The 57,671-nt window shown below is 37.6% G+C and carries 30 protein-coding genes, 2 tRNA genes, 5 pseudogenes and 1 riboswitch (1 of these 38 running past the window's edge); of the genes and pseudogenes, 21 read left to right on the top strand and 16 right to left on the bottom strand.

Annotation, left to right across the window (positions count from 1 at the left end; all coding sequences use genetic code 11):
- Positions 1–625, bottom strand: the 5' portion of a protein-coding gene (locus ACFIME_RS01730) for a ferredoxin--NADP reductase (RefSeq protein WP_375633816.1). 203 nt of this gene lie to the left of the window's left edge; only the first 625 of its 828 coding nucleotides appear in the window; it begins with the start codon at positions 623–625; its stop codon lies off the left edge, out of view.
- An 805-nt stretch (positions 626–1,430) separates the two neighbouring features.
- Here ACFIME_RS01730 and alr point away from each other — a divergent pair.
- On the top strand, positions 1,431–2,546 hold the full coding sequence (gene alr / locus ACFIME_RS01725) for an alanine racemase (protein ID WP_375633817.1): 1,116 nt from the start codon (positions 1,431–1,433) through the stop codon (positions 2,544–2,546).
- Positions 2,547–4,086: 1,540 nt separating this feature from the next.
- On the opposite strand, the gene gcvP is transcribed toward alr, so the two are convergent.
- From gcvP to gcvT, 3 genes are read right to left on the bottom strand one after another with little or no spacing between them, the layout of a single operon-like run.
- A complete protein-coding gene (gene gcvP, locus ACFIME_RS01720) occupies positions 4,087–6,882 on the bottom strand; it encodes an aminomethyl-transferring glycine dehydrogenase (RefSeq protein WP_375684395.1) in 2,796 nt (931 codons plus the stop codon).
- A 5-nt stretch (positions 6,883–6,887) separates the two neighbouring features.
- Positions 6,888–7,256, bottom strand: a complete 369-nt coding sequence (gcvH, locus tag ACFIME_RS01715; RefSeq protein ID WP_375618535.1) for a glycine cleavage system protein GcvH — start codon at positions 7,254–7,256, stop codon at positions 6,888–6,890.
- 6 nt (positions 7,257–7,262) lie between these two features.
- Positions 7,263–8,375, bottom strand: coding sequence for a glycine cleavage system aminomethyltransferase GcvT (gene gcvT / locus ACFIME_RS01710; RefSeq protein WP_375684394.1), 1,113 nt, complete (start codon positions 8,373–8,375; stop codon positions 7,263–7,265).
- Positions 8,376–8,511: 136 nt separating this feature from the next.
- Positions 8,512–8,609: riboswitch (glycine riboswitch) on the bottom strand.
- 446 nt (positions 8,610–9,055) lie between these two features.
- Here gcvT and ACFIME_RS01705 point away from each other — a divergent pair.
- The 4 genes from ACFIME_RS01705 (at position 9,056) to ACFIME_RS01690 (ending at position 13,538) form a co-directional block, all read left to right on the top strand.
- A complete protein-coding gene (locus ACFIME_RS01705) occupies positions 9,056–9,718 on the top strand; it encodes an LON peptidase substrate-binding domain-containing protein (protein WP_375684393.1) in 663 nt (220 codons plus the stop codon).
- A gap of 13 nt (positions 9,719–9,731) precedes the next feature.
- Positions 9,732–9,938, top strand: coding sequence for a Trm112 family protein (locus ACFIME_RS01700; RefSeq protein ID WP_375661866.1), 207 nt, complete (start codon positions 9,732–9,734; stop codon positions 9,936–9,938).
- Between the two features lie 924 nt (positions 9,939–10,862).
- Positions 10,863–11,243: a helix-turn-helix domain-containing protein gene (locus ACFIME_RS01695; RefSeq protein WP_375612292.1), complete on the top strand. Its 381-nt coding sequence runs from the start codon at positions 10,863–10,865 to the stop codon at positions 11,241–11,243.
- Between the two features lie 1,263 nt (positions 11,244–12,506).
- Complete coding sequence (locus ACFIME_RS01690; RefSeq protein WP_375618537.1) at positions 12,507–13,538, top strand: aspartate-semialdehyde dehydrogenase; 1,032 nt, start codon at positions 12,507–12,509, stop codon at positions 13,536–13,538.
- A gap of 284 nt (positions 13,539–13,822) precedes the next feature.
- On the opposite strand, the gene ACFIME_RS01685 is transcribed toward ACFIME_RS01690, so the two are convergent.
- A complete protein-coding gene (locus ACFIME_RS01685) occupies positions 13,823–14,461 on the bottom strand; it encodes an SH3 domain-containing protein (protein ID WP_375636988.1) in 639 nt (212 codons plus the stop codon).
- 38 nt (positions 14,462–14,499) lie between these two features.
- Here ACFIME_RS01685 and ACFIME_RS01680 point away from each other — a divergent pair, with 38 nt between their 5' ends.
- The 5 genes and pseudogenes from ACFIME_RS01680 to ACFIME_RS01660 all read left to right on the top strand — a co-directional run.
- The gene (locus ACFIME_RS01680) at positions 14,500–14,730 is read left to right on the top strand and encodes a hypothetical protein (RefSeq protein WP_375684392.1); all 231 of its coding nucleotides are present in this window, start codon (positions 14,500–14,502) and stop codon (positions 14,728–14,730) included.
- Between the two features lie 249 nt (positions 14,731–14,979).
- Positions 14,980–15,798 (top strand): MetQ/NlpA family ABC transporter substrate-binding protein, encoded by an 819-nt coding sequence (locus ACFIME_RS01675; RefSeq protein WP_375661864.1) that lies wholly within the window; start codon positions 14,980–14,982, stop codon positions 15,796–15,798.
- A 48-nt stretch (positions 15,799–15,846) separates the two neighbouring features.
- Positions 15,847–16,881 carry a methionine ABC transporter ATP-binding protein gene (locus ACFIME_RS01670; protein ID WP_375684391.1) on the top strand — a complete coding sequence of 345 codons (1,035 nt, stop codon included), beginning with the start codon at positions 15,847–15,849 and terminating at the stop codon, positions 16,879–16,881.
- Positions 16,874–17,533: a methionine ABC transporter permease gene (locus tag ACFIME_RS01665; protein WP_375643374.1), complete on the top strand. Its 660-nt coding sequence runs from the start codon at positions 16,874–16,876 to the stop codon at positions 17,531–17,533. Before ACFIME_RS01670 ends, ACFIME_RS01665 begins: the two co-directional genes overlap by 8 nt.
- A gap of 441 nt (positions 17,534–17,974) precedes the next feature.
- Positions 17,975–18,273 (top strand): annotated as a pseudogene (locus ACFIME_RS01660) (integrase); the annotation flags it as partial.
- 171 nt (positions 18,274–18,444) lie between these two features.
- On the opposite strand, the gene ACFIME_RS01655 reads toward ACFIME_RS01660, so the two are convergent.
- A complete protein-coding gene (locus tag ACFIME_RS01655; RefSeq protein ID WP_375640770.1) occupies positions 18,445–18,924 on the bottom strand; it encodes a MaoC family dehydratase in 480 nt (159 codons plus the stop codon).
- Positions 18,925–19,087: 163 nt separating this feature from the next.
- Between ACFIME_RS01655 and ACFIME_RS01650 the strand changes: the two genes are divergently transcribed.
- Complete coding sequence (locus ACFIME_RS01650) at positions 19,088–20,422, top strand: NAD(P)H-dependent oxidoreductase (protein WP_375684390.1); 1,335 nt, start codon at positions 19,088–19,090, stop codon at positions 20,420–20,422.
- Between the two features lie 890 nt (positions 20,423–21,312).
- On the opposite strand, the gene ACFIME_RS01645 is transcribed toward ACFIME_RS01650, so the two are convergent.
- Positions 21,313–21,582, bottom strand: a complete 270-nt coding sequence (locus ACFIME_RS01645; RefSeq protein WP_375684389.1) for a hypothetical protein — start codon at positions 21,580–21,582, stop codon at positions 21,313–21,315.
- A 1,480-nt stretch (positions 21,583–23,062) separates the two neighbouring features.
- Here ACFIME_RS01645 and ACFIME_RS01640 point away from each other — a divergent pair.
- The 4 genes and pseudogenes from ACFIME_RS01640 to ACFIME_RS01625 all read left to right on the top strand — a co-directional run.
- On the top strand, positions 23,063–23,806 hold the full coding sequence (locus ACFIME_RS01640) for a creatininase family protein (RefSeq protein ID WP_375661860.1): 744 nt from the start codon (positions 23,063–23,065) through the stop codon (positions 23,804–23,806).
- Between the two features lie 21 nt (positions 23,807–23,827).
- Positions 23,828–24,856 (top strand): CobW family GTP-binding protein, encoded by a 1,029-nt coding sequence (locus tag ACFIME_RS01635; RefSeq protein WP_375661859.1) that lies wholly within the window; start codon positions 23,828–23,830, stop codon positions 24,854–24,856.
- Between the two features lie 10 nt (positions 24,857–24,866).
- On the top strand, positions 24,867–25,838 hold the full coding sequence (locus tag ACFIME_RS01630) for a WD40 repeat domain-containing protein (RefSeq protein WP_375661858.1): 972 nt from the start codon (positions 24,867–24,869) through the stop codon (positions 25,836–25,838).
- Between the two features lie 533 nt (positions 25,839–26,371).
- A pseudogene (locus tag ACFIME_RS01625) lies at positions 26,372–27,166 on the top strand (autotransporter outer membrane beta-barrel domain-containing protein); the annotation flags it as partial.
- Between the two features lie 813 nt (positions 27,167–27,979).
- Here ACFIME_RS01625 and ACFIME_RS01620 read toward each other — a convergent pair.
- The 6 genes and pseudogenes from ACFIME_RS01620 to ACFIME_RS01595 form a co-directional block, all read right to left on the bottom strand.
- Positions 27,980–31,303: an autotransporter outer membrane beta-barrel domain-containing protein gene (locus ACFIME_RS01620; RefSeq protein WP_375684388.1), complete on the bottom strand. Its 3,324-nt coding sequence runs from the start codon at positions 31,301–31,303 to the stop codon at positions 27,980–27,982.
- A gap of 170 nt (positions 31,304–31,473) precedes the next feature.
- A pseudogene (locus tag ACFIME_RS01615) lies at positions 31,474–32,200 on the bottom strand (autotransporter outer membrane beta-barrel domain-containing protein); the annotation flags it as partial.
- A 686-nt stretch (positions 32,201–32,886) separates the two neighbouring features.
- The gene (locus ACFIME_RS01610) at positions 32,887–36,111 is read right to left on the bottom strand and encodes an autotransporter outer membrane beta-barrel domain-containing protein (RefSeq protein ID WP_375684387.1); all 3,225 of its coding nucleotides are present in this window, start codon (positions 36,109–36,111) and stop codon (positions 32,887–32,889) included.
- Between the two features lie 446 nt (positions 36,112–36,557).
- Positions 36,558–39,383, bottom strand: coding sequence for an autotransporter outer membrane beta-barrel domain-containing protein (locus tag ACFIME_RS01605; RefSeq protein WP_375684386.1), 2,826 nt, complete (start codon positions 39,381–39,383; stop codon positions 36,558–36,560).
- Positions 39,384–40,561: 1,178 nt separating this feature from the next.
- On the bottom strand, positions 40,562–43,681 hold the full coding sequence (locus tag ACFIME_RS01600; protein WP_375684385.1) for an autotransporter outer membrane beta-barrel domain-containing protein: 3,120 nt from the start codon (positions 43,679–43,681) through the stop codon (positions 40,562–40,564).
- Between the two features lie 675 nt (positions 43,682–44,356).
- Positions 44,357–50,905, bottom strand: coding sequence for an autotransporter outer membrane beta-barrel domain-containing protein (locus ACFIME_RS01595; protein ID WP_375684384.1), 6,549 nt, complete (start codon positions 50,903–50,905; stop codon positions 44,357–44,359).
- 197 nt (positions 50,906–51,102) lie between these two features.
- On the opposite strand from ACFIME_RS01595, the gene ACFIME_RS01590 reads away from it, so the two are divergent.
- The 5 genes from ACFIME_RS01590 to ACFIME_RS01570 all read left to right on the top strand — a co-directional run bounded on the left by ACFIME_RS01590 (position 51,103) and on the right by ACFIME_RS01570 (position 54,949).
- Positions 51,103–52,053, top strand: coding sequence for a siderophore ABC transporter substrate-binding protein (locus tag ACFIME_RS01590; RefSeq protein ID WP_375684383.1), 951 nt, complete (start codon positions 51,103–51,105; stop codon positions 52,051–52,053).
- 103 nt (positions 52,054–52,156) lie between these two features.
- Complete coding sequence (locus tag ACFIME_RS01585) at positions 52,157–53,113, top strand: ABC transporter permease (RefSeq protein ID WP_375684382.1); 957 nt, start codon at positions 52,157–52,159, stop codon at positions 53,111–53,113.
- 67 nt (positions 53,114–53,180) lie between these two features.
- Positions 53,181–54,056: an iron chelate uptake ABC transporter family permease subunit gene (locus ACFIME_RS01580; RefSeq protein ID WP_375618486.1), complete on the top strand. Its 876-nt coding sequence runs from the start codon at positions 53,181–53,183 to the stop codon at positions 54,054–54,056.
- Positions 54,053–54,811, top strand: coding sequence for an ABC transporter ATP-binding protein (locus ACFIME_RS01575; RefSeq protein ID WP_375684381.1), 759 nt, complete (start codon positions 54,053–54,055; stop codon positions 54,809–54,811). The genes ACFIME_RS01580 and ACFIME_RS01575 overlap by 4 nt, the downstream gene beginning before the upstream one ends.
- A gap of 64 nt (positions 54,812–54,875) precedes the next feature.
- Positions 54,876–54,949: transfer RNA gene (locus ACFIME_RS01570), tRNA-Gln, on the top strand.
- 139 nt (positions 54,950–55,088) lie between these two features.
- Here ACFIME_RS01570 and ACFIME_RS01565 read toward each other — a convergent pair.
- From ACFIME_RS01565 to ACFIME_RS01555, 3 genes and pseudogenes are all read right to left on the bottom strand, one after another.
- Positions 55,089–55,294: pseudogene (locus tag ACFIME_RS01565) on the bottom strand (DNA adenine methylase); the annotation flags it as partial.
- Between the two features lie 1,236 nt (positions 55,295–56,530).
- Positions 56,531–56,620: pseudogene (locus tag ACFIME_RS01560) on the bottom strand (DNA adenine methylase); the annotation flags it as partial.
- Between the two features lie 217 nt (positions 56,621–56,837).
- On the bottom strand, positions 56,838–57,248 hold the full coding sequence (locus ACFIME_RS01555; protein ID WP_375684380.1) for a VOC family protein: 411 nt from the start codon (positions 57,246–57,248) through the stop codon (positions 56,838–56,840).
- Between the two features lie 261 nt (positions 57,249–57,509).
- Between ACFIME_RS01555 and ACFIME_RS01550 the strand changes: the two genes are divergently transcribed.
- Positions 57,510–57,583: transfer RNA gene (locus ACFIME_RS01550), tRNA-Gln, on the top strand.
- Positions 57,584–57,671: the final 88 nt, after the last annotated feature.

Raw genomic sequence — 57,671 nt, 5'->3', positions numbered from 1 at the left:
GACCCATATGCTCAGAAGCTTCACGAGTAGTCATAGGATAAAATCTCAACTGTTGTGCATACTCTCCAATGAGTGGATCTTGTTGCAAAGAGGAAACAAGATCTTTTGCATAAATTAACTCATTTTTTTCGCGCGTTGTTTGAATAAGGACAACTTCTGCAAATTTTTCATAAGCTTCAGGATCACGAATAAGGCTTGCAAAAGGAGCAATCCCCGTCCCAGTTGAAAGAAGATAAAGACGTTTTCCAGGAATAAGAGCATCAAGCACCAGCGTTCCTGTAGATTTTTTACGCATGAGAACTGTATCACCAATTTTAATTTTTTGGAGATGCTCGGTTAAAGGTCCCCCTGGAACTTTTATCGAAAAAAACTCAAGCTGTTCATCCCAAAAGGGACTTGCAATCGAATAAGCGCGATAAATCGGCTTTTCTGCATTTGGCAAACCGATCATAACAAACTCACCCGAACGAAAACGAAAACTTTCCGGACGATTCAGACGGAATTTAAATAACCGATCTGTATAATGACAAACCTCTTGGACAGTAAGGGCGAACACATTCTCAGGAATCGGAAAATTTGCAACGCTGCTGATGCTTGACGGAACATTGGTAGCAGACGTATTCATACTCTTCCCCATATCTTTATTGAACGTTAAATTTCGAATCTTTGACGTGATATAGTACTTGCACAACCATCTGCCAACAATTTTCTCAACACAAAAGCCTCAAGGTTAACACTTTTATGTCAAAATTAAATAAATGAGTCTAGTCCACTCTATAAGCGATAAAATTGATTTCACTTAAAACCAATCAAAGACTAGAAAGTAAATACTGGATACCCAATCCATCTTGAAAACAAATAATATCCAAATCAACGAGTTTTCTAAATCAACAGTTTTAATGTATCAAAAAGTGTTTACACTGTTTTCTATTCAATAAAAATAATTTTAAGTGCATGAGACAACATCCAAAATTGCACAGATGAGTGATCTTCCCTCTCATGGTAGAAAACTTGTAATGCATTGATTTAACGTGGTTAATTTAATCATTTTACCTTCTCTAAATAAGAAGCCAATGCAATATTTAATCAAAACAATCACACCAGCAATAATAGTCTAACATTGCACTCTTCAAAATGATACAATACAATAAATTATGTTTATTTTTTTATATGCCTAAACGAGGGCAAATAAGTAAAAAAGTCTATGTTTTACAAATCATTAGAAGATACCATGTTGATAACAACACAAATAAAACTAAACTATCTCTTATATCCAGAGTACCATTTTACATAAAAAATGACTTTAATGGCAGCATAGGCTTCTTATGATTTTGACCATAGCAAATAGTGTCTTTCCCCTATATCGTAAAGAACCTCAATGAAACAACCAAAAAAACTCCGTATTTCACGAACACAGATAAGCTTTTAAAATGAACAAATCCGTTAATGATGAAATAAATACATCACTCTATACAGCTGTAGCAACCATCGATGTCAGTGCCATTGTTGCCAATTATATCACTTTAGCCAAACGTGTAGCTCCAACACAATGTTCAGCAGTTGTAAAAGCAAATGCCTATGGATTAGGAGCTCACAAAATTGCTCCTGCCCTTTATCAAGCTGGTTGTCGCACTTTTTTTGTCGCACAAATCAGAGAAGCACTCCAATTAAAAAGCATTTTACCATCAAATGTCACGATTGCCCTTCTGAATGGACTTCCACACTTAGCAGAAGAGTTTGTCGCACAATCTGGTATTGTTCCTGTTCTAAACTCTTGGAATGCCATTGAAAATTGGCAAAAAATTTGTCAAAAAAAAGATAAAAAATTTCCAGCAATTGTTCAAATCGATACCCATATGAACCGATTAGGACTGGATCAAAAAGAGTTACAAAAACTCATCAAACACCCTACAATTTTCGAAAAAGCAGAAATAAAATATATTCTTAGTCATCTTTCTAACGGAGAAGATGATACCCACCCATCAAATTATGCCCAATTGACTTCTTTCAAAACTATCCTTGCGCAATTGCCTGCTTGCAAAGTTTCCTTTGCCAATTCTGGAGGTATCTTTCTAGGATCAGATTTTTATTTTGATCTTGTTCGTCCAGGCATTGCACTTTACGGAGTTGATCCGCGGGGAAAACACCCATCACCTCTGAAACCTGTTTTAAAACTTGAAGCCCAAGTCATTCAAAGCCGCGTTGTTGATATAGGAGCACCTGTTGGTTATGCAGAAAGCTTTATAACCAACAGACCAAGCACTCTTGCAACCATTTCTATAGGCTACGCAGACGGCTGGCTCCGTGCTCTTTCGAATAAAGGAACTGTTTATTTCAACGGGCACAAACTTCCCATGGTTGGGCGGGTTTCTATGGATTCCATTATTGTAGATACGACCGATCTTGAACAAAAACCTCAAACTGGTGACTGGGTAGAGCTCATTGGTCGCCATCAAACACTTGAAAAAGTATCTATAGATGCCGATACCCTCCCCAATGAAATTCTAACATCTCTTGGCTCCCGCTATAAATACATTTACACATAAAAACTCTTTAGCCATAAAGAAATAAATTGATAAAAATCATCATTTTAGAAAATTGAGGGGCTTTTACAAAAGATTTTACAACAATCAACCACACAGAATGGTCATAGACACCGTACATTCACAGAAATCTCAAAACAGACAAGTTAATGGACTGTTTTATGGAAGTAGCTTTCATCTAAAATACAAAAACTTAGCCTTTCCTCATAAATTGACAAAAAAGAATCTACTACAAAGTTTTTAAAATTAATTTCCCAATTAAAATCATTCGCTTGCATACCACAAGCTGGACTATGTGTAGATAAAAATGATTTAAGAAAAGAATAATTCCTCTTATGAACCATAGTGCCAAGAGCTATAACATTAGGCGCTGGCAAAGTGTATAATAGTGCCGGCTTACTCCGTTATGAAGCGTAAAGATTGGGGGATCAATAGATTTACCCTTACACCATTCACAAGCGCCGTCGCGAAATGGGATTAGGAGCGAAATATCTCTTTAAAACAAACATGTGAATTAACAACCCAAGTATATTCTTTTTGGAGCGTTCTGTTTTACATGAGGGTCGTGCCCCCATTAAAAAACACAATAAATAAAAGTGTGGAGCAATGTGCAATCCCCATTATTAAAAAAACATTGCTTTAAATGCTTTTGAAAGCCGCAAAGCTGAATTAAAAGGAGATGACAAACTGAGGATTGAGTTTTACCTTTACGGCTTTACATTTTCCCAAAATGAGATTGTCTTCCAGTTTCAAAGGTTACGTCAACAGAAATACGCAATCCCCTCGCCCTCATCTGACAGACAAAAGCTGGAACTACTCATAAAGCTCTTTTTTTCTCAATCTCTGACTCAAAACATGTGGCTGCGTTAAGTTTGGATGTTGATTTACAGGTAACAGCTAAAGCACACGAGCTCTTAGAAAAACAGCGCTGTAAAGTTACAAACTGACTTGCAATGAAGTGGAAAGATGTGCCGGCTTTTTATAAGACACCTTGTAAAAAACACCCATAATACATTTGGCTTTGCGTTTGCTCATTCTAACAGGTGTTTTTACATATTTTTGCGTCATATTTACAAAAAGCAGATTAAAGAGAAATATTTAGACAATTCTTGACTCGAAAAGATGCAACAACAGAGTTTCGCGTGTCTTTATCATCAAAAACACTAAAATTGATTTTATTCTTTCTACAACCGGTCGTCGTCACCCTAGTGAGAAGGAGTATATCACAACACATGCAACAGACGTGACCCTATCCCCCGTAGGTTTCGCTCTCGTTTACGTGAACTAGCTGGCGAGACCGATGCCGCCTAGTCACTAAAACCATGCCATACGGTAGAAGGCAAAGGAGAGCATGCCTATTGCCGACAAAACACAGCTTTTTGTCGACTTTTTTGATTTTGCTCATGTTATAAAAAAACAATGCAAAATTCTAGAAAATAGACAAATAATTCCATAGTAACATGATCAACAAGCATAAAACCCACACAAAATGTGTGGGCTTTTTTGTTTATGCAAATAAACAAATTAAATACATATTTGTTATTTAATAGGTATTTCCCAATGGCGGGCACGAACAAATGAGCATTCTGTCTCCCGCAACATTATCAATACGCGATACAGGAGGCCAATATTTATTGGCTGGATCAAGAAAACTGTTGGGAAAAGCAGCTTCTTGTCGCGAATAGGGTCGTGCCCAAGCATCATCTAAAGTATCTGCCACTGTATGAGGGGCATTCACCAATGGATTATTGTCTTTTGGCCAAACCCCGCTACCAACTTTCTTAGCTTCTTCAGCAATAGAGAGTAAAGCATCACAAAAACGATCAATCTCTGCTTTTGGTTCCGATTCCGTTGGCTCAATCATCAAAGTTCCCGGAACAGGAAACGACATCGTGGGCGCATGGAATCCATAATCAATGAGACGTTTTGCAATATCATCAACACTCACCCCATACTGCTCTTTCAACACGCGTGTATCCACAATACATTCGTGCGCAACACGTCCATGCTTGCCCCGATAAAGAATGGAATAAGCAGCTGAAAGACGTGCAGCAATATAATTGGCATTTAAAATGGCTATTTGTGTTGCATATTTTAAGCCATCAGCCCCCATCATTCGAATATACATCCATGTAATCGCAAGAATAGACGCACTTCCATAAGGAGCAGCCGAAACCGCATGTGTTGTCCCATCTTGTTCATGACCTGGTAAGAATGGTTTGAGATGCGCTGCAACTCCAATTGGTCCCATACCAGGACCACCACCACCATGAGGAATAGCAAATGTTTTATGAAGATTCATATGACAAACATCAGCGCCAATATCCGCAGGACGAGCAAGACCCACAAGGGCATTGAGATTAGCACCATCAAAATAAACTTGTCCGCCATTTTCATGAATAATAGAACAAATTTCCTTAATACTTTCCTCATAAACACCATGGGTTGAAGGATAAGTAATCATGAGAGCGGCCAATTTATCTTTATGCAATTGCGCTTTCATCTTGAGATCGTCTACATCAACATCACCATCGCTTAAACATTTTACCACAACGACTTCCATCCCTGCCATATGGGCCGAGGCTGGATTGGTACCATGCGCAGATGCAGGAATAAGACAAACTGTACGTTGATGTTCTCTCCGTGATTGGTAATATCGTCGGATAGCCAAAAGCCCAGCATATTCACCTTGAGCACCAGAATTTGGCTGAAAAGAAACTTGCGCAAATCCTGTAATTTCGCACAACCACGCATTTAACTGGTTGATCATCTCCAAATATCCCGCTGCATCCTCTTGTGAAACAAAGGGGTGTATATTGGCCATGCTAGCCCAACTTACAGGCATTAATTCAGCCGCGGCATTAAGCTTCATTGTACAAGAACCAAGAGGGATCATAGCGCGATCCAGCGCCAAATCCTTATCCGCCAAACGACGCAAAAAGCGCATCATATCTGTCTCTGAATGAACCGCATGAAAAAAAGGCTGAGAAAGAAAAGCAGTATCCCGTTTTTTTCCAAAGAGTCGTGGAGAAACCTGATCGCCTAGTTTTGCCCCAAAAAGCTGCGCTAAAGCACCAGCATCTTCTTCTGTCGATAATTCATCAAAATTGATTGCAATAGTGTCATCATCGAGAACACGAATAAGGCGCCCACCTATTTTGGCTTGATGCGCAATCTCTCGCGCTTTTCCCTTAACAGAAATACTCACACAATCAAAAAAGCTTTTCCCTTCAACATGAACTCCTGCTGCTTCTAAACCAGCAACAAAACGACATGTTAAATGATGAATTCGCTGCGCAATTTCTTGTAAGCCTTTTGGCCCATGCCAAACAGCATAAGCGGTTGCCATATTAGCCAACAAAGCCTGCGCTGTACAAATATTTGACGTCGCTTTATCGCGCCGAATATGTTGTTCACGTGTTTGCAAAGCTAAACGAAAACCAACGCGTCCTTTGGTATCCACGGATTGACCAACAATACGCCCTGGAATAAGACGCGTTAACGCATCACTCACGGCAAGGTAACCAGCATGTGGACCACCAAATCCCATCGGAACGCCATAACGCTGCATAGAGCCAACAACGATATCTGCCCCCCATTGAGAAGGTGGCTCCTGAAGGGTAAGCGCTAAAGGATCAGCTACAACGATAACTAAAGCTCCCTTTTCCTTTGCCTCTTTTATGATCTCACTGTAATCATGAAAAGAACCTTTTGTATCTGGCCAAGATAAAACAATTGCCGCTGTATCGGAATCAATTTCGCCATTTTGGCTAATCTGAATCCCTTGTGTTTCAGCACGCGTTTGCGCAACACTCAAAGTCTGAGGGTGTAAAAGACTCTGAAGAGAAATTTTTATTTTTTTCTCACGGAAAAAGCGAAAAGCAAGGGCATTGGCTTCAGCTAAAGCAGTTGCTTCATCAAGAAGGGAAGCAGCAGAAACAGGCAAACCTGTTAGTTCACTAACCAATGTCTGAAAATAAAACAAAAGTTCTAGACGACCCTGGCTAATTTCTGCTTGATAAGGCGTATAAGCAGTATACCAAGCAGGATTTTCAAACAGATTTCGTAAAATAACCGGAGGCACATAAGTTCCATGATATCCTTGCCCAATAAAACTTTTGTGCACACAATTACGCTCCATCATCTTGGAGAGTTCTTCCAAGGCTTGTCCTTCACTAGCAGCCTCTGGAAGATTCAATGAACGTCCCAAGTAGATAGAGTGTGGAACAGCTTGAGAAATGAGTGTCTCAACACAATCAAGCTCTAAAACATCAAGCATTTTTTGTGTTTCATCAGGACGCAGCCCAATATGTCGAGAAGAAAAAGAACGCTCGATCATGCCACTCATCCAATCAAAGCCTTATAAGCATCTTTATCCAACAACCCCTCCAGTTGTGTCTCATCCTGCAATGTCATTTTCCATAACCAGCCTTCTGTTTCGGCTTTCTGATTTACCAATTCAGGATTATCAGCCAATGCTTCATTTATTTCGACCACTTCACCATCAAGAGGAGCATAAACATCTGAAGCCGCCTTCACTGATTCTACAACAGCCGCCGCCTCTCCTTTGGAAAGTTTTGTTCCACTTTGTGGTAAATCAACAAAAACCAAATCCCCTAATTGCTCTTGCGCATAATGCGTAACCCCAACAGTCACCACTTGCCCTTCAACGCTAAGCCATTCATGGTCATGTGTAAAATAAGTTTTAGACATAAAAAATCATCCTTTTAAATAACGTTGTTCAACAAAGGGAAGAGAATGAACTGATAATACAATCTTTTTGCCTCGCAGTTCTGTAAAGACTTGTGTCCCTTCAACTTTAAAATCAACAGGAACGTAACCCATCGCGACAGGACCATCAAAAGAAGGACCAAAACCACCTGATGTTACAACGCCAATCTCATTACCTTGATCATCAAGAAGCACCGCACCGGCACGAATAGGTTGGCGCGTTTGCGGTTTTAATCCAACACGACAACGAGCCGGTCCTTTTTGCAGTGCTTCAAGAAAAGCCTTCGCACCATAAAATTGTGCTTTTTCTCGAACACTTTTAGGAACAGCCCATGTTAGAGCCGCATCAATAGGTGTCGTATCAGGGGTAATATCATTTCCATGCAAACACAGCCCCGCTTCCAACCGCAAGCTATCGCGTGCTGCAAGTCCAATCCACTCAACACGAGAATCACTCAGCAATTTTTCAGCCAACATATGCGCATGCCCTATAGGCAAAGCAATTTCAAAACCATCCTCTCCCGTATAACCAGAACGCGTTATAAACCAATCCTGTTGTGGTTCGAATCCTTGCATAAAGAACAATTCATTCCCTGGTAAATCAGCATCAGCAAGAACAGCTGCCGCTTCAGGACCTTGAAGCGCAAGCAATACCCTTTCAAGGGCAATCACTTGACATTCAAAATCAACCGCACGCTTTTCCAATTCTACAAAATCAGCCTGTGCATTCCCAGCATTGGCGACCAACATAAAACGACCCTCTTCCAAACGGGTAATGATAAGATCATCAAGAATACCAGCCTGCTCATTAAGCAAATAATTATACCGTGAATGCCCAATCTTTAAAGCTGCTGCATCAATGGGAAAAGCATAGGACAAAAATTCCACAGCTTGTGCCCCTTCAACCGCAATCAATTTCATATGAGAAATATCAAAAAGTCCTGCATGTGCACGCGTATGAAGATGCTCTTTTAAAACGCCAAGAGAATAAGTTAAAGGCATGTTCCAGCCCGCAAAAGCACCAAATTTTGCTCCTGCTTTTTCATGCAAATCATATAAAGGAAGTGTTTTTAAAAAAGATGTTTCTTGTGCTGTGCCCATAATAACTCCAAAGCTGCGCTAACGCCCACAGAATATGGTCGTCTCTGCCCCCTCTGTCATCAACCTGAGAGACTCGCGAAAAAATTTTTCGCTTACACCTTCGGCGCGGGTTCTCCCGACTTTCCAGATCTGCCTTCTTCCTTTTACGGTCCTTAAAGCCTGAGAGATTATGGGCTATTTCCCCTTCGGCGGCAATGCGAAAACTCGCAATCTGCACTCTCCCGCAAAAGAATGAAAGAAACAATAACGCTCTTTCCAGCATGTTCTAATCTATAACCCATCTTTATCACACTGTCATTAGTAAAGTGATGAAAATGTTCTCATTTTAAAACTTGCATAAGCTGCTTCAAAAGATTTATAATAGTATCTTTTTGAACCTTACAAAAATTGCAAGGAACACATTTTAGGAAATTTAAGACAAAAATCAAAAGCTATAAACAAAAATACCTCTTGAAAATCATGCAAAACGTCACACACTAACAAGATCGCAAAGCAATATTCTTTCTCGCGCAGTTCAACCTTAAATATAGGGTTTCATATTCTTTTTTTAGAATAAGGACTTCAAGTATTTTATAAGTATGATTTTAATGCACAAGAAGTGGGTTTTCTTCTTTCTCAATAGTGTCATAAATTGCGACTATTTACAGACTAAACTACCGAACAAAGGTGACAAAATACTCATGAAAGCTGGTAATATCTCTTACAATTGCGAAAATGATCTTCCAAAGCAAATTGCCCTTTTTCCTTTAGAAGGTGCACTCTTACTACCCGGCGGTTTTTTATCACTCAACATTTTTGAACCAGAATCACTTGAAATGATTGAAAATGTTATGGTAACTGATCGTCTATTGGGCATTATTCAACCATTTTCATCGGATACAGATCGCTTCTCTACACAACTTTATAAAACAGGCTGTATAGGGCGCATTACAAACTACAGTGAAACAGGAAATGGACAACTGTTCATTATCTTACAAGGTGTTTGCCGCTTCACTTTAGAACAAGAATTGAAAAACACAAAATCCTATCGAACAGCTCTCATCCAATCAAACATAAAAGACTTGCAAGAATTTGATGTTGAAGAAAGCATTAACCGAGAGAGCTTACTTGACGTTGTAGAAAAATATCTAACCATACATGAAATGGAATATAATTGGAGCAGCATCATAGAAGCCCCTACACCTATATTGGTTAATGCTTTTTCAGCCCTTATCCCCTTTACACCAGCAGAAAAACAAGCTCTCCTTGAAGCTCCAGATATCGAAAGCCGTGCCCAAACTCTTCTTGCATTAACAGAACTCTCGCTCATGAAACAAACAGGAACAGATTACCGCTTAAACTAATGAATGTCCAAACATGAAAAAAATGACCACAGATCCCAAAATGCTCGAATTGCTCGTCTGCCCAATGACGAAAGGTATTCTCTCTTTCAACCGAAAAACACAAGAGCTCATTTCTCTCAAAGCCAAACTTGCCTATCCTATTCGTGATGGCGTTCCCATTATGCTTGCCTCAGAAGCGCGCCCTTTGCAAAACAATGAAGAAATAACGCATAAAAAATAAAAAATCCTCATGCAACTTCCCTCTACAAGCCCACTGTTATCAAGTCTCTATCAATATGATATCTCAATATTTACGATTTCTGAAAAAAGAGTTTTACAATAAAGATATTTATATCGCTTTACACCTTGTAACAAAAGCCAAAAATATCATCAGATTCTCTCATTCCAGCCTGTTCATACTGAAGCAATCAAAACCATTCGCTTGCACCACACAAGCATCTGAATAAAAATGGCTCTTATGAACTTCTTAAAAGCAAGAATTATAATAACATTTTGAACCAACTCAGGTAAATGAAATTTATTATATTAAACATAAAGATTGTTATATTTCATGGACTTTAATTTATACTATTTACGAACAACATATTTGAGATATCTCGATTTAAGATGAATAAAAACGACAAGTTATATCATCTTATGTATACCATATCGGGACAAGAATATTTATCTGTTTGCGTAATCTTTGAAACGGAGAAGCAACCTAATTTTTGGGAAAAAACATAAAATCGTAAAGGAGAAAATCACCCCATTACCTTACCATCACCCTTTAATTTCGCTTTACAATTTTTACAAGTATCTAAAGTATCTCAAGCAATATTTTTTATGTATAATATACGCATTAATTACATGAAAACTTGAAAAAACAAACAAGAAACACTGTTGTAATTTCAATTGACGATTGAAAGTAATTGCCTTATGAAGGAGGCTTGTGTTTTTGGTTGTATACGCGACAATCAAATAGGGTCTGGAAGCCCGAAAAACTCAAACTAGAAATAAAACCGCTTTTGCGGATATCCCGGAATTTCCGGGGGCTCTTGTTATGTCCAAGTGCTTTCAGCACTAAAAGCAAGGGGCTGTTTTGAGTCAGCACTTCCAGACCCCGGAATACTAATGCGAGGGCGCTCGCAACCGGTGGGGACATCAAGTGAAAGCCAAAAATCTACATTTTTACGATATTTCTTTAGGCAAAAAAATTCGCTTTAGAAGAAACGTCATGGGGTTTTCTCAAAAACAATTAGGAAGTCATTTAGGCGTAACATTCCAACAAATCCAAAAGTATGAAAAAGGCTTAAATCGCGTAAGTGCAAGACGTTTACAGGAAATTGCTCATATATTAGATGTTCCCGTTTCCTTCTTTTATGCTGATGGCGCAAAAAAAGAAGAGAACCTCTATCATTGTGATGACAGAATAGCAAGCAAAGCAGAATATTTACTTTTAAAAAATTTCAGAATACTGACCCGCAAAAAACAAAGAGCAATTTTGCAGTTGATTTCTGATGAAAAAAATAACCCCTTATTTTCATAAGTTCATTGCAAAGATAATCAAAGTCCTTAATAATATTGACAAGAATTGTGACTGTCTCCCCACACTTCATGAGAATGAAAATGCTTAATCTAATCTGATTTGTAAATAATCCGAATTCTAACGAGTTTAACTTAGAAATAGTGCATTGATTTATAATGATAATCTAACGTTATTGATATTGAATAAGTGTTCCGAATATCGTAAAATTCTTTCATTTCAAACGTGTTCTATATTGAATCAATCAAAATCACTGTTGGCACATTACAAGCAAAGTTGGCGTGTGAGTAAAAACGTACAAAAAGGCATACCTCTTATTGAATCGTCTCACAAACCAAGAGCTGTAACGACATTGTGTGCTGAAAAAATGGATGATGGTGCTAACTTGCTCTTTTATTAAACGTAAATATGGGGGTGTTCAACGACTTTCCACTCATATGAGTTACTTAAAAAAAAGGCTCTTCAAACAAGCCTAAAAATATTCCCACACACTAAAAAAATACTTAAATATATTGAGAAAAATCAAAGATCTTATACCACCATACTCCAAATAATGATATTTTATAGCATAACAGGATTAAAGTAAAAATAAGAAATATAAATTAAAAATAGACACGAAAAACTATATTTATAACTTTCATAAGAATTTATCTATATATGGATACTTAAGTTTATCCTGTTGTGCCATAAATTCTATCATTTAAGGCATGAGGATATGAAGCACGCATACCTCCTTGAAACATTCAAATGTTTTTTAGATGCCCAATATCTTTTTAAATATTTTTAGGCCTGCTTGTTGAGCCTTTAGTTTAAGTGAAAAATGGGAAGCCGCTAGAATCTAGCTGTTTACAGACTGTAATAGGAAGCTTCGCTTTTAAAGGTATAGGGAGAAAATTAAATAATTCAACAATTAACAGATAAAGTATTAAAAGATTCCACCAACGCGATACGTAATACCATCCTTAAAAAATTCAAAAGTGAGAAGGTAAACAATTGACAGAAGATAAGAAATTCACTTAATTAAAGTGTTTTCTAAAGAGATAATAGCTTAGCGTAAAATATTCAATTTTTTCAATTCTGAAAGATTAAAAGAGACGTATTATTTGAAATAAAACAATTTATTGTGCTAACAATGATGATTGGTGTGCACAAAATTGAGTTGTTGAAAATCAAAAATATAATTTAATGATGTTCCTTGACCAACTCACTCTCTCCTGAGTATAGCACGGGGAATAAACGTGGAGAGACATGAGGAGTATATAGAAAATGAGTTATAAAGTTGCAATTGTCGGCGCAACCGGAAATGTTGGTCGTGAAATGCTTACAATTTTAGAAGAACGTGGTTTTCCTGCGCATGAAATTGTCCCTCTAGCATCACGACGCTCATTAGGACAAGAAGTTTCTTATGGAGATAAAACTTTAAAAGTAAAAGCACTGGATACTTACGATTTTTCTGACACAGATTTTTGTCTTATGTCTGCGGGAGGGAGCATTTCCAAAGAATACGCCCCTAAAATTGCTGCTGCCGGCTGTGTCGTCATCGATAATTCCTCCACGTGGCGCTATGATGCCAATGTTCCGTTGATAGTCCCTGAAGTCAATGGCGAAGCTATAAATGCCTTTTCTAAGCGTAATATTATAGCAAATCCTAATTGTTCAACAATTCAACTGGTCTTAGCTTTAAAACCTCTCCATGATGCTGCAATCATTAAACGTGTTGTTGTCTCTACATATCAGTCTGTTTCTGGAGCTGGTAAAGAAGGAATGGACGAACTTTTCGAACAATCACGTGCAGTTTTTGTTGCAGACCCAATTACATCAAAAAAATTCACTAAACGCATTGCCTTTAATGTCATTCCTCATATCGATGTTTTCATGGAAGATGGTTATACAAAAGAAGAATGGAAAATGACGGTTGAGACGAAGAAAATTCTCGATCCGAAAATTAAATTAACAGCCACTGCTGTTCGGGTCCCTGTCTTTATCGGTCATGCCGAAGCCGTCCATGTTGAATTTGAAAAACCACTAAGCGCATCTGAAGCACAAGCGCTCTTCCGCGATGCACCAGGCTGTCAGCTTATCGATAAACACGAAGATGGTGGTTATACCACACCTTATGAAGGTACCGGAGAAGATGATACCTTTATTAGCCGTGTTCGTGAAGATATCACCGTTGAAAATGGTTTAGCTTTCTGGGTTGTCGCCGATAATTTAAGAAAAGGAGCAGCATTGAATGCTGTTCAAATTGCTGAATTGCTCATTTCTCGTAATTTGATAAAGCCTAAGTCCGCAAATTAACGCCCTGTCCGAAGGACAAAGAGCCCCTAGCCGGTCCTGTCAAAAGTCCGGCTTCTCTTCAGTATAACCTTCCCCAGCTGAAGGTTCATATCACCATCCTAAAGAACTGTAATCCAAGGTATTGTCAAATTTGACTCTGAATATCCTTGAATGCCTCGCCACCTTAAGTTAAGCATTGCCGCCTTAATGACATTTTACGGTACAATAGGATCAGCAGCATAAGCATTGTTTGCTTCATGCTGCTGATCCTATTTGTCATTCCGGTTATGAAATTAACTTTACCCTTATCGAGCAGGATAGGTCACGACACGGTAACGCGTTTCATTACGTTCAAAATTTTTGTAATTGACATTATCAGGAAAGGAGGGATTATAAGCACTCACGTGCTTTACAGAAACGCCTTGTGCTTTTTGCGACGGATTTAAAATTGTTCGTTCATCCCTTTTTTTAACACCTGTAGAATCGATAATCATATCTGTTCTGTATAGTTTTTGCATATTTTTCCGTGTTTTTTGAATCGCCGGAAGAGCTTTAAAGTCGGAAACAGCCTGTTTTACTTTTTCTTTTGGCGATTTTACCATGGATTTTGATTTTGCTGGCATCTTTTTAAAAGCAATGGTAGGAACATCGTTAACATTGACGTAACGTGCAGATGCCCAACCAACTTTTCCATGATAACTAAGAGAACACCAAGTTTTATTGGATAGGCAGCCATAAATTTGCACTTTTGCTCCCATTGGAACCATTGCGATAACTTTATAAGCTGTCGCAGGACCTGTGCGTAAAGATACCTGACCTGATGCAACACGAGCAACTGTTCCTGTAATGGTTCCAGCTTCCGCGTGAAAAGCAGTCACAGCCACCCCTGACGCTCCTAAAGCCCATAAAGTCATCATTGTTGATAAAAATTTCTTTCTTAACATTATTTTTCTTCCTCTCTTAAAACATATGAAGGACAAAAATGAAGGACAAAAATTCGCCTTTGCAAAAATTTGCCGCATTTAAATCCAATGATCAGCAACCTTTATTCCCCCCCAAAACCCCACAACATTGCAACAAAATCTCTCTTTATCGCCTACACGAACACGGCCTTTTGATCTTGATTGCGCAGTATGTTCTTCATGAATTTACGGCTAAAGCATCATCTGATTGTCCGGTTCTTCAACCAATTGTCCCTTACAGAAGTTTTTAAAGGGGCATTGGTTCCCTCAACAAATGATTGCAATAAAAGAATTAATTATTTGAATTTCAGAGAATTTCTATGAACAAATGATGATCAGCCCCCAAAACAACTAAAATAGAAGGAAAAATAATACTCTTTAAAAAATAAAAGTGATTGAATATTCTCTAAAGCTTGTATAACTTTAAATCTGCCTAAAAAGATACAGAGTATATTGAAACTTCCCTCAAAAAATTTCTCGAAAAAGAAAGTTAAAAGCATATGACATTAAAAAATTTTTCTCGTAGTCGGATTATAGGATTATTCCTCTCTCTCTTTGCACTTTTTTTGTCTACTGCTTTTTCCATGGCCGCAGACAAATCAAAAATCAAACTTGGTATTATGGAAGGGCGGGATGCGATTATTTGGAAAACTGCTGCTGAACAGGCTAAACAAGCCGGTTTAGATATCGAACTCGTTTATTTTTCTGATTACGCTTTGCCTAATGACGCTGTTAACGCAGGAGAGATCGATGCGAATGCTTTTCAGCACGCCCCTTATCTTAATGAACAAATGAAACAACGTGGCTATAAACTTTCAATTGTCGGCTATACATTTATTGCTCCAATCGGTGTTTATTCGCATAAAGTCAAAGACTTAAAAGATCTTCGTGATGGTGCACATGTTGGTATTCCGAACGACCCATCTAATGGTGGAAGAGCCTTACTTCTTCTCAATTCTTTAGGTCTCATTAAGTTAAAAGATCCTCATAATATTCTTGCATCTCCACTTGATATTATCGAAAATCCTAAAAACCTGCAAATTCGTGAGCTCGATGCTGGTATGTTAGGGCGAGCTATTGACGATTTTGATCTTGCAATTATAAACACAAACTGGGCTATTGTTTCCGGATTAAACTTCGAAAAAGATGTCGTCGCATGGGAAAGTGCAAAAAATAATCCTTATGATAATATCATCGTTGTACGCACGAGCGAAAAAGATGAGCCATGGGTTAAAAAATTAGTTGCCGCTTACAACAACGATCTTATCCGTGCAAAAATCAAAGAGATTTTTGGCAATACCGCCCAAACATCTTGGTAATTGTGCCAAATATCTGAGTAACTGTGCCAAGTATCCGAGTAATTGTGAATGGAAAAACCTACTCTTATCTCCTTAAAAAACATCAGCCGTTGTTTTAACAAAACGGCTGGCGTTCCGGTAATTAATAATCTCTCTTTAAATATCCAAGCTGGTGAAATCCTTGGCATTATTGGGCGCAGTGGAGCAGGAAAATCAACACTTATTCGCTGTTTAAATGGGTTAGAGAAGATTGATGCAGGGTCCATTTTTTTTGAAGGTGTTGATATTTCCAATCTATCAGAGATAGAATGGGCGCCTTACCGTCAACGAATTGGGATGATTTTTCAACATTTCAATCTTCTCTCATCGCAGAATATTCTTGATAACATTGCATTGCCGCTTAAATTAAGTGGTGTAAGTAAAAAACAACGCCACAAACGTGCCCTTGAACTGATTGAATTGGTTGGGTTATCTGGGAAAGAATATTGCTATCCGACACAATTGTCAGGAGGGCAAAAACAACGCGTTGGCATTGCACGCGCTCTTGCTGCTAATCCTAAAATATTGTTATCAGATGAAGCCACCTCTGCTCTTGACCCTGAAACAACACAATCTATTCTAGAGCTCCTTGCTGATATTAATAAACACCTCAATCTCACGATTGTGCTCATCACCCATGAAATGGAAGTTGTACGCACCATAGCGCATCGCGTTGTTGTTCTTAATCAGGGAAACATTGTAGAAGAAGGACGTGTGAAAGACATCTTTACATCACCGCAAGACGATACAACCATAGCTATGCTCAAGCTTGTAACCCCGCAACTTCCTGAAAAATTTGCGAAAAATCTCAAACCAATTGGACGAGAAGCTGTCATTGAAATTAATATTGCCGGTGAAATTGCCCAGCAGCCTTTTCTTCATCTTCTAGAAAATGAGAGTGGTTTAAAAGCACGTATTTTGCATGGTGGCATTGATACAGTTCAAGATGAAACCATCGGGAGACTCTTCTTGGCTCTTCCTGGAGAAGATAAAGAAGCTTTAGAAAAAGCTGTTCAATGGTTAACGAAAAAAGGACGATATTGTGAGGTCTTAGGCTATGTTTAATGTTCTGTCTCATGAACTTCCCCAAGCTGTTATTGATACAATATTGATGACACTTAGTGCTTCTGTTATGGCATTTATTATAGGGCTTCCCCTTGGTCTTCTTCTTCACACAACAGCACGCGGAGGGATTTTTTCCTCATCTCTCATCAATCGCCCTTTAAGCATAATCATTGACAGTATTCGTGCCATTCCCTTTATCATTCTTGCATTTTATCTTCTTCCCGTTACGCGTATCGTTGTAGGAAGAGGGATAGGAATGCCTGCTGTAATTTTTATACTGACCATTTCAGCTATCCCTTTTTATGCACGCATGGCGGAACTCTCTTTTAAAACCGTTGAAAACGGTCTCATTGAAGCGATCCGCTCGATGGGTGCAAGTCGTCTTCAAATTATCAGACATGTTCTTATTCCTGAAGCTCTCCCTAGCCTGATTACAGGTTTTACAGTTATGGTCATTTCTCTTATAGGAGCCACCTCACTTGCTGGATATCTTGGTGGAGGCGGTTTAGGGGATATGGCAATCCGCTATGGCTACCAACGCTACAATACCTTCATCATGACCATCGTCATCATCCTTTTGATCGTGCTCAATATTACAACCCAATGGACTTCTGATAAAATCGTACAAAAACTTGATAAAACAAAACATTAAAAGATTTAGAATTTCACATGCCAATACCATCATCCTCTTTGCCACTTTCCAAGTGCACCAACCCTTGCCTATCGAAAACGCTCATAAGAGATTAGAAACTTTTTTCTTAAACAGTTTTTATCTCTCCCCATCCGTTTGTAACATGAAAGAAAATAGTTTTAATGGCTTTAATATAAAAGGGGATAAAATAAGAGATCTCACAGTATGTGAGACTCTCTTTAAATTAAGACATTGGTCACGACCTTTCCCAACCTTAGATAACACATTGAATTTATAATGATAATATGGCGTTATTCATATTGAATGAGAACTCTGAATACCGTAAGATCCTCTCATTCCCAATTTGTTCCATATAGAATCAACCAAAACCTCTCGCTTGCACGTTAAAAGCGGGAAGAGACGTGTGAGTAAAACTATACAAGAAAGAAAGGCATGCCTCTTATGAATTATCTCAAGCGCCAAGACCTGTCTTAACATTGGCGGCTAGCATATAATATGATGGTGTCGGCTTTCTTCTTCACAAGCATAAAGATAGGGGTGCTCAATGGCTTTATCGTTATACTATTCACAGGCGCCATTGCGAAATGGGTGTGACGAGCGTTGAGAGATGTTGCTTTAAAATAAGCCCGTGAATTGGCAACGCAAGTATATTCCATTTGAAGCGTTCTGTTTTACGTGATGGGTATGATCCCATTAAAGAACGCTATAAACAAAAGCGTGAAGCAATGCACTATCTTCATTAGGAAACTCCTCTTCAAAACGATCTAGGAAAGATAGCAACCTGCTATGGCTATCAACGCTATGATAGCTCCACCATATCTATCATCCTATAGATTATTCTCAATATCATCATTGAAGAAACTTCTAATAGAATTGTATAAAAATTTTATAAAATAAAGCACTCAAATAATCTAGATATTGGAAGGTTTTTCTTCCACAACAGCAACAATAAGCCATTGAGCTGTAAGAGCTGGTTTTTTTAACTTTTCAATTTCCACCGTAACCCCATAATGGAAAACCACTCGACCAGAAGGGCGAATTTCTGCGTCGTCTAACACAAAATGCGCACGTATCCGTACCCCTGTTTTCACAGGACTCATGAAGCGTACTTTATCGAAACCATAATTAATCCCCATTGTGCTCCCTTCCAACTCTGGAAGAGCTTCATAAGCGAGCGTAGACAAAAGCGATAATGTTAAAAAACCATGAGCAATCGTGCCGCCAAAAGGTGTCTTTTTAGCCTTTTCCTCATCAACGTGTATCCATTGATGATCATCTGTAGCACATGCAAACTGATTAATCATATCCTGTGTAACAAGACGCCACTCCGATAATCCCACTTCTTTCCCAATAAAACTGGTGACATCTTGTACTGTTATTTTTTGCTGCATAACGCTATTCCTATTTTATTTGATAAAAGAAACCACCCCTCTTGCTTTTATAAAATCCATTGATTAGAGCATCAAGAATAAAAGATTAATTGTCTTAAAAACAAATGCACCTTATGAATGAGAAAAGTTCTTTAGCAGAATAGTTTTCAAATAGGAAAAAAGAATGGCAAGCAATGTGAACCTAACAGGTTTAGCGCATGATTTGAAACAACGTGCAGAAAACCATCCCCCCATCCGTATTGGACTGATTGGTTGTGGTGAAATGGGCACAGATTTATTATCAAGTATTGCGCATATGGATGGTATAACAGTCGCTGCTGTAGCCACGAGGACACCGTCACGTATTTTTGATGCCGCTACACTAGCCTATGGCGAAGATGGACATGTCTGTGAAGTTGAAAATACTTATGCTCTCACCCAAAGCATTGAAAAGGGTTTGATTGCAGCAACAGATGATATTAACCTTGTTTTGCGCCATGAACAAATTGATATTATCGTTGATGCAACAGGCTATCCCGAAGCAGGAGCAGAGATTGGTATCAAAGCGCTTGAGAATAACAAACATCTTGTCATGATGAATGTTGAAGCAGATGTTACAATTGGCGCTTATCTCAAACATGAAGCAGAAAAACGAGGGCTCATTTATACACTTGGTGCCGGCGATGAACCTACTTCTTGTATGGAACTCATAGAATTTGTTTCAGCCCTTGGACATAAGATTGTTGCAGCGGGTAAAGGAAAAAATAATCCTCTGCGCTTTGATGCTACACCTGATGCTTACGAAGAAGAAGCATTCCGGCGTAATATGAATGTGCGTATGTTGGTTGAATTTATTGATGGTTCCAAAACGATGGTTGAAATGGCAGCCATTGCCAATGCCACCGGACTTCTCCCCGATTGCCCAGGAATGCATGGACCACGAGCAGCGCTACAAGATTTAAACAAAGTGCTTATTCCAAAACAAGATGGGGGCATTTTACAGCAATATGGTGTTGTAGATTATTCAATAGGTCAAGGTGTTTCACCAGGTGTCTTTGTCATTGCCGAAATAGCACACCCACGTTTACGCGAACGTATGGAAGATTTAAAAATTGGCCAGGGACCTTACTTCACCTTTCATCGCCCCTATCATTTAACAGCAATGGAAGTTCCCCTCACCTGCGCACGTATTATGCTTTATGGCAAAAAAGATATGGTCCCTCTTAGCCATCCCGTAGTAGAAGTCTGTGCTGTTGCTAAAAAAGATTTACATCCAGGTGATCCGCTAGACTTTATCGGTCTTTATACTTATCGTGCTTGGATAATGAACATCGCAGAAGCACGCGCTCACCACGCCATTCCTTGTGGTCTTCTAGAAAAAGCAACAGTAACAGCTGCAATTAAAAAAAACGAACTCATTACAATACATAATACTGCTATTCGTGAAGATCAATGGATTGCGCGTCTTCGTGCTAAACAAGACCTTTTACTTCATAGCCCTTCTTCCGCTAAGCTATAAATACTCCTGAATTACCTTACTTAACAGTATCCTTCCCTTAGGCAACAGAATAACCCAGAATACACTTCTATCGCAAATACAGGTTTATGTTTTAATAAAAGCATTTTCCAACGATGCACATTACCACTTCCCTCTCACAATATGTCCCGTAAATGCGACAGTATAAACCACTCCATGAGATGGCATAAGATTCATTGTGTATTACTATCTTTACTCTATAAAGATACAAACCAGCACCATCATTTATTTGCCAATACTACAACAGTCCTTGAACCTTAGAGATAATTCATAAGAAGAATTTTTACTCTTTTTTTTTAATAATTTTGTCCATACACGAACACAACTTGTTATACATAAAAAATACTTTTGATGTATTTAACATAAACAAATTTGAATGATAAATAATAATTTCTCATTTTTCTTATTGCATAAGAGCCATGAATACAGAGATATTTTTATTTTATCCTCTTATAAAAAATAAAAAAATTTAAAAAGGATAAAATATGCCTTTGATGAATAATCTTCATATGAGAGAAGATAGACAATATTAAAAAGCTGATAAAGATAATGAGTATACTAGCCTTATTACTAGGGAATAAACATAAACTGTAAAAAATCAGGTTACATTATTTTGTAAAAAACCATAAATGCAGGACCTTGAACTTTAATAATGTTAATAAAAGCCATATTTAGTATTAAGAATAGTGATTTTTATCCAATACAGTATAAATAAGTCAAAATATTTATTTTTTCAAAATCATGAAGCGAACAAAAAAATCATCGACTTTGTCGATGATCTTTCTGCTAAAGTGTACTGAATATTGCAAAAAGAGATACAACAGTACCTAATACATCCCCAATACTTAAAGAAGCAAGAAGTGATAAAATACCTATTCCCCCCAAAAGGCTGAACCTGAAAAGGCAGCAGCTTTTTCAGCTTTTCCTAAAGCAATAACATCTTGTTTCTCAACGCCTTGAATAACAACTCTATCCACAGCTTTAATAGCTACATTTTTTTCTAGTGTAGGAATAGTAATTGCTATTCTCTCTTGAACTTTATTTTTTACAAAACTTGCATTTCCCTCTATAGTTTGTACAAAAAAAAGAATAAATAGTGTAAAAGTAAATGAACATACACGATTTTTAAATATTTTAAACATAGCTTTCTTTACTCCTCTTTTTCTTCACTGAAAAAAATGAAAGAATATTCACATATATAAAAACCAAAAATTATATTTAATCATTTATATAATTGCACATAATAAAATATTATATGTAATTTTGTTATTATAATATAACACATTATGTATTACATGTAAAGATAAAAAACAATAAATGATAAAAAATAATTTATTACTTTTACACCATAATAAATCAAGATACTAACAGTAATATTATTTTGTCATTTTTATTGCTATAATTAAAAATAATAATAATTTGTTAAATTTCTTATTATAAGAAATATTACGAAACAAATTAATTTAAAAAATTATATAATAGAGCTTTTATAAATAATTTAAAATGTAATTAATTTTAAAGAACTATAAAATTTAAAACTGCCAATATAATGATATATGATTGTCTATCATTTCAATAAAAATAAAAATGAAATAGTACTTAATGGATTTTTATTATATCACTTATCAGTAATATTGAAAAATAAAATTGGTAGCGAATAAAAACTTGATCTAAAACAAATCTATCCTAATAAAACAACCTTAAAATAGTGTACTCATTTTCTATAAAATAGGTATAAAAATGTAAAAAAGCAATTAAGATCTCTATTTTAAAATGGAAAAGACATTAATAAAATGATTCTCAAATTTTACTGATATATAAAGAAAAAAATATCGCATAGCATCTTCAAAGAGGTAATTCAGCCCCCTTTATCTCATACAGCATAAAGAACACAAAATATTGACTTTCAAACCTAACAAAACAAACGCATAAAATAAGTAAATCTATCAGATTTACAAAAACATTATAAGCAATACTAGAGCTCCAACAAACTACCTAAAATTAAATAAAAAGAGAGTCATGAAAAATGAAATGATCCCCAAAATACTGAAAAACAACTTTCTTTCTTAATTTTCATAAAAGTTATTCCATATTTTTCGTCAATATTGTAGAGCGCAGCCTTATTTATATTTTGAGTAATTATATTTACTCTGTATTAGTAAAAAATAATTCTCTTTGAAAAAAAATTTTGGCAATATTCACATAACTGTCTGCAATTTGTGCAAAATAAATAATAATAAATAATTAATCAAATGCTTGAAATAAAAGGAATAGGATAAAATTACTAAAAAATCATATTTTCAATAAATAATAAAAAATATTTTTCATTATTTGATGTATAATAATTTAATATGTATGAATATTTACTTATTAAAAATGAGAATATATATCAGAAATAATTACAAAAGATAACTATCTTGAGAAATATTGCCTCATATTACAGAAAAATTGCGTTGGCTTTGCTCAATAAAAGCTTCTCTATTTTTAACAAAGCTCTCATTTTTATGCATCCATATGTGATGTAAAAAGACGCCTATTTGCGTTTCTCTTATAGATAGATTAAATAGTGACAGCACCTTCGATCACTTTGTCTATGTTAACTTCTCTTTTAGGCAATAATTTATGGTATCTAACAGGCCTTTTCTCGCTCTTTTACCTTTGGGCGCACACGAATATCACGGAGAGCACCTTCCTTTCGAAACCGACTGGATTATAGCTGAAGCTTTTGCAAAAGCTCTCACTTTACAAACAAAAGAGCAGTTTCATATCGCACTTTTACCGGTTGAAAAGATTGGCTATTCTATAGAACATATGGATGTTACAGGTACACAAACCCTTACCTTTTCTGATGCGATTAAGCGATGGATAAAGATTGGTGAAAACTGTTATCACAAAGGGATCAACCGTCTTCTTCTTCTCAATGCTCACGGAGGAAATTCACCTTTAATGAGCATTGTTATCACCGAATTACGAAAGCGCCTTTCCATGCTCGCTGTAGCAACAAGCTGGAGCCGTTTTGGTTTACCACAAGGTCTCATGGAGCCATCTCAACAACATCTTGATATCCATGGAGGCTTTATCGAAACCTCTCTCATGCTCTATTTAGCACCAGAAAAAGTCCATATGGAAAAGGCAGAAAATTTTCATAATAAACAAGCGGATATGATTGCCAATTATCGGTATTTACGTGCTTATGGTCCTCATGCCTTTGGTTGGACAATGAAAGATCTAAATACGCAAGGTGCGGCAGGAAATGCAAGCAAAGCAACACCACAAGCCGGTGAAGCAATCTTTTCTCATGTTCTGTCTCAGCTTCGTGATTTACTTGATGATATCAATCGATTTAACATAAACACATGGCAATAAAGAACAATAAAAGGTCTCTCCATGGAAACGATACACCCCAAAAAACTTCCCGTTACGGTTCTCACAGGCTATCTTGGTGCTGGGAAAACCACCCTTCTCAACCGCATTCTCAATGAAAATCATGGCAAACGTTATGCCGTCATTGTCAATGAATTTGGTGAAATTGGTATTGATAATGACCTGATCATTGAATCAGACGAAGAAATTTATGAAATGAATAATGGCTGTGTTTGCTGCACCGTGCGTGGTGATCTCATTCGCATTCTGGAAAGTCTGATGCAACGTTCTCATCGATTTGATGCGATCATTATAGAAACGACAGGGCTTGCTGATCCCGTTCCCGTAGCACAGACCTTTTTCATGGATGATACTATCCATGAAAAAACAGCTCTCGACAGTGTCATAGCAGTCGTTGATGCAAAGCATTTTCCCTCTCAATTAAAAACAAGTCGTGAAGCTGAAGACCAAATTGCTTTCGCGGATATTATTCTTTTAAATAAGATTGATCTTGTCACCCCACAAGAACGCAGCCATGCTGAATCCCTTATTCTGGCCATTAATCCTCGCGCTATACTCTATACAACACAGCGCACCAATATCCCTCTTGAGACACTCCTTAATCGTGGTTTTTTTGATCTCCAACGGACTCTCGATCATGAACCTCATTTTCTCGATCACGAACATACACACCAACATGCCAACCATGTGTGCGGTCCCGATTGTCATCATGACCATCATCACGCATCCACCATTCATGATATTACCATCACTTCTGTAAGTTTAAAAACAGATGCTCTGCAACCAGAAAAGTTTTTCCCTTGGATCCAGCAGGTTACACAGCAACAAGGGCCTGATATCTTGCGTCTTAAAGGCATTATCGCCTTTCAAGGAGACGATGATCGTTACGTCATTCAAGGGATACATATGCTTCTTGAAGGACAACATCAACGCCCATGGCGTGAAGATGAAAAACGAGAAAGCCGCCTTGTCTTTATAGGACGCTCTCTTGATGCTGAAAAATTAAAAACTGGTTTTGAAAATTGCGCATAAGTGAGTGATAATGCCAAACATTACCCATTATGATCTCAAAAGTTACTGCCTTTCCTGCGGTTTTATAGGCAATAAACCAGCCTTTGTTTCCGTAGAAGGTTTCATTGTTTTTTTTAATCCAACCCCACAAATCGTTGAAGTTCACCAAGGAATAATTTCAAGCCATTTTTCCCATGACAATACCGCGATCATCACCGGTGGAGAAGATGGAAAAGTCTGTCAAACAACCGCAGCAGATCACACGGAATTGTTAAGCCAAAAAGAACGCAAATGGATAAACAACGTTGCTTTTGGTCCACAAAAAGCTTTTGCTTTTTCCTCTTCACGCCTCGCATTTGCGCATATTGGAAAAGAACGACAAGAGCTCACACATGAACGCAGTGTAGAAGGCCTTGCTTTTGCCCCAAAAGGTTTGCGACTTGCCGTTGCCCATTACAATGGAGTCACTCTTCATTGGTTATCAACGCAAATATCTCCCACCACATTGGTATGGAAAGGAGCTCATTGTAGTGTCACCTTTTCACCAGACAACCGCTATGTCATTTCCACCATGCAAGAAAACGCCTTGCATGGCTGGCGTCTCACTGATAATCAGCACCTCCGCATGAGTGGCTATCCAAGCAAAGTCAAAAGCTGGTCTTGGAGCGCAAAAGGAAAATGGCTAGCAACATCAGGTGCCTCTGCCGCAATTGTTTGGCCCTTTCATACAAAAGATGGCCCCATAGGAAAAACACCACTAGAACTAGGCACACGAGCAAATGCACTTGTTAGCACCGTTTCATGCCACCCAAACAAAGAAATTGTAGCAATAGGCTTCAATGATGGAATGATTTTAGCGGCACATTTTCATGATGGAAAAGAAGTCCTTCTAAAAGGTTGTGGGAAAAGCGCTATCTCAGCACTTAACTGGGATCAAGCAGGGCAAAACCTCTCCTTCGGTAGCGAAAATGGTGAATGTGGTATAATCAATATCACTGATTAAATTACACCGACAAGCGCAATTATCGCCTATAAAAAATGCCCACACAATCCTCCAGAAATCTTATCCCCGTGCATCTCCAGAGCTCTCAGAAATCCTATCTCCCTAATCTCCCCCCCAAAATCTCCTAAAATCTTCGTAATCATTAAATCTTCCCTCTTCCTTTCCTCCCCCCCTTTAGACAAGAAAATACCTTAAACATGTTTTTTGACCTTTTAACATTGCTACCCCCATACAAGAATAAAAACATCACCCTCAAGACCGCCCCCCCATCTCCCTATAAACATCTATATAGGCTACATACTTCCACAAAAGCATTTTTCTTAAAAATTTGGCAAAAAATAGCTGATATCATCATTAAAACAACAATTTATTCCTACGATCAGAAGAAGGGAATGCAACACTATTTTCCTAAATAAAAAATTTTTTGATTTCCCCTTCTAAAGGGCAAAGTTTCCTACGAGCAGCCTTCTACACTTCAGTTTCTTGCCTAGAAAATTCCATCTAATAATCATTTCATGGAGCTTCTATTACCGCCCTCTGTTACGGTATCTCCTTCATCTCCGGATTCTGTTCCTTCTCCTTCTGCCCTTGTTAAACCAAAGCCTTCTGGGTCTTTTGCCCCTGTTAATCCTTCGTCTAATCTCTCTATACCGCTTGATGTTCCGCCTGAGCTAGGGATTAGAGCGGTTGTTCCACAGGTTCCAACTTATCTTCTTTTGCCAAATGCCTTATTTCATGCTGGTTTAGTGGATATGACCACGCAAAATAAGACGTTAGAGACAATGCGGAATGCTTTTCATTCCTTTGGGAAAGATGATAAAAAGACAGCCTTTTTTCTGCGTGCTTATGGGGGGAGCCATCACTATGCTTCCAATTTATCTGCTTTTGAATATGGTTATGGTGCTGAGCTCGATTATAATGCATTTCAAGCAGGTGTTTTGTTAAACGAGATTGAGAGTTTATATGGTCGTACATTCTTTGGAGTTTTGGGAAACTATGGAAATCTTTCTCTACACCCTCAGGATGTTGAACAAAGCAAAAAAAGCGCATTTAATAAATGGTCTGTTGCTGCCTATGGAAATTTGCAGCATGATACCGGTTTTTATATGGATGGGGTGGTATCGTATGGTCTTTTTAAGGGAGATGTTTTGACCCTTGCACGGGGCAAGGTTGTGGCGTTAAAGGGTAAACAATTTAGCGGTTCTTTAACGAGTGGTAGAACGTTTGCAACAGGGTATAAAGGTGTTGTTTTTGATCCGCAGATTCAGGTTGTTTATCAGCATCTTCAGTTTAATCAGGCGCGTGATATTGATTTAGGAAAATTTCATGCAATAATTCAGAATGCTCACTCATCATTCTACATATTGAATAAAAACTGAATATTATAAATTTCTTTCATTTCAAACCTGTTTATATTTAATCAATTAACCCCTTGTCCATCACAAACGAAGCTGGCATGCAAAGAAGGACTTTTGAAAAAAGGTGAATTGCTTCTTATGAACATTCTCGAGTGCTAAAATCTGCGCAAATATTGAATGCTGAAAAAAGAATGATGATATCCGCGCATGACCGCAATAAAAATAATATCCTGTATCTTATCGAAATTTCTCTGCCACCTATTCATTTACAAAACAACAACCGTAACAACACGATAAAGCATACTTTACTTTTATTATAATTTGACCTCAAACTCCCTCTGTTTGTTCTAAAAATAAATATTTATCCAAAATTCTTAAGTAAAAATCCTAAAAAAGGAAACAAATAATATGCGTATTAAATGATATAAACGTGAATAAAGTTCTAAAACAAAATTCAAAACAATGCATAAAACTCATAAAGACTAAACTTATGATCTATAAAAATTAATAAAGAAATGGACAAAAACAATCATCAATATCGCATTTTTTGAAAGATTATGCCACAAGCATTCAGCATTTAAACTTCTCATATTCACAATGAAATCTGTCCTCATATCTTGACATCAAAAATTTTAGAAAAATTTCTCATCGCATAAAAGAAAGCATCTATTGTAATCTTTTATATCAAAAAAAATAACCATATTGATGAGGCAAAATAAATTTCAATACATTAAAAGGCAGAAAATCTTCTGCCTTTTAACTAAAAATACATATTGCACCTCTTCAAAAAAGATGGCGCAACCCAGCAGAGAAACTGGCTCCAGAAAAACCAATTTTCTTAAATCTATGCTGATAAGTGACATCTCCATGAAGAGAAAGTTTTGATGAGAGACGGGCATTAAACCCAACCCCTGCTTCCAAAGAAGAACCAAAGGAACCTAACTGAAAATCGTTTTTAAAAGAAACGAATTGCTTATCTTCAAAACTATGCAAATAAGAAAGCTTACTATAAAAAGAAACTTCACGTCCCTCTTCCACAACACCTAACGTCTTGCTTAAACGCCCACCAACACGCCCCACCCATTGATGAAATTTTCCTAAATCAACATCAAGATTATCAATATCACGCGCCTGATTAAACTGAAGATGCTGATAAACAACCTGAATCTGCGGATCAAAAACAACACCTTTATACCCTGTTGCAAACGTTCTACCACTCGTTAAAGAACCGCTAAACTGTCTACCCTTTAATGCCACAACCTTACCCCGTGCAAGGGTCAAAACATCTCCCTTAAAAAGACCATACGATACCACCCCATCCATATAAAAACCGGTATCATGCTGCAAATTTCCATAGGCAGCAACAGACCATTTATTAAATGCGCTTTTTTTGCTTTGTTCAACATCCTGAGGGTGTAGAGAAAGATTTCCATAGTTTCCCAAAACTCCAAAGAATGTACGACCATATAAACTCTCAATCTCGTTTAACAAAACACCTGCTTGAAATGCATTATAATCGAGCTCAGCACCATAACCATATTCAAAAGCAGATAAATTGGAAGCATAGTGATGGCTCCCCCCATAAGCACGCAGAAAAAAGGCTGTCTTTTTATCATCTTTCCCAAAGGAATGAAAAGCATTCCGCATTGTCTCTAACGTCTTATTTTGCGTGGTCATATCCACTAAACCAGCATGAAATAAGGCATTTGGCAAAAGAAGATAAGTTGGAACCTGTGGAACAACCGCTCTAATCCCTAGCTCAGGCGGAACATCAAGCGGTATAGAGAGATTAGACGAAGGATCTAAAGGATCAGAGGACTGAGAAGGCTTTGGTTCAACAGGGGCAGAAGGAGGAGAAACAGTATCCAGAGATGAAGTGTCCTCCGGAGCAGAGGGCTCAGATGGCAGAACATCATTAGTAGAATCTTCAACTGGAACAAACGGTGCAGGCATAGGTTGCACAGCAGAAGGAGCCTCCGGAACTGTTGGTACAGAGGGAGGCTCAGACGGAACTGGTGCAGAAGGGGGCAGCGTCGAATCCGTAGGGATAAATGTTTCAGACGGTTCAGATCCTTCAGGCAAAGAAGGTGTAGATGGTATAAGTGGAGGCTCAACAGAAGGGGGTTGTTCAGGTGAAATAGTCTCTGTTGGTCGTTTAGAAGGAACCGTCTCTTCTTCAGATTGAGGAGGTAAAACTGTAGACGTTGGCTTAGAAGCAGTTTCAGAAGAATCTAATTCAGGACCAATGTAAACACTTTCGAGACGAAAATCCCAAAAATCCCCTTCTCCAACAACCAATCTATTCTTTGGATCTGCATTTCCAGAAGAAGAACTTGGACCATAGACACGAAGTTTATATTGATAAGGAAATCCATTCACCGTAGTATAACTATTGGCTAACTTAAAAGAACTTTCCTCTGCTGTCCCAGCAACTTGAACAAGTGAAATACTTTGACTTCCTTTATTGCCAGCTTCTCCTTCTAAGGTTTTGGAAAATTTCTCCATCATGAGCAGTGTACTTCCCAAAACATTCCCGTAGATCAAAATACGATCAGTTTTTTGAGGATTAAACGAGCCGTCATTATTCACAAACGCACTCATCTTAATCTGCACATTTCCCTTTGCATTATAGGCTTCTTTATCATATTGTATCCCCTCTATTGGATTTATGTCATTTAGATTACTTCCTTTCTCAATATATACTTTTCCAATATATAGCGTTTGATAATCTTGAGATATAAATTTATCAAAAAAAATTGTGCTATCAGAAATGCTTATAGACGAAAGTAATGAATCTACAGGAAGAGATTCCTGTAAATCTGTATGTTTCCTTTTGGTGAGATACCATGCAGAGCCATTTGTTAATTCTAAGTGAACAGTTGATGCATCCTCAACACGAATACCCCCTGTAAGGATAGAATCCTTTGCTTTCACCAATAGAGAAGAATTATTTTGAGCCTTTAACAATAAATCACCAGAGATCTTTGTCCTTTCTGTTAATTCAATGGTAGCTTCAGCTCCATAAATATCATCTCCCGTACTATAAATGGCAATACCATCAGGAACTGAAAAAGTTGTCTGTGACAAATGCAAAGATGCTTCACCCCAAACAATTTTTTCTACTTTTGAAAGTTTTTCACTCCCTACCTTAAACATATCACCCCATACATCTGGATCTAATCCATAAAAATACAGACCGTATACTCCCTCACCCTGAACAGAAATATTGTTTTTTTCTATCTTAATACTTGTCTTTTTAAACGCATTTGATGAAGCGTATTCTTGAATCAATTTACCTTCAGCATCTGCATAACCTGCAAAATTCGTAATCAAGAAGCCATGCATATCAGTCAGCTGAATAGAATCACCACGCAAATGAACATTACCACCCTGTGATATGTCAAAAGCTCTTGGAAATTCATCAATAGTTTCATTATCAACTACAATCGTGTGTTTCTTACCTTTGCCCTGAATATTGGTTGTATCAATAAGATATTTTCCCCCAAATTGTGTTGAAAACGCACCAATCTCATTAAAAGTAATAGTACTGCCTGATATCCTAACGAATGCATCAGAACTACTAACAAATCCAATCCCTTTTGCATTCAAATTATCTGATGCAATATCAATATTTACGCTCACTAAAGCAATATCGGTTTTTTTTCCTTCTGCACATACAGCTTGCAAACTACCTTCAATCTTCCCTCTATTCATCACAACTTGCCCGTTCTGAACACGAAAACCGGACATATCCTTAATATTTGAATTGGTTAGAACAAGCTTGCCATCATCTTTTACAGATGCACTATATAAAAATGACTGCTTTGGCCTATGCGAGATAATATTTGTCTCTAATAAATTTAAAACAGTTCCCTCTTTTTCTATAGAGAAGACAGCAATAAAATCATCTAGAGAAGAGACAGAAGGAGTATAATTTTTATTACTTATCGTATGTTTTTTACTATCGCTATATGTAAAAAAACTCCCTGATACATTACAGGAAGTTCCTAAATTATTAGGATTCGCATTAACACTCACGATTGGCAAAAAAGAAACAATAGCCGTTGTAATAAATAAAAATCTATACCCGCTTAATACATTAACCATAACTTTATTCCCAATTTGCCTTTCTCCCCTGTTAGTTAAAAATAAAAAACATTCCCCATAACATTAAGTTAAACACACTAAAAATAGCAAGTATAAAACTTAAATAATCACTTTATACTTCATAAAACACTCTATAACTTATGTAAAATTACTCTATATTTCATAGGCACCTAAAAACGATAGTATAAACCGCCTGAAAAAATAATCCCTGAAAAACCACCTTTTCTAAGGCAATGCTGATAAGTTACATCTCCATGCAAAGCAAAGTTTGAAGACAACTGAGCCTTCAATCCCATTCCAGTTTCTAGAGAAGAGCCAAAAGCCCTTATTGGAATTCATCTCCAAACCGCACACGTTGTTTTCCTCTAAAACTAATGGCAAGCTGAAGCTTGCAATTGAAAGAAACAACAAGAGCCTCTTCAGAAGCAGCAAGCATCTTTCTTAAAGACCACCAACACGCATCACCCATAAATCAAGTTTTCCCATCTCAATATCAAAACCATCAATATCAGACGCCTTATCAAACCGCACATTTTGATAAATAACCTAAACCTGCGGATCAAAAATAACCCCTTTATGCCCTGTCGTAAATGACTTGCCCGCAATCAATGAAGCACTCAAAGGTGTTTCCTTCAATGTTGCTGTCTTGCCTCTTGCTTGCGTGAGAACATCCCCTTTAAATAAACCATAGGAAAAAAGGACATCTATATAAAAGCCTGTATCATGCTGCATGCTGCCATATACTGTAATAGACCATTTATCAAATGTACTTTTTTGCTTTCTTTAACATCTTGAGGTTGTAGAGAGTTTTTTTCCATTATTCTCCATTATTCCAAAGCTCAAAGTGTGATGTGTATCCTCAATCGCATTGAGCAAGACACTTGCCTCTATACCATGAACATCAGAAACCTGAATCTTACCTTCATCAAAGGAAAGAACCACCCTGCTTCACACCAAACACAGATTGAGATAACGTAGCATTTCTACCACTTTTCTTTTCGCCATTTCCTGTAATAGAACTCTTTTTAAAAGAAGTTTTATTATCTTTTGACACAACCACTGCTGATGTAATCTTCTCAGATCTCTTTAATTCTAAAATTCCATCAGTTCCTGAAAGCCTTTTTCCCCTTTACTTTTTTGCGGCTTAATAACTATATTATGAATTCGTATTGTAAAAATAACACCTGTAGTCCTCCTATCCAATCCACTCATATATAACTTATTACGACTTCCAAAAGTACGAGAAGCATCAACTGTATCACACGAATACGACTTAAAAAGAGAATTACACGAGGGGTTATAATCTTCTGCACTCACATCTATATTGTGCACGAAGAAAGAAATAGAGGTCGTAAGAGAACACACACATAGCGTTTTAGTACTTTAATCATAATTTAGTCTAAACTTCCTTTATTTTATTCATAAAAAACTGAAAAGACACACCTAGTTCATCTACTTATTATGTACCGTTACATATAATTTGTTTTGTATTATATGTAAAGTCAAAAATCAGAAAAACGACACAACAAAACCATGTTTTGTGCTTATGTCTTTCACAAAGGATGTATTAAAGAAAAATACAATTAAAAATGATAACTTAATCCACCAGAAAAATGCGTTCCGGAAAAGCCGTCACTCGTAAATTTATGCTGATAAATCAGATCGCTATGAAAAATAATCTTGGGAGATAATTGCGAAAAAACACCAAATCCAGCTTCTAAAGAAGTCCCAAAGGAACCAAGCTGGAAGGCATCTTTAAAATATACAAATTGTTTATCATCAAAACTACGAATGAAATGAAGCTTACCATAGAATGAGAGAACATGTGCATCTTTATCTTTAGTAAATGTAAGTGTCTTCGTTAAATACCCACCAATACGCATCCCCCAATGATCTGGGCTTCGCATATCAATATTAAAATTATCAATATCACGAGTCTTATGAAACTGGAGATTTTGATAAACAAACTGAACCTGTGGTTCAAAAATAAAATATCGGCTGCCTATCATAAACGTTTTACCAGCAGTTAAGGAAACACTTAGGGGCTTCCCTCTCAATGCAGCCGTTTTACCTCGCTCAAGTGTGAGAACATTTCCATTAAACAAACCATAAGAGAAGAGACCATCCATATAGAGACCCGTATCATGCTGCATGCTTCCATATGCTGTGATTGTCCATTTATCAAATATACTTTCTTGACTTTGTTTAACCTTTCGAGGCTGCAACGAAAGTTTGCCATAATTTCCCATAATCCCAAAAGATGTCGTACTGTATGCACTTTCGATTTTCTTGAGTAAAATACCTGCCTCTAGTGCATTATAATCAAGCTCACCGCCATAATCACCATATTTAAATGCAGACAAATTTGAAGTATAATGATGATGTCCACCGTAACCGCGCAAAAACAAAGCGGGATTTTCATCATTTTTCAACAACCGACCAGAAACAGTTCGCAGCGCTTGCAACTGCTTGCTTTGATTACTGATATCCATCAATCCAGCATAAAATAAGGTATTTGGCACAAGAATATAAGTCAAAACCTGTGGAACAACGACTCTCACATTTGGCTCAAAATGAGAAGAAAGCTCAAAAACAGATGCCGAAACAGAAGAACCAGACGCAGGTGGAGTAACAACAAAAGGAGTGGGTGAAACAGATGACAGAACAGGTGAACCAGATGCAACTGGGGAAACAACAGAAGGAGTGGGTGAAACAGATGCAACTGGGGAAACAACAGAAGGAGTGGGTGAAACAGATGGCGGAACAAGTGAACCAGATTCAGGTGGAGCAACTGGATTAGATTCAGCAATAGCGGGAACAACAGGCGCAAGAGAGGAAAGAGGATTGGGGATCTCAAGCACAAAAACATCAGATACATTAGGTGTGGTCGTAAGATGGGAAACCCTATCAGGAGAATCTACAGGAGAAGAAAGACTTGGCTCCTGAGATTTTTGCTGAGAGTTAGAATCAATAGAACCATCCTCACCTCCAGTAATATTAGGATGAATTTTAGGAAAAGAAGGAATATCATCAGAAGAAGGGGGGACAACCAAATCAAGAACAGGAAAAACTTTAGTGGAATCGAGAGAAGTAGAATCAACAAATTGACTTTCGAGGCGAAAATCCCAAAATGTTTCAGTATTTTTAAGCACTCTTTGATTGGAATCTGCCGCCCCTAAAGCAGAGCTTGGACCATAACTCTTAAGATGATACTGATAGGGAGAGGCTTCAAGTGTGACATACCCCCCATTTAACTGAAAAGAATCTTCAGCGGCTTTTCCATAAACCTGAATAATGGAAATCCCCTGATCATTACCACCATCTCCCGTCAATGCCCCTGAGCTTCCAGGAACACTATACACATGGACTGTCGTTTTTCCTTCAAGATCACCATTAATTAAAAGCCTATCCGTTTTTTGCTCTTGCAGAGCACCTCCTTTATCCAAATATGCATTAAGATAAAGACGCGCATCGCCTTGTGCACGATAGACAGTCCCTGCCCCTTTTCCAATGAGAAGTGTCTGATAACCATCTGTCGTTTTGGATTTTACTTCTTCAAAAATAAGAGAACTATCCGTAAGATTAACCGATGAAATGAAGGAATAGTCCCCTAAATTAGAACCAGAAGCATCAAAATTTTGCAATTTGTCAACTTTTGGTCGCGATAAAATCCACTTTGAACCATTTTTTAACTCTATCTTAGCTGTAGAACTTTCATCAACATGTGCGCCTCCTACAAGGGTAGAAGCATCAGCCTCAATCTTTACATTAGAACGCTCAACAGCTTTCAGGAGTGAATCACCAGAAACTGTTGAATTTTGTAAGAGTTTAACAGAACTTTCAAATTCGCGGCTATAAATAGCCGTACTTTCTGGAGCCATAAAAGTTGTCTTTGTCAAATGGACAGTCCCTTTTCCAGGTATAATTGTTTTTTTATCATTTAAGACAGCTTCCCAAAAAAAGCGCATGCCATTAAATGCATTCCCTCTCACAAAAATATTGGAATATTTGATATGAGCATCATTATTATCATTCCCCCGCAATACAATGCCATGAGCATTGTTAACATTAACATTTCCCTTCTGGAAATTAAGAGAGCCTTTCCCCTGAAGCATACTAAAAGCAGAAGCTTCACGATAATTATCTGTATTTGTCCCCTGTTTCCCCCTCCCAGTAATAGAAACACCCTCTAAATTAATTTCTCCATCTCCTCCTGTTTGAACACCAATACCATCAGCAAAGTTAATTTTTCCTCCTTTCATATAAATTTTTGCACCATTATGACTCAAAAGACCTATCGCATCAGAAGATGTCTTAATCTCTGTCTTGGTCAAAGAAACAAACGATCCTTTACCAGCAACACTGATCCCCATTCTGGTTGCTTTAATCACCCCATCCTGCATCTCAAAAGCTCCCTCATCATTAACATCGGCCCCTATCGATACATCATTTAACATGGAATAAAATAGAGCAACGCCTCCCCCATTTGAGGATTTTACAGCTGTTGTCCAAGCGTTTGTTTCTGAATGTCCATTTGCATTCGAAACACCGTTAATGATTATAGCCTCCCCCTCAATGACTGTATCTTCCCCTGATGCCTCTATGGCAGCATCAGAACTTTCACCCGTAAGTTGATAAGTTTTCTGGGAAATTTCATGCATTTTACCATCATTACAACGATAAAATGAAGCACTTTCGTTACATGAATATGGCTTCTTCTCAGCAGGAACCTCACCTGCATCAGCATTGTATACAAAGAAAAAAATAACCGTTGTAAAATGACATAAAGAGAGATGATTTTTAAGCATAATTTTCTACAAACTTTCTTCCCCTTCTCTAAAAACAAAAAAATACGCGTTCTATTTAATGATTTTGGTTACGCCCGATAAGTTAAAATACGTTTTGTATTTTATATATCCACCATATGTTTTATGTAAAGCCAGAATCCCAAAATATCACAATTTAAAATTGTATTATTTATAAAAACGCGTAAAAATATAGATAGAAATGAAAATTCTCCCCCAAAGCGGTGATTTCAAGAGAATTTAATAAAAATACACTAAAGGAGGAAAAACAGCATAAGAAGCAAAAACTGCAAACCAGAAAGCCTTATCTCGTTTCTAAAAAGAAACAAACTTGATCATGCCAAAAAAACATTTTTCAAAAAAGCTTATTTTAAAAATTGCAAACAAATAATAAAAAACCACAAGCTATGCTTGTGGCTTTTTAAACAACTTACCTCAAGATGATCATCCTAAAAACGATAGCGCAATCCACCAGAAAAACTGATTCCAGAAAAACCACCTTTACTCAACTTATGCTGATAAACCAAATCACCATGAAGCGCAACTTTTTGAGACAAGCGAGCATTAAGACCTAATCCAGCTTCTAGAGAAGAACCAAAAGCCCCTAACTGGAAAGAATCTTTAAAGCGCACAGCTCTTTCTTTGCCAAAATCATGGGCAAAATGAATCTTTCCATAGAAAGAAACATCACGATCTTTTTCAGACGCAGTCAGAGTCTTCATCAAACGCCCCCCCATACGCACCATCAATTGATCCAGTTTACCCATCTCAATATTAAAATTATCAATATCACGAGCCGCATTAAATTGAAGATGTTGATAAACAACCTGAACCTGTGGATCAAAAACAACATCTTCATATCCTGTGGCAATTTTCTGACCACCCATTAAGGAAACACTTAAAGGGTTACCCTTCAATGTTGCAGTCTTACCCCGAGCAGTTGTCAGAACATCTCCCTTAAACAGACCATAGGATAAAAGACCATCAATATAGAATCCTGCATCATGCTGCATACTGCCATATACTGTAGCAGTCCATTTATCAAATGTACTTTTTTGGCTTTGTGCAACATCTTGAGGCTGTAGAGAAAGCTTTCCATAAGACCCCATAACCCCAAAGGATATAGTACTGTCAACATTTTCAACAGTTTGTAGCAAAACACCTGTCTCTAGCGCATAGTACCCTAGATCCCCTCCATAACCATATTCAAGCGCAGATAAATCTGAAACATAACGATAACTCCCACCATAGCCACGCAAAAATGAAGCAGGATTTTCACGAATTTCCAACATTCCACCCAAATTAGTCCGTGCTGTCTCCAGCTGCTTGTTTTGATTGCTAATATCTATCAAACCTACATGGAACAAACTATTTGGCAAAAGGAGATAAGTTGGTACCTGAGGAACAACAGATCTTACAGCTCGTCGAGACGGAGAAACATTTTCAATTTTAGAAAGACTATCCGCAGAAGGCGCTGGAACAACCTCCTCTGAAGATTCTGGAACAATATCCTCAAAAGATTCTGGAACAATATCCTCAGAAGATGCTGGAACAATATCCTCAAAAGAAGCACGTGCAGGAGGTGTACGTTTAGAAACCATAGGAGTACTTTTAGAAACATCAGATGTTTGAACATATTCATTTTCTAAACGAAAATTCCAAAATGCTCCTCCATTCAAAGCAAATCTCTGTTTAACATGCTCCTCCTCTCCAGTAGCTTTTGGTCCATAAGAACGAAGAACATATTTATAAGGCGCGCCATCCAATGCAACATACTGCCCATTCAGTTGAAAAGAGTCATACGATGCATCTCCATAAACTTGAATAATTGAAACACTGTGCGCTTTTTCATTTTTTCCTTTTACCCCCCCCGCAACCCCTTGTATATGGACTATAGTTCTTCCCTTAACATCACCATGAATGAGAAGACGATCCGTTACTTGATGATCACTTGTATCACTAGGATCTAAACGTGCATTCAAATGAATCCAAGCATCACCAAAAGCCTGATAAACAATACCTGTTCCTTTTCCAATATAAAGCGTTTGATATGCATGATCAGTACTAGACTTTGGTTTTTCAAAAGTAATGGAACTATTAGAAAGATGTACCGATGAAATAAATGAAACACCTCTATAATTAGGATCTTGTAATTTTTTCTGTCTTGGTTGCAATAAAGCCCACTGTGAATTATTTCTCAAGATAAGGTCGACTTTAGAACTGTTATCAACCTGAGTTTGACCGACAAGTGCAGAAACATCAGCAACAACCTCTATAGAAGAGTTACGATCAGCCTTCAGCAATAAATCTCCAAAAAGCTTTGTTTCCTTTAAAAATATTTTAGACTTTCCAGATTGACTGCTATAAACAGCTATACTATCTGGAACGACAAAACGCGTCTTTTTCAAATCAACGCGCAATGATTTTCCCTCTGACGAACCTTCTGATGCTGCCTTACCTTCAAAATGCATACCATAAAATGCATTACCTTTCACTGTAATATTGGAATCTCCAATATTAATCTGAGAACCTTTATCTCCCTGCAATAAAAGCCCATGAGCATCAGTAACATCAACAGACCCTTTCATAAACTGAACATAACCATCTTCAGATATATGAAAAGCTGCCTGACGACCTGCATCCAGCCCTTGATCATCCTTGCCGGCACTACCCTTGCCGGTAATAGAAACACCCTCTAAAATAAAATATCCTTTTTCTCCTGCTTTAACCCCAACACTCCCTAGGCTAATTTGCGTATTCGTTAAATCAATTCTACTTCGAGATTTTCCTTCTGCAAAAGCCCCCGTTTTGATTGCATCAATCGATCCACCAGACATTACGATGAATCCACCTTGAGCTTCCACCCCCACTAAAACCCCACTCAACGTGGAATCGCTCAGAACGACGGTCGCCTTTTCTGATACCTTTACTCCATATTTCCAAAAATTGTTTTCCGAGTTATTCTTTTCATCCAAAATACCCTTAACAGTTATATTCTTGCCACGAATAATTGTACCTTCCTTAGACGCCTCTATGGCTCCATGAACACCATTAACATTTTTATCCATTAGCGAATAAACTTTATTATTAATTTCGTGCTCTTCACCATCAGAACACTGATAAAATGCTGCATTCTGATCACATGAAGACTGCTTTTTTCCAGAGATAACCTGAGATTCAGCATTGCGTGCAAAAACACCAACATTGTGTGTCAAAAAAAGAAGTGCCGTTGTAAAAGTACATAAGGAGAAGCGATTTTTAAATAGATTGACCATAATTCCACCATAATCCCCCTCTTCTTACTAAGATCTATACATAACGTATCAAAAAACTTAACCAAAAGAAAAATATTTAATACGTTTAGGTTTTAATATTTTGAGCTTATTACTATTTTTTGTGTTTTATGTAAATATGGAATTAAAAAATTACTCGAAAATACAATCTAAATCTGTCGCTTTTATAAAGAATTTGCAAAAATACAACTGAAGAACGACAGAAAAATCACCTTTAACGTTGTTAGTCAAAAACACCCTTAATCGGTTGACATGCATTAAAAACGCCTATTTTAACTGCCGTCTAATCCCCCCAAAACGGATATAATCAACATCCTTACGATAATATTATATTGAAACAGTGTACACTCACTCTGTAAGCAGACAAAACATATGCCAAAATTGAGAAACAAGAGTTCACATATGCCTTTTAGGCAATCTTCATGGTAAGATAGCCTAATAAAAAGTAGGAACGTGTAAAAATCAGTTCCGATTTTACCTTCTCCTTTTAATTCAACTTTACAATATTCAAAAACATTCAGAGCCATATTTTAAAAAGTGAAGATGACACATGACTTCATCTTTTTATTTATGCATTTAAAGAAAACACACTTTCAAAAAACAATACGTCATTATGTTTCTCATTCACCAATTTTCTCAGATATCTCTCATTTTTTCCATCCCCATTTCACAACGACAGCGGGTATAATATCAAGTTCATCGGATACAGCCCTCATTGTGCCTGAGTAGCATCTTTGTCTTTGCTAATTTCTAATATTGTAAATCCTCTCCTCTTAATATAATTCCCCAAATTATATTGACTCCTTTCTTAAACGATTATCCACCTGCCAATTTTACATATAATATGAACAGGAGTGCTTTTTATGGATTCATCATAAAATCCTTGAAAATATTTCAGCACACTAAATTAAAAATATCTTTATAAATCAAAATATTATAAATATTATAATATTCACTCTGAAATACGCGTTTTGAAACGATAACGTACAAGCCTTCAGACTTTTCAAAAAAACGAAATAAGTCCAACCTAAAAGCATATTAAAGATATGCAAAGTCACACTCTCGTAAAAATGCTATAACACAAAATGAATAGATAATGAGAAAAAGCCACAAGTATAACTTGTAGCTTTTTGAAAGATTAATCAAAAACAGAAATAATACTAGAAATGATAACGCAATCCACCTGAAAAACTCGTTCCAGAAAAACCAGCTTTCGTTAGTTTGTGCTGATAAACCAAATCGCCGTAAAGCGCAAAATTTTGAGATAATTGGGCATTAAAACCTAATCCAGTTTCTAACGAAGAACCAAAAGCACCTAGCTGAAAAGCATCTTTAAAATGCACAAATTGTTTTCCTTCAAAACCATGAGCAAGATGAAGCTTGCCATAGAAAGAAACAACCTGAGCCTCATCAGTAGCAACCAGCCTCTTTGTTAAACGTCCTCCAACACGCCCTACCCACTGATGAAGTTTTCCTAAATCAATATCAAAGCCGTCCACATCACGCACCTTATTAAATTGAAGATATTGATAAACAACCTGAACTTGCGGATCAAAAACAAAACCGTCCTCCCCCACCATAAACGTTTTACCAGCAGTTAATGAAGCACTTAAAGGGAAACCCTTTAATGTTGCCGTCTTGCCCCGTGCAGTTGTTAGAACATCACCTTTAAACAAGCCGTAAGACACAAGACCATCAACGTAAAAACCTGCATCATGCTGCATACCACCATATGCCGTAACTGACCATTTATCAAATGTACTTTTTTGACTCTGCTCAACATTCAAAGGTTGCAAAGAAAATCTCTCGTAAGCCCCGATAATTCCAAAAGAAGTGGAACCATACATATTTTCGATTGCTTTCAGCAAAACGCCTGCCTCTATGGCATTATAATTAAACTCGCCGCCATAACCATATTCAAGCGCGGAAAGATTTGAAGTATAACGATGATTGCCGCCATAACCGCTCACAAAAAAGAGAGGGTTTTCACGACTTTCTAATAAGCCCCCAGAAGTAATTCGCAAAGCTTCTAACCGCTTATTTTGATTGTTAACATTCATCAAACCAATATGACGTAAGGCATTAGGCAAAAGGAGATAAGTCGGAACCTGCGGAACAACAGCCTTAACGCCCGGCTTAGGACGAGGATGAGGCTCCGGAGCTGGTTCTGGAGAAGGTTCTGGTCCCGGAATTGGCTTAGGAGCAGGATCTGGTTTAGGTTGAACATCAGAATCTATAGACCTACTTTCAAGGCGGAAATCCCAAAAATCTCCGCTCCCTTCAACTAATCTCTGATCCATGTTTGCTTTTCCTAAATGAGACCCTGGACCATAACTATAAAGCTTATACTGATAAGGTAATTTATCTAGTGCTACATAACCACCTTCCAACTGAAAAGAATCTTGCTCTGCTTGTCCAGAAACCTGAATGATTGAAATACCTTCATCATTTCCTCCCCTTCCCGTGTATCCTCCTGGACTTCCTGAAACTCCATGCACTTGTAGTTTTGTTTTTCCCGAAACATCACCATGAATTAAAACACGATCAGTCTTTTGATGATCAAGAGCACCACCAGTATTCAGATAGCTATTAAGGGAAATAGAGGCACCGTCCCGTGCTCTATAAACTTCACCCTTTCCCTTTCCAATACGAAGAGTTTGATAATCATCAGCAGAAGAAGATTCATGTCTTTTAAAATTAATAGAGCTCTCACCCATAAGACTAACGAGTGAAATAGAAGAATCATGAGCAGCCCCATGTTGATCTTTTTGCACCTGTTGTGGTAAAATCCATTTAGAACGGCCTCCCAAATAAAGTTCGGCATTAGAATTTTTATCAACGTGTGTGCGTCCTTCAAGAGTAGAACCGTCAGCCAAAACCGTTATAGAAGCCCCTTTCTCAGCTCTTAATAAAAAATTCCCTGAACGAAGAGCGCTTTTCATCAAACTCACCGCACCAGAAATAACGTTTTTACCATAAAGAGCCGTATCGTCTAAAACAGAAAACTCTGTTGTATCCAAATTAACAACTTCCAATCGTGGTGGAGCTTTTTCTTCCTCTAATGAAATCTCTTCTTTTTTACCTCCACCTTCGCTCCATGGCTTCTCTCCCTGAAAATAGATACCATAAGATCCCTCACCCTTTACGGTAACAGAAGAGGATTTCATATTAACTTCAGTCACAGGAATTTTTGAATCAGAGTCCTCATTTGATAAATCTTTAACTTCCTGCAGAGGAATAGAATCAACTGTATTTTCTAATAATATGCCATGGACATCCATAGCACGAATAGTAGTACCTTTTAAATTAACAGTCCCCTCTAAATCCGTACGCAAAACCGCATGATTATCCGAATTTTTTTCTTTACCCTTCCCAGTAATTTTAACATCCTCGAGATTTACTTTTCCACCTAACATCGAAGAAATCCCGTGGCTATTCATAAAATCAACTGATCCACCTGACATCCAAACTTCTGAATGATCATAACTTAAAATGCTTGCGTTCCCATTAGCGGTCTTAATTTCTGTATCCTCTAAAAGAACAAACGAATTCTCTGTTGCATCAACACCCTCATGGCTTTCCTTAATCTTGCCATTTTTTACCTCAATCACGCCATCACTCGCACGAAGGGCTATAACTGTATTTTTGATAATCGGATCTTCCAAAGCAATCTTACCGTTCTCTAATACGTGCACCCCCATTAGAAAAGTTTTATCAGCAACTTGACTACTAACCGTTACATTCTTCCCGCGAACTTCTGTACCTATTCCTTTAACCGTTATAGCAGTAGGATCATCAGGATAGAAGGAAGCGTTTTCATTCGTAATTTTATAAGATTTATTATCAATTTTAGACTCCCCGCAATTATCGCATATATAATACAACCCATTATAGTAATAAAACCCAGGACTCACATCTCTTCCATCAGAGTCTGCATCTTTAACAGAGTTATTTACATTATCCTTATGTCCATTCCATCCCTCCACTCCACTCAGCTGACGATAATCGCTCCCCCCACGAATACCCTCATCGTTATTGCCAACATTAATCATATTAGAAGGGTAATAATTATCCCCACTCTCTCCAGGAAGCTTATGCTTATTACTCCCGCTAAGATGAGGAGAAGAATTAGCAGAGACAACTGGGATAACCTTTATAACATAAGGTTTACTATCCTTCCCCTCTGCAGCCGCATAAACTTCTCTTCCATTTTGAAGCAAAGAGAGGATAGCTGTTGTACAAGCACATAAACATAGATGATTTCTAAAAACTTTAATCATAGTTCCCTCGAAACTTTCCTTCCCCTCTCATTAAAAACAAAAGCACTTACAAAACACCCCATTGCACACCTCAAAAATACGAAAAGTGTAACAAAAAGAACATGCCTCATGCTCATCTGAACTGTGTAATGAATTATCCCAATACATTTGGCAGAAGCTCTACGCCAAAACCACCTATAAGAGAACAATTACAAAACACACTTTATGAGTGTATAATGCATTCTGTATTTCGTGTAAAGAAAAAATAAAACCAGTGCGTGCAATTAATTAAAAACACAATCAAACCTTGTGATCTTTAAAAATTAATCCACAAGGAGATGAATGAAACAATGACTTAAATCAGTAGAAAACAAACTCTCAAAAACGAGCTTTAGAAAACATCAAATATTATATTAGATAATATCAATACAGTACCAAAAAGAATAACGTAACGCATACCGGTCTGCTGAACGCTTAAAAAGCCGATAAAAGCGAGGCACTCTATCGCATCAGTAGCAGCATAAATTTTAAGAAAATTCGCTTTAGCGGAGAAAAGTGCTCTCATGCATAAACAAACTATGTCTTTTTTGCTCAATCAAGAAGACGAGATTTTTTAAGAACAACACAAGTTGTTATAAAGAAAAAAGGCAGCACAATGTGCTGCCTTTTCTAAAAAGGTACATAGTGTACCTTATATTAAAACTGATAACGTACTCCTCCGGAAAAACTTGTTCCCGAAAAACCAGCCTTATTAAGCTTATGTTGATAGAGAATATCAGCATGCAGAGAGAACTGTGGCAACAATTTGGCATTAAAACCTAATCCAGCCTCTAGAGAAGAACCAAAAGCTCCTAACTTGAAAGCATCATTGAAATGCACAGACTGTTTTCCTTCAAAACCATGAGCAAGATAAAGCTTACCATAGAAAGCAACAGCATTCACGCCTTCAGAACCTGTAGGAATCTTGGTTAAACGTCCACCAACACGTGCTACCCACTGATTAAGGTTACCCATTTCAATATTAAAATTGTCGATATCACGGGCCTTATTAAACTGGAGATGTTGATACACAACCTGAACCTGCGGATCAAAGACAAAGCCCTTATATCCTGTCATAATTGTCTGACCACCAGCTAAAGAAACACTCAAAGGATTACCTTTTAATGTTGCTGTTTTACCCCGTGCAAGGGTGAGAACATCACCTTTGAACAGACCATAGGATAAAAGACCGTCGACATAGAAGCCAACATTATGCTGCATGCTACCATATACCGTAGCAGTCCATTTATCAAATGCACTCTTCTGACTGTACTCAACATTCACAGGCTGCAGAGAAAGTTTTCCATAAGTTCCCATAACGCCAAAGGATATAGCACTGTCAGCATTTTCAATAGTTTGCAGCAAAACACCTGCCTCTACACCATTATAACTAAGATCACCTCCGTAACCATATTCAAGTGCGGACAGATCTGAAGCATAATGATAACTTCCACCATAGCCGCGCAAGTATAAAGCGGGATTTTCACGAACCTCTACCATTCCTGTAGAAGTCATCCGTAACGTCTCCAATTGCTTATTTTGATTGCTAATATCCATCAAACCAGCGTGGAATACACTATTAGGCAAGCTGAGATAAGTTGGAACCTGTGGAACAACAGACCTTACAAATTGTTCAGGAAGGGCAGCAGATCCAACAGACTTAACATACTGATTTTCTAAACGGAAATTCCAAAATTCTCCACCATCCTTAACAAATTTCTGCTGAACATGCTCCTGTTTCGAAGTCGCTTCTGGAGCATAAGCACGAAGGGTGTATTTGTAAGGTGAGTTTCTCAGTGCAACATAATTGCCATCGAGTTGGAAAGAGTCTTTCTTCGCTTGACCATAGACCTGAATAATTGAAACAGTATGAGCAATCTTGGCATTCGCTTTACCATCTCCTACATTGCCCGCATCACCTCGTACATGTATTTTTGTTTTTCCAGAAACATCACCATGAATGACAAGCCGATCAGTGACTTGCTGATCACTCGGATCACGAGGATTTAAACGTGCATTGAGATGAATTACAGTATTACCCTGTGCCGCATAAATAGTTCCTTTCCCATTTCCAATATGGAGAGTCTGATATTTTCCTTCAGATTCCGAAGGTGCAAAATCAATAGCACTATTTACAAGACTTACAGAAGAAATGCATGAATCCACACATCCTGAATCTAGAGTCTCCAAATTCCTCTGTGCACTTCTTTTTAGAATCCACTGTGAATTATTAGCCAAGTCTAATTTTGCATAAGAATTTTTACCAACGCGAACACCGCCTGTAACAATAGAATTATCAACTGAAACCAATATGTTCGAATCATTCTCGGCTTTTAATAACAAGTCACCAGCAAGGGTTGTTTTATTTTCTAATGAAACACGACCACCAGAATTATTACCATAGATAGCTATACCATTTGCAACTTCAAAATCAGTTTTTTTCAATGAAATTGCCCCCGTTACGCCTATAGTTGCATTCTCCTGTTTGGATACAGCGCTCCGCTTAACAACACTTGTTTGCTCAGTTGCTAAATCCTTACTTCGATTTTGTTGTCTCGCTTCCTTCTGTGTTCCCCCATCAAAATATATGCCGTAGACTCCGTCACCTTCCACTTTAACAGTAGAAGACTCGATATTTACGTGATTCATAGTAGAACGAACGTCAGAGGATCTCCTTCTCCTAGAAGAACCCGTCTCAACAGCATCCCCACTCTTCATAACCCACACAGCATGGGCATCAGTAACAACATTTCCGTTCTTAAAATCAACAGAAGCATTATCACTCACCAGAAAAGCTGCACGCTCTAAATTCTCTGCTGAATCTAACTTATTCTGCGCTTTTTTCGCAGTAATGCTAACTTTGTCTAACTTAACGCTTCCCCCAGCCTCTGACCTCACAGCCACTCCCTTTGCCAAAGTAATAGCTCCAGTATTCATTGTTATCTCACCAGCCTTACTCGCCAGACCAGCCGCAACCAAATCTCCCGTTACGTTAATTGTTGTATTCTTTAAATTAACAGATGATCCAGAACCCGCCAAAGCGCCCACATAAAGCGCATCGACTGTCCCATCATTCATCATAACCTTTCCGCCATTTTGCGCTTCAAGCCCAATTACAGAAGATTGGATTTTTGATTTCTTATCCAAAACAACTTCTCCATTGTCTTCTGCAAGCACAGCACTCACGCGTTTTGATGTAGCAAAATCAACATTAGTTTCACTGTCAGAAAAATCTGCACCACTAATGATAGCTCCCTCTAACTTAATAACCGTATCCTGATTTTTTACATGCATAGGATGCTGAGTTTTATCACTTGCCTTCAACGTAAAGTTTTTTATTGTCCGCGATTTACCATCACTACACAAATAAGTAGTCCGTGATCTCTCCTCACCATTATTCATATCATCACATGTAGAAGAAATCGCTTCCTTAGAAGGAACATCCCCATTAGCAGAATGGCTAGGCACAAGAATACGCCCAACAGATCCCTCAGAAAGCGCAACAGGTTTTGCGGAAGCCTCAGAAGTAGAAGGCTTCGTGGAAGCTGCTGATTTTATAGGTGTAAGCATATTCGACACAATATGATACCCAGATGTTCCAGAAACCCCATCTGCCGATATCACAGAAATCCCACCTGTATCAGATCTTACAAGATTAGTAGATGTATCCCCCCCAGATACAGTAGAAGTAACAGAAGATGTTGTAGAAGTCCCATTTCCAGCTTCTTCATGACTTACATCACCTATAGATGCGTCCTCCCCAGATCCAGTAGAAATAACAGAAGACGTAGTAGGAGAAGGAAGAGACGTTACAACTTCAGATACTTCACTCACTACACCGTCAGATCCACCATTTGTAAGATCTTCTTGACCGGTATCAGATCTCAAAAGTGAATTAGGTACAGCAGGGTCTACAGATTCAGATCTCTCAGATACACCAAGAGTAACAGAAGGCTCAACAGTCTGAGTAAGTCCACCTTCATCTGTTGTCACCTCTGATCTATTTTCTGCTTCCGGTAATGGAGAAGGTCTATTTGTACCTAGAGAATTCACACCAACTATAGTATAATCACCATAACCTGTATCAGAACCATCGTAACCTGTTATATTATATTCTACTTCCCCTGCATTCTGGCGAGAATATCCACCACCAGAAAAAAGATGAATACCCGTATCCTCATCCCTTGTTACCAATTCTTCACCATAACTGAAAGTTCCCTCCGGCATATAAGGATTCGGGTTCCTTCTACTTTCATTTCCATCAACAGTCTCCCCAGTTGTCAAAACTCTTAGTGAAGCAGATGGAGTATGTCCTTCTGTTTCAGAAGTTGTAACAGGATTTCCAACAGATACATCAGCCTCTTCTACATCAGATCTCCCAAGTGTTTCAGGATTCCCTGGCAAAACAGAAGCAGTAACTTGATCAGGTACTAATGAAGAATCTAATCCTGAAGAACTATTTACCCCAGACACAGTGCCTTCATCTTCAGATGACGAAACATCAAAAACAACAGTACGATTACGAGGTCCATGAGCTATACTTTGCCGCCTCTCACCATTTTCTAATTTACTTTCTAAGCTGAAAGTCCACACTACCTCAGGTCTATTTTCAGGTTTTCCTGGTTTACTGGAATATCTTATTGGACCAGAAGCACTATATTGCATTGGACCAGAAGCCCTAAGAACATATTGATAAGGTGATCCCTGCAATGTAACATATTCATTAGCAAGTTTAAAAGAATCTTCTTCTGCTTCTCCATAAACTTGAATAATTTGAAGAGAGGCAGGTTTTTTTCTACTTTCCTCCCGTCGATCTTGATTTTGTACACCTTGACGCTGAACTTTCGCTCCATTTTCTAATTTGTCATTTAAAGTGGTGATGACAGAAGAATCATTTACATACACCTTCGTTGTTCCAGAAACATTACCACGAATCAAAAGCTTATCAGACACAAGCTTAACATTATCTGAATTATCAGAAACAAAATTCACATTAACATAAAGCCTAGCATCTCCATTAGCACGGAAACCGTTACCTAGAGGGCTTACACCTCGTCCATTTCCAATTTGCAGTATTTGATAACCTTCATTTTCACTGCTTGGAGGCAAAAATACAATACTACTATCTGAAAGATCTACAAACGAAAGTTTTGAATCTATACGATTTGTATTTTCCTCCTGTTTATGATGGATACTTTTTGTTAAATACAATCCTGAATGAGACAAATAAAGTGCAGCATTCGCATTCTCATCAACACGAGCTTCACCTATAATTGAAGATTTATGAGCATGCACCAACAGATTAGAACGAGCTTCAGCTTTTAAAAATAGATCACCCGAAAGAACACTACCCTCTCCTAAAATGACAGCACCATTTAAATCACCACCATAAATAGCTACACCTTCTGGAATTCTAAGAGTAGCTTTTTTTAAAAGAACCATTTGCATGCTCTCATTACCATCATAACTTCTTACGGGTACTTCTTCATCTGATTTTTTTTCATCTTCTGAAAATACCGTATTAAAATATATGCCATAAGAATCTTTTCCGGTTATTTGAATAGTTGATTCTTTAATATCAGCTTTAATCTTAAAATAATTTTTATTCTCCCTATCACCCGTAATACTTTGCATATATTGCAAAGCATTGCTATTACCTACAGTCCATTTTAGAGTAGAGAGAACATCTTCAGAAGCATTATCCATAACGTGATAAACATCATAGAGTGCATTCATTTCAAGCATATCATCTTTTTCATAAATAGAATCACCATTATCATTATAATTATCATCAATAACAAAACGACTCGCCAAAACACCAGCTCCGAAAGCACGATCATCCATTGGACCGACTAAAAACTCGTCAATACCACGAGTAACCAATAAAACAACTGCATCAGAACTCTCAACTCTTCCTTTATTAAAAGAAATAGACCCCCCATCTGACAAGAAAATAAGATTTGGAGATTCTGTAGAATCAACACTACTTCGCCCGCTTACCCCCTTTTTAATATTAATCTGAACCTCATCTAATTTTACAACCCCTTTATACCCTGCTATAACTCCCACCCCCCCTTTATCAAGATTAATCGACCCAGATTGCATCATAATTCCAGATCTACCAGAACTGTGCAACCCAACTCCAACAGCATAAAAATTCACTCTATCTAGAAAAACAAACGACGCAAAATCACTAGCAGCTCCTATCTGACTGTAATAGATCCCCCCACCTTTCATATGAATCCTTCCTTCGTTTTGTGCATCAACCCCGACTATAAATTCCTTAATATTTGAATTTTCTAGCTTAACTTTTGAATTAAGCGTTGCTAATACCCCCGCCCCCATTTTTGCATTAAGATAACCATTTAAATTTTTAGAATCATCATTTTCATTAGAACTCAAAATAACATTACCTTCTGGAAAAGCCTTCCCCCTAATAGACACGTGCTTTAACTCAACAGTTGTCCCTCGAACTAAATACAAGACTTCTTTCTCACCTGCCTTATACTCGTCTTTCTGAGTAACCTGTCCTGTTACATGCATAGCATTATCGCCAAATTTCAACACATCAATAGTACTTCTCTGTAGTGTATGAAAACGCCCATCAAAACAGATCACAGAGTTAAGGGCCTTAAAACTCCCATCAGAACATGAACTTGCACCAGAAGCAGAAGCAGGAGCAGGAGCAGGAGCAGGAGCAGGAGCACCAGAAGCAGGAGTATTAGTACCGGGGACACCACCAACGCCACCAACGCCACCACCAACGCCACCAACGCCACCAGGGACACCACCAACGCCACCAGGGACACCACCAACGCCACCAACGCCACCAGGGACACCACCAACGCCACCAGGGACAGCACCAGGGACACCAGCGCCAACACCAGCGCCAACACCAGGGACACCAGCGCCAACACCAGGGACACCAGCGCCAACACCAGGGACACCAGCGCCACCAGCGCCATTACCATCCTCTCGGCTAGCGACTTGTGGCAAAGGAGGTGCAGGTGATTCAACTGCTTTAGGTGTAGGAGATTGTGATAAACTTCCAAAAGATGGCATCAGAGATGAAAATCCACTTAGATTTGGAAATGAAGGCAGTGAAAACCAACTACTCCCCATAGAAACATCTACACCTTGTAAAAAGAAGAAAGTACTTGTTGTCAGTGCGTACAAACGTGTACGCTTTTTAAATACATTGATCATATGTCAAACTTTCTAAATAATGTTGCAAAAACACTAGAATTAAGTGAAAATGAGGTAAGTGAACGATTTGTAACATATGTCAGTCAACTTTACAACATAGTGTTATTTATTTACGCTTCATTTTGTGCATAAAATACCAAAGTTAAGTTTTTAAGTGCGCAAACCTTTGTAATATTAGATAAAAGGATAAAATCACGATGATAAAATATATGAAATGGATGACTTCTATTTTACTGGTTGCAATCAGCTTTGCAACGGTTTTGTGGACTCATACGAGTATTGCAAATACGAGTACCCAGACAAATGTAACGATTGATCATGTTTCAGGAACGACTTCTGTTCCCACTTCTCCGCAAAAGGTTGTTGTGTTTGATCTTGCCTCGCTAGATAATATGAATCGCCTTGGTATCCAAGCAGTTGTCGGCCTTCCTGAAGGAAAAAAACCTTCCTATCTGCAACAATTTGACGATGCAAAATATGAAAGAATTGGAACCGTTTTTGAGCCAGATTATGAAAAAATTGCCACTCTTCAACCTGATTTGATTATTATTTCCTCCAGAACTCAAGCAAAATATAAAGACTTATCCAAAATAGCCCCAACAATTGATCTAACCGTAGAAAACGAAAATTCTCTTGAAGATATAAAACGAAATGTGTCTATCCTTGGAAAAATTTTTGGTAAAACACAAGAAGCAGAAAAGGAAATTGCAAAAATTAATGAAGCTTTTGCTGAAGTCCGTAAAAATACCCAAGGAAAAGGCACCGGGCTCATACTCATGACCTCTGGTGGAAAAATCAGTGCTTTCGGACCAAAATCACGTTTCGATATTTTTCACTCCGCTTTTGGAATTGCTCCTGCAACCGATAAACTTACCGTGCAAAAACATGGACAACTCATTTCTCCTGAATTCATTCTTGAAACCAATCCTGATTGGTTGTTAGTGATTGATCGCGATGCAGCCATTGGACGGGAAGGACAATCCGCAGCACAATTGCTCAACAATGAGCTTGTTCACCGCACAACAGCAAGCAAACAAAACCAAATTATTTATTTGGACTCTTGGAGCTGGTATCGTGCAAATGGTGGTTTAACGGCACTCATTGAAACCGCACAGCAGATCAATGAAGCCTTTACAAAAAGCAAATAAGCGCACGAAAGAGCTTGCTTGCTATATAAATAAAATTTAAAAGCAGAGGTTGTTTATTAAGCAGTCTTTGCTTTTTGTAGATTTTGTTAGAAAATGATTTAACGTGAAGAATTACTGGATAACCATAACACTTTTAATTTTCCTGTCTATCCTCAGCATTTTTGTTGGTTATTCTGATGTCACACCTTCTAACCTTTTCGCAGCCGATCCCCATGCGTGGCTTATTTTTTGGCAAACACGTCTTCCTCGTACCATTGCAATCCTTTTAGTAGGCGCAGCACTTGCACTTTCAGGCATGATTATGCAACTATTAACACGCAATCGCTTTGTCGAACCATCAACCACTGGAACCATTGAATCTGCTTCCCTTGGCATTCTTTTTATTATGATTTTTTGGCCCAATATTCCTGTTTTAGGAAAAATGGTCGTTGCGACAATTTTTGCCATGGTAGGCACTTTACTTTTTATGTTTTTATTGCAACGCATTCCTCTAAAATCTGCTCTCATTGTACCTCTTACAGGGATTATGCTAAGCTATATTATTGGCTCTTTAACCAATGCCATTGCAGATTATGAAATGTTACTTCCTTCTCTTCAAGCTTACTTATTTGGCAGTTTTTCGATGGTTCTTGAAGGAAAATATGAACTCTTATGGCTATCTCTTCCCCTTTCTATTCTGGCCTATTGTACTGCTGATCGCTTTACGGTTGCAAGTTTGGGAGAAGATTTAACCAATAACCTTGGATTGAATTATCGTGTTGTCATGTTTTTTGGTCTTTTTATTGTCGCCTCAATCACTGCTGTTGTTGTGTGTACCATTGGCCGTATTCCTTTTGTTGGGTTGATTATTCCAAATATTGTTTCAAGTTTCATGGGAGATAATATGCGCTATACCGCTCCTTGGGTGGCCATCAGCGGTGCAGGATTGGTCTTGATTTGTGATCTTTTAGGACGAATCATTCATCCCTCTCTTGAAATTCCCATCAGCACCATAATGGGTGTAATCGGTAGTTTTATTTTTATGATACTGCTTTTACGCTGGAGAAAGCGTCTTGGATAGAAGAAGAAAAACAATATGTGTACTAACAACACTTATCATCATAGCATGCACTGTCATTAGTCTTTACATGACGTGGAATATCAATGTTTATACATGGAAATTTCGTCTTACAAAACTTTCCTCTCTGCTTCTTATTGCCTATGCAATAAGCGTTTCCACGGTTTTATTTCAAACAATCGTTAATAACCGTCTTCTTACCCCTTCAATTATGGGATTTGATCAGCTTTATATTTTAATAAAGACTGCCCTAATGTATTTTGTAGGCTCTCTTTCTTTGCCCTTTTTGAATGAAGAAGGACAGCTTGTTCTTGAAGCCCTCATTCTTATCCTTTTTTCAATAAGCCTTTTTCGCTGGCTCTTTTCAGGAAGCCTAAAAGGGCTTCATTTGACGCTTTTAATCGGTGTTGTTTTAGGCGGATTTTTTTTCAGTTTACGGATGTTTATGCAATTGCAACTAAATCCAGACCAAATGATGAATTTAACCGATATTATGTTTGCAAATTTTAATAAATTCAATACACCGTTAATAAGCTTTGCCACAATCATTGTCCTCATTGTGAGTCTGATTGGATGGCATTCCCGTCATCTTCTTGATATCTTGGCTTTAGGACGTGAAAATGCCCTCAATCTTGGCGTTAATTACCACAAAAGTGCGACAGCTGTCCTTATTTTTGTTTCCATTCTCGTATCCATTTCCACCGCATTAGTAGGCCCCGTCACCTTTTTTGGACTGTTAGTTGCCAACCTTTCCTATGAACTTTCTCCTCAAGCAAAACACAGTATTGTTGTTCCAATTGCAATATTATTGGCTATTATTTGTTTGGTGGGGGGACAATTTATTTTAGAACAAATTTTTCATATGGCAGGGCGTTTAAGTTTTATCATTGAGTTTTGTGGGGGAATTGTTTTCTTAATGTTACTGATGAAGGGAAAACTAAAATGATTGAGATCAATCATCTTTCCAAAGCTTACGGAGCACGATTGATTATCGATAATTTATGCCTTCATCTTCCAAAAGGGGGGATTATTTCTCTCATTGGGCCCAATGGTTCCGGAAAGTCCACTCTTTTAATGCTGATAAGACGTCTTTTGCCACACCATAATGGGACAATTCATATCGACGGCTTTGATATTGATAAAATGCCCCTCGATATTTTGGCTCAAAAACTCTCAATTCTGCGTCAAGAAAATCCTTTGTCTTTTCGCTTAACCGTGTACGATTTAGTGAGTTTTGGACGCTATCCTTATTCAAAAGGCTGGTATACACATGAAGATAAACAATTTATCGACAGTGCACTACGCTATCTCGGCTTACAAGATTTAAAAGACCGTTTTTTAGATGAGCTTTCTGGCGGTCAGCGTCAACGCGCTTTTATAGCAATGGTTATCTGCCAAGACACTGATTATCTTCTCTTAGATGAACCATTAAACAATCTGGATATGAAACATGCCGTTTCTATGATGAAGCAATTACGCCGCACAGCTGATGAACTGAAAAAAACCATTCTTATTGTTATGCACGATATTAATTTTGCCTCATCTTATTCAGATATGATTGTTGCATTGAAAAATGGAAAAACGGCCTATTGTGGGACTCCAAAAGAAATTATGCAACCAAAAATTCTTAAAGACATCTATGATGTCGATATTCAAATCAAAACAATTAATGACATCCCTATCGCTCTTTATTATCGATAATCATAAAGATTTTTTGCGCTTGCATGCACTATAGAATCTGCTAGGGATAGTAAAATTGGCTTATTGGGGAATAGTTTAATGGTAGAACAGCGGACTTTGACTTCGTCAATCTTGGTTCGAATCCAAGTTCCCCAGCCAGTCTTTAATGATTGTAGCTTGTCATCGGGTTTTGTATAATTTGAAAGCAGGTTTTGCATCAATTTATTTTTTTTTAAAGGATCTTCAAAAACTTTCAAGGGTCATTTAAAATCCCTTTAATGCATATTTTTCTCTTCCTCTAAAAATCGCAATTTGGGATAATAAGCTCTTGAGCCGGTGCGGATTCTTTGAACCACATGTATAAGATGTGCCACCCCCTTTTATCTTAAATTGGCTAAAGATTTTTCGGATCTGAGGCACATCATTGAGAAAGAAGAATTTTTCTCTTGCACAAGCAAAGCAAACATCGTCTGGTAATCCTCTCGCAAATAAATCCTTTCCATAGTAATACACGTATATCTGGCTCTGTTTATGGGAAAGCCTTATCTAATAGCTATAAACCTATCTAAAGAGAGAATTCAAAAAAGAAAGCCGAGCCAAATGATATGACGCGGCTTTCAGATATTGATTATAAGATTCAAATGAATCATCCACAATGGAGTAATAAATTCATATATACAAAACGTATCATATTGCAAGTGCTCTATTTAGAAATATGAAAACTTATCAAAAGAAACGTAAATGATCGCTATGATTTTGATATCATTCATTAGCATTATAGAATCTATAAACGCTTGGTAACTTTATCAATCCAATCAAAAGAAAATGCATCTTAAATGAATGTCTTCTCAATAAGGCTTTCATAAGCATTTTTTCATTTTGCACTCAAATGTAACTTCTTTGCAAATTAACCAGCTCAAATTTGAGTTGGCAAAATTAACCAATCCAATTTTGGAGGCGTTATCTTTAGAATAGCCATCTTTAAACATTATAGCTTTTGACTCAAAATTGAGTAAAATCCCATGCCTTAGATGTTACAATGGTTTTGAATTTTGCTGCCTCATCTTTTTTTCAATAGGTGCCCCCCCAAATTTTGAGAGAGCTCATTTGGTTTCGTATTTTTAAACTGTAACTTTTAAAACGTTTTTTGCTCGCTTGCTTGCGTTATATCATTAAAAGGTTTTCGGTTTCATAAGACGTAACATTGTGATTTTCATTCTATATTGTGATGATAGTATCTATATAATGCCTGCCTATGATTTACTAACTTTTTAGTAAGCGTTTTTAAAAACGATCTTATCTTTAAACCCTTTTATGCAATCTTTATGAACTCAATCTATAAGCTTATGATAGTTTCAAACGATTATTCCTTTTAAGGTTACACTCAAATAAAGAGCAAAACACATCCCATTCTTAAACGTATGCAATTTATGTTATCGATAATTCCAAACGACTGAAATTTAAAACAATGTGATTTGTGCTATAATAAAAACGTATCATAAAATTTATGATACGTTATCAATGATAACCGCTTTTCATTTCATTTGAATGCACCCATGCGTTATAGTATTTGCATCATGATTTGCTTTTTATAGTCTATACATCCATGGCATTCTTATATAAAAAATGATCAATTCAAACATGCATAAAAGTATGGATTCTTAAGTGGATTCATACAAAATAACTGCACTTAATGTATTGATTTTATTAGTTTTTATGTACAATACCTTTTTAACTTCATAAAGATATCAATTTCCTTGTAAAGAATATTCCTCCCATTCCAATAAAAGGCTCAATATAAGTGCGATGAGGGATAGCTTCTATGATTTTACAAGTACTGATCACTGGCCATGCAATAACGCCGACTGACGCCCCAAACCAATTAGACCGCCTGTAGAAACAGACAGGTTGTGGGGCTGAATATAATGGAACAGCACCGAACGGATAAGCCACGCGTCGTAAGTAAGCCTCTTAGCGTACATAGCTTATAGGTTTTGGAAACAGACAATTATTATAATTCAGGTATTATAATTCAGACGATTAAAGATCAGATCTCAAGCTTTTTAATCCAGTGGACAAACACGAATAAAATAATATGTCCGTCTGGATCTTTGATTAGGAAGGTACGTCCAAATACATCAGTATACGGTTCCTTCAAAACATTTATCTCAACAGTGGTTTGCTCTTTCCATTCCGCATAGAGCTTATCTACGTCCTCTCCTGTCGGCAACATAATGCCGATTTCTGAAAAACGAGGCACATTTTCCTCAGGCTTATCGCCCCCAGACCAGAGAGCAAAGAGAGCATCCCCCGAAGAAGCAAATGCAACATAGCGTGGCGAGGTAAACACAGGTTCTTTCTTGAAGATGAATTTGTAAAAAGCCGTAGAATACTCTATGTTTGAGACGTATACCAACTGTAGGTTTGGGGTAACAGGATAAGTAGGGATATTACTCATAAATTCTCCATGATTTAGTAGTAACTGCCTGACATGATACACCTATATTAGGGAATATTCCAAAAAGAGTTTGTGATGCCTCCGTTCGCGGTGTGCTCTATTTATATGTTTTTACTCACTTATTGCTATATGCTAAAATATCGAGTCCGCCCATACTGGGATTATAATGATATCCCTATCGCTCTTTATTATCGATAATCTAAAGATTTTTTGCACTTGCCTACACTATAGAATCTGCTAGAAATGGTAAAATTGGCTTATTGGGGAATAGTTTAATGGTAGAACAGCGGACTCTGACTCCGTCAATCTTGGTTCGAATCCAAGTTCCCCAGCCAGTTGTATTGTAGCTTGCCAGCAGGTTTTGTATAATTTGCCACTAGGTTTTGTACCAATTTATTTTTTTCAAAGAGTTTTTAAGGGGTT

Source organism: Bartonella sp. AP1QHHD (assembly GCF_042196265.1).
Lineage (GTDB): Bacteria > Pseudomonadota > Alphaproteobacteria > Rhizobiales > Rhizobiaceae > Bartonella.
The sequence above is the reverse complement of the archived record's forward strand: the minus strand, read 5'-3'. Positions and strand labels throughout refer to the sequence as shown.

What these genes read in the sequence shown, in the direction of transcription:
- alr (WP_375633817.1), top strand. Translation starts at nt 1,431, where the DNA reads ATGAACAAATCCGTTAATGATGAAATAAATACATCACTCTATACAGCT.
- gcvP (WP_375684395.1), bottom strand. Translation starts at nt 6,882, where the DNA reads ATGATCGAGCGTTCTTTTTCTTCTCGACATATTGGGCTGCGTCCTGAT.
- gcvH (WP_375618535.1), bottom strand. Translation starts at nt 7,256, where the DNA reads ATGTCTAAAACTTATTTTACACATGACCATGAATGGCTTAGCGTTGAA.
- gcvT (WP_375684394.1), bottom strand. Translation starts at nt 8,375, where the DNA reads ATGGGCACAGCACAAGAAACATCTTTTTTAAAAACACTTCCTTTATAT.
- ACFIME_RS01705 (WP_375684393.1), top strand. Translation starts at nt 9,056, where the DNA reads ATGAAAGCTGGTAATATCTCTTACAATTGCGAAAATGATCTTCCAAAG.
- ACFIME_RS01700 (WP_375661866.1), top strand. Translation starts at nt 9,732, where the DNA reads ATGAAAAAAATGACCACAGATCCCAAAATGCTCGAATTGCTCGTCTGC.
- ACFIME_RS01690 (WP_375618537.1), top strand. Translation starts at nt 12,507, where the DNA reads ATGAGTTATAAAGTTGCAATTGTCGGCGCAACCGGAAATGTTGGTCGT.
- ACFIME_RS01685 (WP_375636988.1), bottom strand. Translation starts at nt 14,461, where the DNA reads ATGTTAAGAAAGAAATTTTTATCAACAATGATGACTTTATGGGCTTTA.
- ACFIME_RS01680 (WP_375684392.1), top strand. Translation starts at nt 14,500, where the DNA reads ATGAAGGACAAAAATTCGCCTTTGCAAAAATTTGCCGCATTTAAATCC.
- ACFIME_RS01675 (WP_375661864.1), top strand. Translation starts at nt 14,980, where the DNA reads ATGACATTAAAAAATTTTTCTCGTAGTCGGATTATAGGATTATTCCTC.
- ACFIME_RS01670 (WP_375684391.1), top strand. Translation starts at nt 15,847, where the DNA reads ATGGAAAAACCTACTCTTATCTCCTTAAAAAACATCAGCCGTTGTTTT.
- ACFIME_RS01665 (WP_375643374.1), top strand. Translation starts at nt 16,874, where the DNA reads ATGTTTAATGTTCTGTCTCATGAACTTCCCCAAGCTGTTATTGATACA.
- ACFIME_RS01655 (WP_375640770.1), bottom strand. Translation starts at nt 18,924, where the DNA reads ATGCAGCAAAAAATAACAGTACAAGATGTCACCAGTTTTATTGGGAAA.
- ACFIME_RS01650 (WP_375684390.1), top strand. Translation starts at nt 19,088, where the DNA reads ATGGCAAGCAATGTGAACCTAACAGGTTTAGCGCATGATTTGAAACAA.
- ACFIME_RS01645 (WP_375684389.1), bottom strand. Translation starts at nt 21,582, where the DNA reads ATGTTTAAAATATTTAAAAATCGTGTATGTTCATTTACTTTTACACTA.
- ACFIME_RS01640 (WP_375661860.1), top strand. Translation starts at nt 23,063, where the DNA reads ATGGTATCTAACAGGCCTTTTCTCGCTCTTTTACCTTTGGGCGCACAC.
- ACFIME_RS01635 (WP_375661859.1), top strand. Translation starts at nt 23,828, where the DNA reads ATGGAAACGATACACCCCAAAAAACTTCCCGTTACGGTTCTCACAGGC.
- ACFIME_RS01630 (WP_375661858.1), top strand. Translation starts at nt 24,867, where the DNA reads ATGCCAAACATTACCCATTATGATCTCAAAAGTTACTGCCTTTCCTGC.
- ACFIME_RS01620 (WP_375684388.1), bottom strand. Translation starts at nt 31,303, where the DNA reads ATGGTTAATGTATTAAGCGGGTATAGATTTTTATTTATTACAACGGCT.
- ACFIME_RS01610 (WP_375684387.1), bottom strand. Translation starts at nt 36,111, where the DNA reads ATGCTTAAAAATCATCTCTCTTTATGTCATTTTACAACGGTTATTTTT.
- ACFIME_RS01605 (WP_375684386.1), bottom strand. Translation starts at nt 39,383, where the DNA reads ATGGTCAATCTATTTAAAAATCGCTTCTCCTTATGTACTTTTACAACG.
- ACFIME_RS01600 (WP_375684385.1), bottom strand. Translation starts at nt 43,681, where the DNA reads ATGATTAAAGTTTTTAGAAATCATCTATGTTTATGTGCTTGTACAACA.
- ACFIME_RS01595 (WP_375684384.1), bottom strand. Translation starts at nt 50,905, where the DNA reads ATGATCAATGTATTTAAAAAGCGTACACGTTTGTACGCACTGACAACA.
- ACFIME_RS01590 (WP_375684383.1), top strand. Translation starts at nt 51,103, where the DNA reads ATGATAAAATATATGAAATGGATGACTTCTATTTTACTGGTTGCAATC.
- ACFIME_RS01580 (WP_375618486.1), top strand. Translation starts at nt 53,181, where the DNA reads ATGACGTGGAATATCAATGTTTATACATGGAAATTTCGTCTTACAAAA.
- ACFIME_RS01575 (WP_375684381.1), top strand. Translation starts at nt 54,053, where the DNA reads ATGATTGAGATCAATCATCTTTCCAAAGCTTACGGAGCACGATTGATT.
- ACFIME_RS01555 (WP_375684380.1), bottom strand. Translation starts at nt 57,248, where the DNA reads ATGAGTAATATCCCTACTTATCCTGTTACCCCAAACCTACAGTTGGTA.